Raw genomic sequence first — 57,174 nt, 5'->3', positions numbered from 1 at the left:
CGAAATCGATACCCTTATAGGCGGCTGCCTGCGGCACCAAGCTGTGCCCGGTCATACCCGGCGACGTATTGATTTCCAGCAGCCAGAACTGGTTCTGGGCATCGCGCATGACATCAACACGCCCCCAACCTCGTGCACCAGCGGCATTAAACGCACGGCGCGTCAGCTCAGCGATGGCCGCCTCATCTTCAACAGACAAGCCGCTTGGCAGATGGTAGAGCGTGTCGTTGCGCGTGTACTTGGCTTCATAATCATAGAAGCCAGAGGCCGCTTCTACACGAATGGACGGCAGCACTTCATCACCCAGCACCGCCACCGTGTACTCATCGCCTTCAATGAAACGTTCAGCCATGACCTGCGCATCGTAGCGACGCGACAGTTCCCACGCTTTTTCCAGATCAGCAGCGCTGTGCACGATGCTCAACCCCAGCGTCGAGCCCTCGTTAACGGGCTTGATGACCATCGGGAAGCCTAGCCGCTCAGCGACATTCTGCCAGTCGTGATGGCTGTCCAGCAGCATGCTGTCGGGCGTGGGCAGCCCCACGCTGCGCCAAACATGCTTAGTACGCTCTTTATCCATGCCCAGCGCCGACCCCAGTACGCCGCTTCCGGTGTAAGGGATCCCGAGCCATTCCAGCGCTCCCTGCAGCATGCCGTCTTCACCGCCGCGACCATGCAGAGCGATGAAAGCGCGGTCAGGCTTCAGCGCACCCAGCTCCAGCAGCGGCCGTTCGGCTGGGTCGAACGCGATGGCATCGACCCCCTGACGCAGCAACGCATCAAGCACGGCGCGCCCACTGGCCAGGGAGACTTCGCGCTCGGCAGAACGCCCTCCCATCAATACGACTACGCGGCCAAGCGTCTCTGCGACGCGGTCACGATCACTCATAGTTTGACCTTTTCCATGTTCATGCCACTGTTAGCCAGCGCCAGACTGATGGTGCCGATGTCACCGGCGCCCTGTGTAATCACGATATCACCGTCGCGCAGCACGTTGCCCAGCAGTGCGGGCAGTGCAGGCTTGTCTTCGACGAACAGCGGATCAACCTGACCGCGCTGACGAATCGAGCCTGCCAGCGAACGCCCATCGGCACCGCTGATCGGCGCTTCGCCCGCGCTGTATACGTCCATCAATAGCAACGTGTCAACGCCCGACAGCACACGCACGAACTCTTCATACAGATCCTGCGTGCGGGTATAGCGGTGCGGCTGATAGATCATGACCAAGCGACGGTCCGGCCACCCCTTACGGATTCCCTGAATCACCATATCGACTTCACGCGGATGGTGACCGTAATCATCGACCAGCATCACTTCGCCACCATCGGTCAGCGGGAAGTTGCCGTGTACCTGGAAGCGGCGTCCAACGCCTTTGAAGCCCGCCAGTGCCCGTACGATATCGTCATCAGCGACGCCGGTATCGGTCGCTACAGCAATGGCCGCCAGTGCGTTGAGGGCATTGTGGCGCCCCGGCATGGCCAGCGTCACATCCAACGGTGCGTAGCCTTCAGGACGTTCGGCTGTGAAGTGGATCAGGTTACCCGCTTGGGTGAAGTTGCGGATGCGGAAATCGGCATCGTCGGAAAAGCCATAGGTCACGAACTGACGTTTGATGCGCGGCAGTAGGCCACGCACGGTGTCGTCGTCAACGCACAGGATGGCCTGCCCGTAAAACGGCAGGTTATGCAGGAATTCAACAAAAGCATCTTGCAGGCGTTCGAAGCTGCCACCATAAGTGGCCATGTGGTCAGCGTCGATGTTGGTGACGATGGCCGCCATCGGCTGCAAGTGCAGGAAGGACGCATCAGATTCGTCGGCTTCGGCCACCAGATACTCACCCTTGCCCAAGCACGCGTTCGCACCCGCACTGGTCAGCTTGCCACCGATCACAAAGGTCGGATCAAGGCCGCCTTCGGCCAGCAGTGTGGCTGTCAAACTAGTGGTGGTCGTCTTGCCATGCGTGCCCGCAATGGCGATGCCGTGACGAAAACGCATCAGCTCCGCCAGCATCTCGGCACGACGTACGACCGGAATGCGATGAGCGCGTGCGTAACCAATTTCGGGATTGGCTTCGTTGATAGCGGTTGAGACCACAACTACGTCGGCACCGTGTGCATTTTCTTCACGGTGACCAATGCTGACCTTCACGCCACAGCTCGTCAGGTGTTCAGTGGCACTGGACGCCTTGATGTCGCTGCCGCTGACGTCGAAGTGCTGGTTGGCCAGCACTTCCGCAATGCCGCACATGCCGGAGCCGCCAACACCCACGAAGTGGATGCGGCGAATACGCCCCATATTGCCGCGCGAACAGACACGCCCCGGTCGAGCGGGGGTCGCCGTGTCGGAAGAGTATTCAATGTGACTCAAGATCAATCTCCATACAGCCGCTTGCCAGCACATCAATGGCGTCAAGACGTGCACGCTCGCGAGCATGCACGGCCATGGAGGCAAGTGTTTCAGGGTCGAGCAGAGCGACCAGCGTTTCATACAGGTGCTCTGCTGTCATATCGGATTGAGGCATCAGGACTGCTGCGCCGTAATCGCTCAGATCACGCGCATTGAAGCGCTGATGATCATCAACAGCAAACGGGAACGGCACTAGCAACGATGGCTTGCCGGCCGCTGCCAGTTCGGCCACGGTCAACGCGCCGGAACGGCACACTACCAGATCGGCCCATTCATAGGCTTCGGCCATGTCGTCAATAAAGGCACTGACGTTAGCCTGCACGCCTGCAAGCGCATACTGCTCGCGCGAGCTCTCTTCCTTGTCGCGACCGGCCTGATGGCGCACTTCCGGGCGTTCGTTGTCAGGCATCATCGCCAACGCATGCGGCAGCCGCTCGTTGAGCGCTTTGGCCCCCAGCGAACCGCCCAGTACCAGCACGCGTAGACGACGCGCCGCCATATCATCGGCACTGCGCAGATGCTCGCCCTGCGCTGCGATTTCGTCGCGCACCGGGTTACCGATGACCTGCGGACGAACGCGATCAGGCAGCGCGTTTGGGAATGCGGTATAGACGCGCGTTGCCATACGCGCCAGCACTTTGTTGGTCATGCCGGCCAACGCATTCTGCTCGTGGATCACGAGCGGCAGCTTCATGCGTCGCGCGGCCAAACCACCAGGGCCGCTAGCAAAGCCGCCCATGCCGACCACCAACCCGGGGGCGACATCGCGCAGGATGCGCTTGGCCTGCCGCACGGCACGCCACAGGCGAAACGGCGCCTGCAGCCAGCCCACTACGCCTTTGCCACGCAGCCCTGCCACGTTGATGCGATGCAGGGGGTAACCCGCACGCGGTACCAGCGTGTTCTCGATGCCGCGCGGTGAACCTAGCCAGTGGACCTCGACGCCTCGCGCCGTCAGTGCTTTGGCAAGCGACAGTGCAGGAATGACGTGACCGCCAGTACCACCGGCCATAATCATCACTTTTTGAAGCGATGAGGGTGAATCATGTATATGTGCATCCTGCGCGGTTACCGTCGCAGTGGATGTCTTCTCAGGCGCGCTCATGCGCTAGCCTCCTTGACAGCTTCTGGCGAGCGCCGCCCTCGTCGTCCGCGGGCGGCCTTGTACGCTCGCGTTTCCCCATCGACACGCAGCAACAGTCCGACCATGGCACCCGACACCAGCAGACTCGAACCACCGTAGCTCAGTAGCGGCAGGGTCAAACCTTTGGTTGGCATCAGCCCCACGTTCACGGCAATGTTGATACACGCTTGGGATCCAAAGATCATGCCACAGCCATAGCAGACATAGGCGGAAAAGAATCGGCCGCTGCGCTCGGCTTCACGGCCCACACCGAAAGCGTTCCAAACCAGCATGATGAACAGCAGAATCACGGCGACGGAACCAAACAGCCCCAGTTCCTCAGCCAAAACCGAAAACACGAAGTCAGTATGCGCTTCAGGCAGGTACTGCAACTTCTGAACACTATTGCCCAACCCGAGACCCGACCAGCCACCGCGCCCGAACGCGATCAGCGCCTGGGTCAGCTGATAACCCGTATCGAATGGTCTCGCCCATGGATCAAGAAACCCAGTGACACGCTGCATACGGTACGGTTCGATGATGACCATCAGCACCCCGAGCCCTAGCAATCCCAGCAAGAGCAGGAAAAAACGGTGTGCCGATGCTCCCGCCAGCAGCAGCATCCCCATCGTGCACGACAGCAGAACTACCGTTGCGCCGTAATCAGGCTCCATCATCAGCAGGATAGCCAGCAGACCAGCCAGCATGATCGGAATACCGAAGCCCTGCCATGTCGTCCGCACGCGATCCAGATGACGCACCATATAACTGGACAGGTACACCACCATGCACAGCTTGGCGATCTCAGAGGTCTGAAGGTTGAGCACCCCCAACGCAATCCAGCGCTTCGACCCGTTGACGGTACGCCCGACCAACAGCACGGCTAGCAGCAGGATGACGGCCAGTATAAACAGCGCCGCACCGCGCGCACGCCACCAGGTCATAGGGATGCGCATCACCACCAGCGACACGGCAATCGCCATCAGCACGAAGCTGCCATGACGGATGCTGTAGTAATAAGGGTTACTGCCCATGACTTCGCTGGAGGCCGAGGTCACCATGATCCAACCGATGGCCAACAGCGCCATCGCCGAAATCATAATGCCAGCATTGCGGGGCTGATGCGGGGTGGGAATAGCGGCGGCTTTTGCCTTTCTTTCCTTCATGCCCTCTCCTTAGCGGTGCCGACGCGCGTCCAGCGCTATCACTTTGTCACGAAAGATGTTTCCACGTTCATTGTAGTTGCGGAACTGATCTTGGCTGGCACAGGCCGGGGACAGCAGCACGACATCGCCAGGCTCGGCCAGCGTCAGTGCTAGCTCCTGAGCCTCGACCATCGTGTCGGCATGATGCACGGGGACCACACCGTCAAGCGCTTGCTCGATCAGGGCCGCATCACGGCCAAACAGGATCACCGCTCGCGCATAACGCGCCAGCGGTTCAGCCAGCGGCGTGAAATCAGCGCCTTTGCCAATACCTCCGCCCAGCCAGATCAGCTGACCGTCGATGGTCGGCCCAATGCCTTCGATAGCCGCCAGCGATGCTCCAACGTTAGTGCCCTTGGAATCGTCGATCCAACGAATACCGTCAAACTCACCAACGATCTGCGCACGGTGCTCTAGACCCTTAAACGAACGCAGCACGCTGCACATTGCGTCAATCGGCCAACCCATCGCCGTACCAATCGCCAGAGCCGCTAGAGCGTTGGCATAGTGATGCAGCCCCTGCAAGGGCAGTTCATCCAATCGCATCACCATCAACACGCCATGCGCTAGCCAGAGCTTGCCACCCGCATCGCTGATAATGCCCCACTCGGCCTCGCCAGGAGCATCCAGCCCGAACAGGATCACTTCATAGGCGGGCTCACCATCTGGCCATGTTGCTGGGTCATCCGCGTTGACGACTGCGTGCTGAGCATCAAGGAAGATGCGCTGCTTGGCGGCGCGATAGCCCACCATGTCACCATGTCGGTTGAGGTGGTCTTCACTGAGATTGAGGAAAGCAGAAACGCGGGTATGCAACGACGGCGTAGTTTCGAGCTGGAAGGAAGACAACTCCAGCACGTACAGATCGTGATCGCCTTCATCAAGCAGCTGCAGTGCAGGTACGCCTAGATTGCCACCGATGCCTGGTCGATGGCCGGCGGCTTCAGCCATGGCACCTACCAGTGTCGTCACGGTGGATTTGGCATTAGACCCCGTGATGGCTACAACCGGCATGCTGGCAGGCAGATGGCGTGCGAAGATGCCGATCTCGCCAATGACCCGCTCGCGCACGGCCTCAAACACCGGTTGATGCGGATCAATGCCGGGGCTAAGCACGACCTCGGCCGCCGGCGTCAGATCCAGCACGGCCAGATCGCCCGCCCACACAGGCACATCAGGATAATGCGTGCGTACCCATGTAACGCCGGGAGAGTCGGGATTCCCGTCCAGCGCCACCAGCGAGCAGCCCTGTGCCGCAAGATGACGAATGATGGCCTGACCGGAAACGCCAAGCCCCACCACTGCCGTAGCCCCTACAGGAATACCGAAACTCATCCGATCGACTCCTTAACGCATCTTGAGGGTAGCAAGTCCCAATAGCACCAGTACCACGCTGACGATCCAGAAGCGCACGATAACACGCGGTTCCGGCCACCCTTTCAATTCGAAGTGGTGGTGCAGCGGTGCCATGCGGAAGATGCGCTTGCCGGTCAGTTTGAAGGAACCGACCTGCAGGATGACCGACACCGTTTCGGCCACGAACACCCCTCCCATCACCACCAGTACGATTTCCTGGCGCACGATGACGGCCATCAAACCCAGAGCTGCCCCCAGTGCCAATGCACCCACGTCACCCATGAAGACCTGAGCGGGATAGGTGTTGAACCACAGGAAGCCCAGACCAGCACCGGCGATACCCGCACAGAAAATAGTGAGCTCACCTGCCCCGCGAATGAACGGAATATGCAGGTAGCTGGCGATCTCGGCGTTACCACTGGCAAACGCGAATACCCCCAGTCCCATGGCGACCAGCACGGTCGGCATGATGGCCAGCCCATCAAGCCCATCGGTCAGGTTGACAGCATTGGAGCTGCCGACCACTACCAGATAAGTCATGAGGATATAGGCCACACCAAGCTGCACGGCATAGTTCTTGACGAACGGCAGCAGCAGGCTGTTGTCTGAAGGCGTGCCGTAGCCCTGCAGGAAGGACGGCAGATCGGCCCCTTGCGTATGCGCCACATAGAGAACAATACCGACACCGAAACCCAACAGCGACTGCCAGAAGTATTTCCAGCGCGCCGTCAAACCTCGTGAATTCTTTTCGACCACCTTGCGGTAGTCATCGACCCAGCCGATCGCCCCGAAGCCGATAGTCACGATCAACAGGATCCACACGTACAGGTTGGACAGATCGCCCCACAGCAGGGTCGCAATCGCAATCGAAATCAGGATCAGCACACCGCCCATGGTGGGTGTGCCCGCTTTCGACAGATGGGACTGCGGGCCATCGCTGCGCACGGCCTGTCCGATCTGGCGGCTAACCAGACGGCGGATCATGTACGGACCAATCAGAATCGAGATAGCCAGCGCCGTGAGCGTCGCCATGATCATCCGCAGGGTGCTGTAGGTAAAGGCGTTGAAAATGCTGGAGTACTGCACCAGCCATTGAGAAAGCAGAAGGAGCATCTGTCGTACTTACCCTTTGAACATGTTGTGAATTCTTATCGCCCGAAGCGCCACTGCCGCCCCGCGCCCCAGTCTACCTATCGCCCACTGCGCTCGGGAATCCAGCGTTCAGGCACGCAGCTGTTCGACCAGCCGCTCCATATGCATGGCATGCGAACCCTTGACCAGCACGCTGGCATGATCAGGCAGCGACTGGCGAGCAAAGGCCACCAGTGCGTCCCAGTCCTCGAAATGCTGTCCATCGGCGGCCACTGCCGCTGCACGAGCATCATCGCCGAACGTCACCAGCGATACGCCCAACGCCCGTGCATAATGGCCAACATCGGTATGCAACTGAGCCGAAGCCGCACCCAGCTCGCCCATCGCCCCCATAAAACACCAGTGGGGGCCAGGCTGAGTGACCAATGTCTCCAGCGCCGCCTTCATGGCACCAGGGTTAGCGTTGTAGCTGTCGTCCAGCACCCGCAGCCCACGCCGCCCTTCAACACACAGCATCCGCTGTGCATATGAACGGCAGCGGCTCAATCCGGCAACGATGGCTTTATCCTCGACACCCACGGCATGTACTGCAGCGGCGGCCGCCAATGCATTGACGACATTGTGCCGCCCCAACATCGGCAAAGTGACCTCTCCCACTACACGCTGCTGATGACATAGCGTGAAACGGAAGCCGTTTGCCAGCGGCACGCAATCACGAACGTGCCAGCCTTCGACGTGATCTAGGCCAAACAGTTCCGGAGCAGCCTGTATCCGACGCGATGCAAGTGACTGCCAGAACGGCAAATAACGGTCAGCAGCCGGAAGAACAGCATGCCCAGACACCGATGTCGCAGAGAGAATTTCACCCTTGGCCTGCGCAATCATGCCCATGCCACCGAACTCGCCCACATGCGCACCGGTCACGTTGGTGATAATGGAAACATCTGGACGCGCCAGCGCCGCTGTCCATGCAATCTCACCGATATGGTTAGCCCCCAGCTCAATCACCGCATAGCAATGCCGAGGCTGCAATTTCAGCAGCGTCAGTGGTGCACCGATGTCGTTGTTGAGGTTGCCTTCGGTCGCCAGTACTGCCTGCTCACCAACCGCCTCACTCAACAGCGTTAGTACCATCTCTTTGACCGTGGTCTTGCCGCTGTTGCCGGTCAATGCAATCACAGTGCCCGTCCAGCGGTCACGTACGGCACCCGCCAGTTGCCCCAGCGCCAGTCGGGTATCGGCGACGATCAACTGTCGACCCGCTACGTCGGGGTACTGCTCACTCAGGTCGTGATCGACCACGACGGCGACCGCCCCAGCCTCTAGCGCTTGTTGAGCATAGCGATGACCATCGAAGCGTTCACCGCGCAGTGCCACGAACAACATGCCCGACGTAACAGCGCGTGTATCAGTGCCAACGGCGGTGATCAACGTACCCGCGGCCCCCGTCCAGCAACCATGAATGTCGTCTGCCAGCGCCTGTAGCGTAACGTTCATCATGCCCTACCCTCCTCGGCACGCGCCGCCAAAGCTTCAGCCGCGACTAGAGCATCGTCGAAGGGATGTTTGACGCCTTGGATATCCTGATAATCTTCATGCCCTTTACCGGCAACAAGGATGACGTCGGCCGCCGCCGCCGCATTCACGACCGTCATAATGGCTTGACGACGATCTCCAATGTTCCAGACCGCCTCAGGATGCTCCAGGCCTGCCAACATCTGCTGGCGAATCTGCTCGGGGTCTTCGGTACGCGGATTGTCATCGGTGAGCACGACATGGTCGGCCTGTCGCTCAGCGATTGCAGCCATCTGTGGACGCTTACCGTTGTCGCGGTCACCACCGCAGCCGACGATGGCCCAAAGCCGTCCCGGCACATGCTGATGCAGCGCCGTCAGAGCATTGTCGAGTGCATCCGGCGTGTGTGCGTAGTCAACGACGACGACCGGCATACTCGGCTCGGTAATGATATGCATGCGCCCGTGCACGGGATGCAGCGACGCCGCAGCCGCCAACAGGCGAGCCAGATCGAATCCCTGCGCGTATAGCGTAGCGACCGCTAGCAGCACATTATCAAGGTTGAAACGGCCTAGCAGCGGCAAATCAATCGAGTGAACGCCCGTTGGTGTCACCAGTTCGACATGCTGGCCCGTATGCGTGGGCTGCCACTCCGTAGCGCTGAAATCAGCATCCCCCCCATACGCATCCACACGTGTAACCGGGCACTGGCAGCCTGCCAGCATCAGCCGCACATGTTCATCATGTGCATTGACGATGGCGGAACGCAGCTCGGGGCGCCTGAACAGACGCGCCTTGGCAGCGGCATAGCCCAGCATACTGCCGTGATAATCAAGGTGATCGCGGGTCAGATTGGTGAATACGCCAGCGTGAAGAGGAATGCTGTCCAATCGCCCCTGATCCAGCGCATGGGAAGAGGCTTCCAGCACCACATAGCGAATGCCATCAGCGTGCCAACGAGCCGCCTGCTGCGCGACGGTCAGCATATGCGGGGTAGTGAAGCCCGACGCCACGAGATGGCCCGGCTCTCCCATTCCCAGCGTACCGATTAGCGCCGCGCGCTCGCCCAGTGCATTCAACAGCTCAACGATATAGTGCGTCACCGAACTCTTACCGTTGGTGCCCGTCACGGCAATATGGCAGCCCTGCTGAGACTGCGGATAGAGCGCGGCGATCAACGCAGGCAGGTGAGCGTTGAGGTCATCGACCACCATCACCCGTGGATCATCCGTTTCAAACGGTGCCTCAGCCAATACGGCAACAGCGCCCTGAGCCAGGGCGTGTTCAATGTAAGCGCGACCATCGCCGGCCGCACCGATCGCCGCAATAAACAGCATGCCCGGCGCAGCCTGACGGCTGTCCTGCGTCACACCGGCATCGGCCGCCAGCGCATCAAGGGCGCCAAGCGACGCGCGAGGCCAAGTACGTGAAATGAACGAGTGAAGCGCCTCTCGATCGGGGCGCGGATAAAGCACGGACTGGGCCATCGTCATTCCTGTCACAGCTAAAGAGAATCAGTCATTAGGGGTCGAACGCGCAGCGGCCTCGGCGGCACCCGGTTGACGGATACCGGTCACCTTGACGGCATCATCGGCATGGCGGCTGTTTTCACCGTCATCGCGCTTGTCGTCAGGCGGCACATCCAGCATACGCAGTGCAGGCCCAGCCACACGGGCAAACAACGGCGCGGCCACGGCCCCACCGTAGTAGCCCCCCTGCTTGGAGTCGTCGATGGTGATGACCATAATCAGGCGCGGGTTAGTGGCCGGCACGATGCCAACAAAATTGGCACGGTGGGAGTTGGCCTCATACTTGCCCTGTGCACTGAGCTTGCGTGGTGTACCGCTTTTACCGGCAACACGGTAGCCTTCGATGGCAGCGCCACCGGCACCGCCATATGGCCCGACGACGGTTTCCATCATCGCCAGCACTTGGTGGGCCGTCTGCGGCTGGATCAACTGCTCGCCCTGCGGTGCTTCGGGCAGCTTCAGCAGCGAGGGTTTCAGATAGCGGCCGTCGTTGGCGATCGTCGTGTAGGCACTGGCCAGTTGCAGCTGAGAAACGGCTAAACCGTACCCATAAGCCAACGTGGCGCGAGTGGATTTCGACCACACAGCAGGAATCGGCAGCGAACCGGCGCTTTCACCCGGGAATGCCGTGCCGGGCGCCTGATTGAGGCGCATGCGACGATAGGCCTGCCACAGCACATCGTTAGGCAACGCCAGCGCCAGTTGAGTCATCCCAATGTTGGAAGACTTAGTAATGACCCCAGTCAGGGTCAGCTTGCCGAAGTTGCGCACATCACGGATGGTGAAGTTGTCCAGACGCATGTAACCCGGCGAAGTATCGAGCGTCATGTCTGGAGAGAACTTGCCCGACTCCAGAATGGTCGCCATCGCCAAGGGCTTCATGACCGACCCCGGTTCCATCGCATCGGTGATCGGGCGGTTACGCTCGACCCCACCACTGATGTTATTGGGGTTATAGGACGGCACGCTGGCCTCGGCCAGCACCTCACCCGTGCGCGCATTCATAATCAGGATGGAACCGGCATCGGCATTGTGAGCCTGCACCGTGTTCAGCAATTCACGGTACGCCAAATACTGCAAACGCAGACTGATCGACAGCTGGATATTGCGCCCCGGACTGGCTTCTTTGAAGAACAGCGGCATATCGCGCACCCAGTTGCCGCGACGATCCTTGAGTACCTTGCGCTCGCCGGGCACACCGCGCAGCAGTTCGTTGTAGGCACGCTCCATGCCTTCGCTGCCTTCATCATTAATATCGGTGATGCCCACCAGCTGCGACGTCACTTCCCCGGCCGGGTAGTAGCGTTTGTATTCATTGCGCGATTCGATGCCCGGCAATTTCAGCGCCTGTACCTGCTGAGCCTTATCGGCCGTGATGCGACGCGCCAGATAGACAAACGAGCGATTGCGGTTGTGCTGATCCACCATCCGGTTGACGAAGGCCTCGATTGACGGCTCTTCAAGCGCTTTGGCCAGTGCGACCAAGTCTTGGCGCTCCATCGACATTTCACGAGGGTTACCGATCAGCGTGATGACAGGAGTGGAAACAGCCAGCGGCTCGCCCTCGCGGTCCATAATGACCCCGCGGTTGGCGCTGATAATCTCGGTGCGCACGGTACGCGCATCCCCTTGTCCCTGCAGGAAGTCGTGATCAAGCACCTGCAACCAGACGATACGCCCGATCAGCGCACACAGTCCCAAAATCAGGATCATGCGCACCAGCACCATGCGCCAGCTGGCGCTCGGGCCAAGCGGATTACGCTTGGAAGAAGAGGACTGACGAGAGGAAAAGGAGGAATAGCGGCGCTGAGTCATGGGGCCAGCACCTCAAGCTCACGCGTCTGAGGCACATGCATCATGAGACGATTACGCGCCTCCACTTCGATACGGGAAGGAGAAGAGTGCGTCCCTTCTTCGAGACGCAGGCGAGTCCAGTTAGCCTGCAGTTCATCCTGCTCACGCTCAAGGCGCTGCAGGCGTCGGTACTGGTCTCGGGTCTGATGGGTCGTCGTGGTAATCACGAAAGCAGTCACAAGCACGGCGCAGAACATCACAAATATGCTGACAAGCGATGCCCCAAAGAACAAACGCGCCGTAAAACGATGAAGACGATGCAGTGGAGACTGTTCCTGCGTCTGAGTTTTGACCACGAGTGAGACCTTATGCCAATTTGCGCGCCACCCGCATCACGGCACTCCGTGCCCTAGGGTTGGCGTCGACCTCTTCCTTGGATGGCCGCTGTGCCTTGCCAACAGGCGCCAGCCGCCGATTGAGCTGATCTTCGCGCAGCGGTAATCCTTTCGGGATATCAATATCACCGCGCGCCTTGTCACGAATGAAGCGCTTGACCCGCCGATCTTCCAACGAGTGGAAGCTAATAACGACCAGTACACCACCCGGAGCCAGCGCTTCCAGCGCGGCATCAAGTGCCGCATCTAACTGGCCCAATTCATCATTGATATGAATGCGGATGGCCTGGAAGACGCGCGTTGCCGGGTGTTTGTGTTTTTCCCACGCGGGATGAGCAGCCTTGACAACTTCAGCCAGATCCACGGTACGCAGGAACGGCCGTTCCTTGCGACGCTGAACGATCGCCTTCGCCAGCCGACGGGCATAACGCTCCTCACCGTATTCTTTGAACACGCGCGCCATCTCGTGTTCCTCAGCGTCAGCGATCCACTGCGCAGCGCTCACACCATGTTCGGGGTCCATGCGCATGTCCAGAGGACCGTCACGCAGGAAGCTGAAACCGCGAGAGGCATCATCAAGCTGCGGCGAAGATACGCCGATGTCGAGCAGAACGCCCGACAGCTGACCGAACACGCCTTGCTGCTGCGCCACGTCATCCAGCTCGGAAAACGAGGAACGTACGAGCGTAAAGCGCGCATCGTCGATGGCCTGCCCAGCCTTCAATGCTGCGGGATCACGATCAATGCCGATCAGGCGCCCTTCAGGTGCAAGATTCTTCAGTATGGCACGACTGTGACCGCCGCGCCCGAAGGTGCCATCAAGATAGTTGCCGGAAGGGTCATGTACCAGTGCATCGACTGCCCCCTCCAGAAGCACGCTGATATGAGGCGTTGAAGGAGACGACTGCGCCATGGCGTCAGTCACCGATGAAGAAGACGAGCGCATAGATGACATGATGTCCGTGGGTACCACACTGGCAAGAAAAATGGAGAGCCCGTTACACTCGGAATCTGCTCTGGGCAGCGGTTTTGCCATGACGGGCGTCATGACCGCGGCAACAGGTGCCTACGCTACCGTGACAAAGCGTGTGCTGCTGTGAAACAAATGCAGCGTTTTGGCTACGAGATGTAACGGGATATCGGAAAATCAGGTGAAAGTGGCTCGATAAGCCGGGTTTTGTCGGGGACAATCATTCCTCTAGGACGCACGTCACCGTACGCCTCAAGCAACCTACCCGAACCCTTGTACGGGCCGTACCATGGGGTTCCTATTTGGTCTTGCTCCGGATGGGGTTTACCATGCCACGCCTGTTACCAGCCGCGCGGTGCGCTCTTACCGCACCCTTTCACCCTTGCCGGCACTTGCGTGCTTAGGCGGTCTGCTCTCTGCTGCACTTTCCGTCGGCTCACGCCGCCCAGGCGTTACCTGGCATCCTGCCCTATGGAGCCCGGACTTTCCTCTCCCGGACCGAAGTCCGGCAGCGATTGTCTGAGCCACTTTCAGTGCGCGAGAATACCAGTGCCAGCAAGACGGCTCAACCGTAAATGTCACGATCGGCTCAGAAATATCATTCTGACCGACAAATCTTCAGCCGATCAGCGCTGTTCTTTCAGCGTCTGGGCCTGCTGATACCACTGCTGCTTGCGCCCCCCCAGCAGGCGTGCGGCAACCCCTGCCGCCTGCTTCACTCCTACGCCTTCTTCTAGCAGCGCTTCAAGCAGTTCGGTACTGCCGAACGCCCCTTCTTCTTCACGGGCATCGTCAGCCGCCACATGGCCACCGATCATCACCACGAACTCTCCGCGCGTCTGATCCGCGTCCTCGTCCATCAGCGCCAGCAGCTCTGCCGCCGTACCCGACAGAAAGGTTTCGAACGTCTTGGTCAGTTCGCGCGCCAGTACTAGCGACCGTTCGCCCAACGTATCAACGATATCTTCCAGTAGATAACGGATACGATGCGGCGATTCATACATCACTACAGTTGCCGTTTCAGCACGCAGTGTTTTGAGCAATCCCTGACGAGCAGCGCGCTTCGCGCTGGGGAACCCTTCGAACCGGAAACGATCAGTAGGTAAACCCGCTGCGGAAAGTGCCGTAATCAAAGCGCAGGGACCAGGAACAGGTACAACGCCCAGTCCACGACTGCGCAGCGCATTGACGACGTGATAGCCCGGATCGCAGATCAGCGGCGTACCCGCATCGCTAATCAATGCGACATCCTGTCCGTTCTGTAGGCGTTCGCACAGCATCTCAATACGCGCACTTTCGTTATGATCGTGCACCGAGATTAGCGGTGCCTTCGCCCCGATATGCTGCATTAACCGTGCACTGTGCCGCGTGTCTTCTGCTGCGATCAAATCGACTTGGCATAGAATCTGGCGGGCGCGCACCGAAATGTCATCCAGATTACCAATCGGCGTAGCGACCACGTACAATATGCCCATTGTTTCGCCTCCCGGACCTGAGCGTGAAGACGAATGACGGGGGGAGTCATGAAGGGTTCTGCTGCGCGACATGCGATTGCTCCTGAATTGACTACGCTTCGGGCCAGAGGGGAACTGTCTGCGCCGCTGAAGGCGCAGACATCGACAAGGCCGTCGCCGCTCTGCCAGCGGCACTATACCTCAAGGCAGAGGTCTTGAGTAAAACGACCGCCACACTCATATGAATCACATGAAGACTGGGGAAAGAGACCATGCGTGACGCATTCCAACGATTGGCCGGCCTCGCATTGACGGCCACCTTGCTCGGAGGGTGTGCCTCAGCGCCTTCTTTCTTTGGCGGCTTCGGCAGCAATTCTCCCGAGCGGCTACTGACCGACGCACAGAGCCAACCGCTGCCACAAGCGACTGCGACACGTCTTAAGGCGGCGACCCTGCTTTCCCAGCAAGGCGAACAGAGCCTAGCCCTGTCGATCCTCAGCAGCCTAGATGACCGTCTGCTTTCCCCTCAAGATCGCATTCAATGGGCACTGCTTACCGCCAGACTGGGGCTTGAACAGCATAACAGCGGCGCCACCTTCAAGGCCGTTGCCCTGCTTGAGAACTCCAACCTGTCGCTTGCTAGCGAAGATCGTCGCCAGTTGACCATCTATCGCGCCCAAGCCTTCGGCGAACAGGGCGACCACCTCAAGGCCGCCTCTATGTTGCTGGACGCCCAGCGCCGCGCCAACGGCGATGCGGGCTACAACGACGCCATATGGCTGCAGTTGCAGCTGTTGAGCAGCCCCCAACTGTCACTACTGCCCGGCAAGGACGATCTAAGCGTCGGCTGGCAGGAACTGTCCGCACTTGCGCGCAGCACGAATCAGCAGGATGCGCTACAGGCCGCCGTCCACGATTGGCAACAACGTCACGCCCAACACCCCGCCGCCATACAGCTGCCTGCCGCACTGGCACAACTGGCCGGCCTTGCCGCTGTCGTCACGCCACCCGCGAGCACAGATACGCCATCAAGCAATGCTCAGGCACCGACAGGCACACCTACGCGCATTGCTGTATTCCTACCTCAGAGCGGCTCGCTCGCCCCCTTGGCCAAAGCAATCAAGGCCGGTATCGACACGCAACGCAGTGCACTTCTGAGCGCCGGGCAGCCCGCACCGGACGTCGATTACTACGATACGACAACGGCAACGATCGACGATCTGTATGCCCAGGCCAAGGCCAAAGGGGCACAGGTCGTGATTGGGCCGCTCGACAAAGATGCCGTCACCGCCCTCGAATCACGCAGCGATGTCACACTGCCAACGCTGGCGCTCAACTACGGCAGCAGCGCCCAGAACGCCACGCAGTCGCTCTATGAGTACGGCCTGTCCGCCGAAGACGAAGCACGCCAAGCGGCACAGTCCGCAGGCGACGCAGGCCTCTCTCAGGCCAGCCTACTGACCCCCGACAATGACTGGGGACACCGTGTCGAAGATGCCTTCCGCCAACAGTGGCAATACCAGAATCACCAGATCATGACAGCGGTGCGCTACGCACCAACCGCACCGGTATCAGGCAGCGTGAAGACGCTCGCCTCGGCTGGCCGCCCGCAAATGGTATTCATGTTCGCCATGCCGGAATACGCTCGTCAGGTACCGCCATTCCTGAAATACCTGCATATGGACAACCTGCCGATCTACGCGACCTCTCACGTTTATACCGGCCGCGCCAATGCCTCTCAGGATAGCGATCTGAACGGCGTCCTGTTCCCGAACATCCCATGGTATCTGCCCGAGCTCTACAGCGATAGCAACCCCATGCCTTATAAGGACAGCTATCAGCGCCTCAATGCCGACGGCAAGGCCAGCATCACATTGCTGAAGCTCAATGCCATGGGGGTCGATGCCTACGAACTGGCACAGCGTCTGGCACGCTTCAACGATAGCCCCGACACGAAACTCGAAGGTGCAACCGGCACGCTTCAACTGGATGCCAATCACCGCTTCCAGCGCCAGCTGCCATGGGCACGCTTCCAGCAAGGCCGTCCGACACCGGCCCAGCCCACATCTCAGTCGTGACTCCGCCTCCGCTGCCCGCACCGCGCGGACGCGCACTTGGGCAGCGGATGGAAACACTGGCATGCCGCTACCTCGAACGTCACGGTCTGCAACTGCGCACTCGCAACCATCACGCTCGCTACGGCGAGCTTGATCTGGTCATGACCGATCGTGACACTTGCGTATTCGTCGAAGTACGCTATCGCCAGCACAGCCAGCATGGCTCACCTTTCGACAGCGTCACCCCTCGCAAGCAGCAGCGACTCATTCTAGCGGCACAGCACTATCTGATGCAGCATGCACTGGATATGCCTTGCCGCTTCGATATCATCGGCCTCAGCGGCACCGTTCAGGCCCCCGACATCACCTGGATGCGCCACGCCTTCGACGCCTGCTGAGCATCATCCACTTTCATTCACTCTTTGAGCCGTTCACGACCATGGATTTTCAGAACCGCATCCTCGACCAGTTCAACGCCAGCATCGACACCAAGACCTATGCGAGCGAAGTTCTGCCCACGTTCATCGAGATTGCCAGCCATATGATGGTCCAATGTCTGATCAACGACGGCAAGGTACTGGCCTGCGGCAACGGCGGCAGCGCCGCGCTATGCCAACTTTTTGCCGCATCAATGATCAATAGTGAAGAGCGCGAGCGCCCCGGACTTCCGGGACTAGCACTGACCACCGACAACCCGGTCATGAGCTCGATAGCCAACAGCGCCAGTTATAGCGACATCTTCTCGCGTCAAGTACGCGCCCTAGGTCAGCCCGGCGACATCCTGATGGTCCTGTCAACGACAGGCAATTCAGCCAACGTCATCCAGGCCATCCAAGCCGCACACGACCGTGAAATGTCCGTCGTTGCGCTTAGTGGGCGCGACGGTGGCGATATGTCCTCACTGCTAGGACAGGAAGACTGTGAGATTCGCGTGCCAGCCACATCGTCGGCTCGCATTCACGAAACTCACCTGTTGGTCATCCACAGTTTGGTCGATCTAATTGATCAACAGCTCTTTGGCTTGGAAGAATGAAATACGCCTGCGCGATCATGACAGTGACGTTCTAAATCGCCCAAGGTTTCACGAGAGAGAGACCATGATCATCATGAAGAAAGGATTTCTGCCCGCGGCAGCGCTGTGCGCACTGCTTGGCCTATCAGGCTGCGTCACTACCGGCTCACCCAACACACTGGGGCCAGCACGCAGCACCGATACCGTCAACGCCGACAACGCGATTGCTGACACCATCAAGATGCGTCTAAACGACGCGCAGGGCTTCTCGACTAGCCACGTCAACGTCGATGTCTTTAATGGCTATATCGTGCTGTCTGGACAGGTACCGCTTCAAGGCATGATCAACCGCGCAGACGAAATTGCCCACAGCGCAGGCGGCGTACGCGGCGTCTACAATGGACTGACGGTCGGCGACAACACTCCGACATGGCGGCGCATTTCCGACAGTATGATCACTGCTCGCGTGAATCGCGGTATCGATAACTCCACACTGTCATCACTGTCACGTGTTCACGTCGTCACCGAAAACGGGATCGTCTTTCTCATGGGTGCCATCCAGCGCTACGAAGCCGACGGCCTCGCCCGCATCGCAGCACAGGTTGATGGCGTCAGCGGTGTAGTAAAAGCATTCGAATACGTCGATTGACATCCAAGGCAAGAGGCCAAGCAAACGCTGAGCGCCCATGCTCACCCAAGCCAACCCTCCTCCTACGCATACGCAGCATAAAAAAAGCCCGACGCATTGAATGCATCGGGCTTTTCATCGTTCCACAAGCTTATGCGTAAGACTACTTAACTACGCGCAGTGCAGGCCGACCTTTCGGCGGACGCCCACCGCCACTCGGCGGCGGCGTGTCATCATCATGCTCAGAAGACGACAAGACAGGCGCCTGCTTCGGCTCGTCGGAAGCCTTCGGCACGCTTTCAAGCTTAGGCGCATCTTCATCCAGCTCGTCTTCTGTGGGCGCAGGAATAACCGGCTCGTGCCCAAAGACCATCCCGGCCCCGTTTTCCTTGGAGTACACCGCAACCAGCGCCATGATCGGCACCCATACTTGCATGGGCTCGCCGCTAAAACTGGCGTTGAAAGTGATCATTTCATTGCTGATATCCAGATCGCGCACCGCTGACGGCGCGATATTAAGCACGATCTGTCCGTTCTGCACGAACTGACGCGGCACAACCACGTCCTCCTGCATGGCATCAACGACGACGTATGGCGTGTTGTCGTTATCAAGCAGCCATTCATACAGCGCTCGGGCAATATAGGGGCGACTAGAAAGCATAGTGACCTCGGAACTCGGGAGGGTCGTGGCGGCCAGCCTTTGGAAAGGCCAGCTCACCTTGACGTTTCGCGCTTAGGAACGCAGCTCGCGCTCGCTGTCCAGCAATGATTCCTGGAAGGACTCACGCTCAAACAGGCGCTGCATATAGCCTAGCAGAGGACGGCACTGCTTCTCGGGAAGATCGATACCGACACTGGGCAGACGCCACAGGATAGGCGCCATGCAGCAATCCACCAGCGAGAACTCTTCGCTCATGAAATAAGGCAGATCTTCAAAAATCGGGCTGATGCCAATCAGGCTTTCACGCAGAGATTTGCGAGCCTGATCAATTTCCTTCTTGGTACCGTTACCGGTCATCAGGATATCCAGCTTGCTGCTCCATTCACGCTCAATGCGGAACATCCACAGACGGCTTTGGGCACGCGCAACGGGATAGACCGGCAACAGCGGCGGATGCGGGAAGCGCTCATCCAGATACTCCATCATGACCTTGGACTCATAGAGCGCCAGATCACGATCCACCAGCGTCGGTACGCTGTTGTAAGGATTATGGTCAGCCAATTCTGCAGGCGGATTGTTGTCATCCACTTCCAGAATATCGACAGATACGCCTTTCTCGGCCAGCACGATCCTGACACGATGACTTTTATGGTCGTTGCTGCCGGTATAGAACGTCATGGAAGAACGCTTGGCTACGACACCCATTGGAATCTCCTCACAATGATATTGCCCCGATTATACCATGTTATGGCCCATTACGGGGCGCCCAGGGCCGTACCCGCCTGTTGGCATATGCCATACAGACGAAAATCGCCCGCCCCCGAAGGGGACAGGCGATTTGTCGGTGCAACAGGCAACGCCCGCCACAGGGCTCCAGTAACGATTAACGTTTGGAGAACTGCGGACGACGACGTGCTTTGCGCAGACCGACCTTCTTACGTTCGACCTTACGAGCATCGCGGGTAACGAAGCCAGCTGCGCGCAGAGAAGGACGCAGGTCTTCGTTGTAGTCCATCAGCGCGCGTGCGATACCGTGACGGATAGCACCAGCCTGAGAAGAAGCACCACCACCAGCGACGGTGATGTACAGATCGAACTGCTCAGAAGTCTGAGTCAGTTCCAGCGGCTGACGAACCACCAGACGAGCGGTCGGACGACCGAAGTAGGTGTCGAGTTCACGCTGGTTGACAACGATCTTGCCAGTGCCCGCTTTCAGGAACACGCGTGCGGTAGAGGTCTTACGGCGACCCGTTCCGTAGTACTGCTGTGCCATGATGTAATTCCCTGTCAGATCAGATGTTCAGTTCTAGAGGCTGCTGAGCAGTATGCGGGTGGTTTTCACCGGCATAAACCTTGAGCTTCTTGTGCATGGCACGACCCAGCGGGCCTTTCGGCAGCATGCCTTTGACTGCGAGTTCGAGAACACGCTCAGGAGCGTGGTCGATCAACTGATCGAAACTCATGGAACGCAGACCACCCGGGTAACCGGTGTGACGGTAGTACTGTTTTGCGCCACCTTTCTTACCAGTAACGCGCACTTTCTCAGCGTTGATGACAACGATGTAGTCGCCAGTATCAACGTGAGGAGTGTATTCGGGCTTGTGCTTGCCACGCAGACGGCGTGCCAGTTCGGTTGCCAGGCGGCCAAGCGTCTTGTCCGTAGCGTCGACGACGTACCAGTCGCGCTTAACGGTCTGCGGGGTAGCGCTGAACGTTTTCATCGAGAAAATACCTTGTTCGGGTGTTTGATCGCAAAGCCTAAAATGGCCAAGTGATGCTCACCAATCCCTATTTTTCTTGAGTTGTCGACTCGAACGCTTGCGCCCTCACGGGTGCCCTGCCAACGATCGACAACAATGAGCGAGCGCGTAGTATACCCGAGACTTTGAAGCGGTGTAAGCCCCTCTCACACCCTTTTTTAGCTGCATTGAGAGATAAACCATGCACCTTTGAGGAAGCTTGATAAGATGAAAACTTCCCCTAAGTGGTGTATGAGAGCCGCCTGACACGTATAATGTGGGCAGGACCTCAACGCACCAGTGCCTACCGTCGTCACGGTCAGTGCACTCAAGCCCAACAGGCACGCTGCAAGACCGGCCTGCCGCTGCGGAGAAAAGGATTCCATGAGTACGAGCTTGAGCATCATCCTGATCATTATTGCCCTGCTGATCGGCGTCGGCGCGGGTGCACTTCTGCACAAGCTGCTGGGCCGTGGCAGTAACTACTACCGCCAGATGCTGGCCGAGCGTGACCGCGAAATCGACCAGATGCACACGCACATGCACCAGCACTTGAGCCAGGTCACCGACATGGCCGAACAGCTGCACACGCAGAGCCAACAGCTCAACCAGCTACTGGCCCGCGAGACCCAGCTGCTCGATAGCGATATCGAACTGAAGCGCCGCGTGCGCCTGCTCAACGGGCAGAGCGCTATGACGGAAGAAGAGGAAGAAGCGGCTCTGTCCCTGCATGCTCCACGCGACTATGCCGAAGAGGTAGATACCTCCCCGCTATCGTCACCGTCGGATGCACGCCAGAACGATGACCTGCAACCGCCGCGTTACTGAAGCCTCCCCGTCCGCCCGACGGAAAACACAGTTAAAAAAATCGCAAACAAAAGGCTGCCATAAAGGCAGCCTTTTTCATTGTATGGGCGGTATCCGTCCCCTTTCCCCATAGACTCATCAAGGCAACAATACGTGCAGTCCCATCAGCGCCCGTGACGCCAGCGCTTCCTGAGCATGCCGAACGTCCTTCAACGCAAAACGGTTGCGCGGCGTAGCATCAATATGACCTTCGCGAATCAGCTGGAACAGCTCATCGCTCATCGCCTGCGTGTGCTCGGGCGTGTCAGCGTAATGCTTCAGCGTTGGGCGCGTGACGAACAGGGATCCCTTACGGTTCAGAATACCCAGATCCACTCCCGTCACTGGGCCGGAGGCATTGCCAAAGCTGACCATCAAACCTCGGGGCTCAAGACAATCGAGCGAATCTTCCCACGTGGCCATGCCCACGGAGTCATAGACAACCGGACACTTGCGCCCTTCTGTCAGCGCCAGTACACGCTCAGGCACAGATTCCTTGGCATAGTTGATCGTGGCCCATGCCCCCAGCGACTTGGCCAGCTGCGCCTTTTCATCTGTGCTGACCGTACCGATCAGCTTGACGCCCATCGCACGCGCCCACTGGCAAGCAATGGTGCCAACGCCACCCGCCGCCGCATGGAAAAGAACGGTGTCGCCAGCCTTGAGCGGATAGGTCTGACGGAATAGATACTGAACGGTCAACCCTTTCACCATGACCGCAGCCGCTTGCTCACAGCTGATATCATCAGGCAGATGCACCAGACGACTGGCAGGCAAACACAGCTGGTCGGCGTAGGCACCACGCCCAACCGATGCATAGGCCACGCGATCACCTACTGCGAAACCGCTGACACCCTCCCCAACAGCATCAATAACACCAGCCCCTTCGCCGCCTAGCCCCGCCGGAAAACTATCGACCGGATAGAGCCCTTCACGATAGTAAATATCGATGAAGTTCATGCCGATGGCTTCATTGCGTACGCGGACCTCGCCCCTGCCCGGCGCTTGCGGCTCGAACGTCACCAGCTCCAGCACTTCAGGCCCACCATGCTGCTTAAATTGCACTCGTACTGCCATTGTCATTCTCTCCTCTCGAACTATGCCTTGTTGTGCTTGCAGGGTCGGCAACGCCCTTACAGATGTCTTATCATGACACCCTATACTCACATCATGCCTTAGGGCATATCGATACCTGCCGAACACCTTGATTTTCGGCTACTCGCTGCGCCTCACATCATACCGCACCGACTCATCAGGATAAGGCATGCGCATTCTTCACACGGCAGACTGGCATCTGGGACAGCAGTTCCACGGCCATGACCGCCTCTATGAACAGCAACGATTTCTGGATTGGCTGCGCACGCTCATCGTTGCGCGGAAAATAGACGCGCTGCTGATCGCCGGCGATATCTTCGATGTCGCATCACCATCGATACGTGCTCAGCGTCTACTGTACGACTTCATCGTTGAACTGCACCATCAGTGTCCGGCACTGACCATTGTTATGATCGCGGGCAACCACGATAGCGGAGCCCGCATTGAACTGCCCGCCCCGCTGATGCAGTCACTGCGCACACATGCCTTCGGACGCCTGCACTGGTGTAGCACCGCCACGGGCGAGCGCCAGCCAAACCTTGATGATCTGTGCGTCCCACTGACGGACGCCAACGGCGCAGTACGCGCATGGTGCCTGGCAATGCCGTTCCTTCGGCCATCAGAGGTGTGCCAGCACCCACTCGACTATGCCGAGCGTGCCTCCGCACTTCATCACCAGCTGTGCGAACACGGCATAGCCCAGCGTCAGCCAGGGCAGGCCTTGATCGCCATGGCCCATCTTCATCTACAGGGCGGCAAGGTATCGGAAGACAGCGAACGTCCCATCGTGGTCGGCGGAGAAGAAGCTCTGTCATCGTCCGCCCTGTTCCCTGCCGCCATCGACTATGTGGCGCTAGGCCACCTACATCGCGCTCAGCAGGTAGGTGCAGCGCATATTCGCTACGCGGGCTCACCCTATCCACTGGATTTTTCCGAGCGCCATTACCACCACCAGGTGATCGAACTGACATTGCAGGATGACCTGCTACCACCGGAACTATACGTGCATGAGGTACCACTTAGCGTACCGATGGTCATTGTGGGACCGATTGCACTGGAAGAGCTGCCTGCCGCCCTGAACGACTTACCCGAACCCGAAGCCCCTGATCGCCGCGACACATGGCCATGGCTTCAGATTAGAGTGCGGCTGGAAGCCCCACGCCCCGACCTGCGCCATCACGTCGAGCAGTGCCTGAGCGATCTCAAGGTGCGTTTGGTGGCGCTAACAGCCCACTATCCCTCCGATGATGACGACCAACAGCAAGCACTTCAGGCCGAGCAGCAGCTGGCTGAAATGGGCCCCGAAGGTTTGTTTATTCACCATTGGCAACAGCGCTATGGACAGCCTCCAGACGAACAGGTCCAACAGGATGTCGCTTGGCTGATCCAGCATGTTCACGATGAGGAGGACGCATGAAGATATTGACCCTGCGTCTATGCAATCTGGCAGCGTTCGCAGGCGAACACACGCTTGATTTCACCCGCTCACCGCTTTCAGAGTGCGGCCTGTTCGCCATCACCGGGCCAACAGGCTCAGGCAAAAGCACATTACTCGACGCCATGTGCCTTGCCCTGTTCGGCAGCACCCCACGCCTGCGCCAGATGCCCGGCGCAGGCACACTGCCACAGGACGATAGCGTTCAGCTGCGCGACCCTCGCACTTTGCTGCGCCGCGGCTGCACCCATGCATTCGCCGAAGTGACGTTCATGGGCGTCGATAACGTGCGCTACACCGCCTCATGGAGCGTCCGCCGCGCGCGCAACTCGGTTACCGGTAAGATCCAAAACAGCACTCAGGTACTGCGTCGCCTTGATCCTGAAGAACAGCTCATCACGGATGGTAAACAAGATTTCAGTCGCAAGCTGCCTGAGGTACTCGGGTTGAGTTTTGATCAGTTCACCCGCGCTGTTCTGCTGGCGCAGGCTGAGTTCAGCGCTTTTCTCAAAGCTAACGACAACGATCGCAGTGCGCTGTTGGAGCGCCTGACCGACAGCGATATCTATTCGCGTATTTCGCGCCGTGCCTACCAGCAGTACCGTGAGACCAAGCAACAGCATGCTGAGCTAGCCTCGCACTTAGAACAGACCCGCCCTTGCGATGAAACGGAGCGCGCCCAACTGAATGACGCCGTTCATCAGGCGTATAGCCATCTGGAGCACCACCGCGCTCAATTGAAGGCATTGGAAGAGCAGCACCGCCAACTGAACCAACGACGTACTCTGGTTCACGACTACCACTCGCAGCAGCAAGCCTTTGCGGCACTTGACCTACAGTGGCAGCAGAGCGAAGACCAGCGCGAGCAATGTGTGGCGCTTGACCGCTTCGCATCAATTAGAGAAACACTACAGGAATGTCGCGAGCAGCAGCGACGCCACACAGCACTGAGTGCCGAGGAGCAACGGCGCACTCTCGCTGCTGATGGTGCCGCATCAGCCACCGCACTCACGGAACAGGCTTGGTCACAGGCCCGACAACAACGCCAGATACTTGAGGAACAGCAGCGCGAAGAAGCCCCCCGACTGGACGCAGCACTGGCACGGGAGCAGCAGCTCCAGCACCTCTGCCAGCAACGCCAAGAGACCTCGGATTTACGAGCAACGCTCGATGAACAGCAGCACCAGAGACTCGAACAGCTGAAGCAGCTCGACGATGCTCATCACGATGACCTCTCACGCCTCAACGCTCTACGCCAGCAGCGTGCATCACTGACAACACTTCCGCCATCACAGCGCCTGCATTCACTGCGCCAACGCATGAGCGCGCTCGATCAGCAGCGCCAGCGCTGGATACAGCGACAGGACACCGCCCAGCGGTTGGCCTCCCATCAGCAGCAGCTTGACGATTACCTTGTCCAACAGCAGCGAGCCGATGCGGCCCTCTCACAGCGCCAACAATGCTGCCAACAAACAGAACAAGCGCTGACATACGCCACCGCCCATCATCAGCGCCTGCATGATGCACTGCTGGCCTACAGCGAACAGACGCTGGCGGCACTGCGCCACCTGCTCAGCGATTCAGCTCCCTGTCCAGTCTGCGGCAGCAGCGAGCATACGCTCCCACCGCCGACCGCGATGGCGCTGGTCGAGGCGCAACGCGAAGCTGTACGGCAACAGCTTGAGCCCGCGAGACAGGCCCTAGAGACTGCTCGCGAGCAGTACGAGAACGCACAGCGGCAACGCCACGAAGCAGAACTGGCATTGACGAAAGCTAAGGCTCACAGCGAGCAGGCACACCAGATCATCGCGCAACTGATAGCAACGGAAACCGTCTATCCGCTCATTCACTGTCGATCACGCGTGGAGGGCATTCAGCAGCGCCATCAACGTGCCATACGACAGGTTGAAGCACTCGACGACTGCATTGCGCGCATCCATTCACTGGAAGAACAACTGCAGGATGCGGAACAGCAACGCCAACGCATCGAGGGCGCGCAGCAACACGGTAGCGCTCAACGACTCGACGTCGAGCGCCAGTATGAACGGTTGGAACAGAGAATAGAGGCCGAGCAAACCAAGCTGAGCGACCAGCTGGGTACTCACACCTCCGCGCGCGCGTGGAAAACGGCTCGTGATGCCACACTCCAGCAAGCCCGCGACAGCGAGCAAGCCGCACTGGAACAATTTGAACGCTGCCGCACAGAGCAAGACTCCACGCGTCGCGCGCAGCAGGAACACCATGCGCAATGGCTAACCCACTGCTCACGTTTGGAAACACTCACGGCTCAAGTGGACGAGTGGCGCACCACTCAACCACCGGCCTGGCAGAGCGATGAAGCACTGGCACACCTACTGACCATCACGCCACACGAACACCACGCGCTGAAAGAGACCCTCACTCGGCTCGACAGCGCACGCCACGATGCCGATATCCGTCAGCGAACTTATCGGCAGCAGTGCGACATCCAGCTTGATGATGACCAACGTCCCCTGCTTGATACTCCTACCACTCTGCTGAATACACTGGACGAACAGCTGATTAAGGTTGATGAACGCCAGCAGACTCAACGCCAACAGGTAGAGGCTCATCAGGAGCGTCACGAAGCGGCTCGGTCACGCCAACGGGAAGATGACCAGCGACGTCAGCGCTATGCCGAACTCACCGATCAACACCAACACGCCGAGCAGGAACTGAAGCGTTGGGGCAAAATCAGCGGCCTGATCGGCTCAGCAGACGGCGCCCTTTTCCGGAAAATGGCCCAGCAGTGGCACCTGGACATGCTGGTCGTGCATGCCAACCATCACCTGCAGACACTGGCTCGCCGCTTCAGTCTTAAGCGCGGCGGCACAGAACTGGGGCTGATGATCGTCGATCGAGAAATGGGGGATGAAGAGCGCTCTGTGCATTCGCTGTCGGGGGGAGAAACGTTTCTTGTATCGCTAGCGCTAGCACTCGGCCTAGCCGCCATGGCATCGGACCGATTGCTGATCGGCACGCTGTTCATTGATGAAGGGTTCGGCAGTCTGGATACCCGCGCTCGCGCCATGGCAATGGACGCACTCGAAGCACTGCAGGCACAGGGCCGTCAGGTAGGCATCATTTCACACGTACAGGAACTGCATGAACGTATTCCCGTACAGGTGCAGGTGTGCCCGGGTGGCAGAGAAGGATCAAGCCACCTCAGGATATCCTCGCCACGCTCGCTGCTTGATCTCGGCTAACGCGACATCTGGGGCCATGCGTATTTACATGGCCCCGTGTGGTCAATGCGGCAATGGCAGCAACAACGCACACGCCGGCTGATCGACAAACGCACACTGCTGCATATGGGTCAGATAGCCACTGTGCTCATCTCGATCGAACAGCTGAAGCGTGCCGCTGCCCTGATTGCAGACCAATACATAACCGCCATCGGGAGTAATCTCGAAGTGCCGCGGCATCACGCCTTCAGTCTTGAGCCGCTGGATACGACGCATCGTTCCCTGCTCCTCATCCAAAGCGAATACCGCAATTTCATCAAAATCGCCGCGGTTGGAGGCATATAAAAAGCGCCCATCGGAGGAAATAGCCAGCTCACCGCCCCCGTGCTCCTGCTCACCCCACGATTCTGCTAGCAGCACATACTGGCGCAGACGCAGATCACCATCCTGATAGTCAAAAAGATAGACGCAGCCGTCCAGCTCCCCCATTACATAGGCAAAGCGCCCGCAGGGAGAAAACTTCACCTGCCTCGGCCCACTGCCACGCGGCAATTCGATACGCTGCACTTTATCCAAGGCCAGAGGGCAGCCATCACCGCTTTCATCTAGCAGCGGATAACGGTACATGCAGTCGTTACCCAGATCGCAGACCAACAGATAGCGCTTATCCGGGGTCGCGGCTGCGAAATGCACGTGCGCACCTTGCTGCCGCTCGGGCTGTGCACCACTCCCTCCACCATAGGTGATGACGGCAACCGGATCATGCAGCTGCCCGTGCCGATCACACGGCACCACGGCCAGCGAGCCGCTGGAATAGTTCGACACGAATAGGAAACGCCTTTGGGGCGACACCGCCACGTGACAGGGGTCTGAACCTTTCGTGGGCACGGTGCTGATAACTTGCAGCATGCCGGTATGTGCCTCCAACCGATAGCTGCTGACCCAGCCCTCACGATCGGCACCGATTTCATGGGTGGCGTATACATGCTCCCCCTCTTCGTCGAGTGCCAGATAGGAAGGATTGTCGGCAGGCGTAAGCGCCCATTCACGGCACTGAAACGGCGCACATTCCAGCCTAAAATGATGGATTCCCTTACTGCTGCTGCCTGAGGTATAGGTCCCCAGCAACAAATGATAATGCGTCATGTCGACCTCCTTGTCGGACCGTGAGGCACTGCACAGCGCGGCTCACGCTTGATCCTGTCCCGTAGAGCGCGCTTCCCGCATCAATACGCCTTCCCGGGTGCGGCGTGATGCTAGGCGATCCGCCTGACGCGTTGGCTCCGGCAGCTTATAGCGCGTCAGGCAAGCACGCACCCAATCGCACGCGGTCTCAAGAGAAATACGATGGCCCTGCGAAATATAGAGCGGCTTAACGCCCTCACGCGAACGCATGACACGCCCCACTTCTTCCCCCTTATCGATCAAGGGGACCATTGCCCCTTTTACATCGGGCACCTCCGCATGACGGCCACACAGACGGCTTTTGCCCACGCCAATGGACGGCTTATCGAGCCACAGCCCCAAATGAGTAGCAATTCCCACCCGGCGCGGATGAGCGATACCCATCCCATCCACCATCAGTAGGTCGGGGCGATGCTCAAGGCAGGCATATGCTTCCAGAATAGCGGGCAGCTCCCGAAAAGATAGCAGACCGGGAATATAGGGCATGGTCGTCGGCTGCCGATGCAGCACCTGCTCAACCACTCTCAGCGAGGGATACTCCATCACTACGATCACCGCCCGCGTTAATGAGGGGGCAGCAGGGTCCACGCGCACATTGCGCTTCGGATCAAGCGGCTCGAAGCCGACGTCGACCCCCGCAATCAGATCAACGGACGTTGGCAAACAGTCTTCTCGTATCACCCGCGGCGCCAACGCCTTTTGCAACTGGATGGCCGTTCTCGGGTCTTCGGTCCACGCATGCAACTGCTCCATATCGCCTCCCTTTGCTGCCGATGCTCAACCCATCTTGGTCTTGGTCTTGGTCTTGGTCTTGGTCTTGGTCTTGGTCTTGGTCTTGGTCTTGGTCTTGGTCTTGGTCTTGGTCTTGGTCTTGGTCTTGGTCTTGGTCTTGGTCTTGGTCTTCAGCATATCACTTCATCTTGCACCACGATCTCAAGGCTTTTCTTCCCTTTCCCATTCGCCAAAGCGACCGCACTAAACGACAACGCCCCCGCTACCACAGGGGCAGCGAGGGCGTTGCATGACCGGGAAGGTATCAGCCTTGCCCGATATCGAACGACTTATGCCGGACGATGCTCTTCACGGCGACGCTCCGGACGACCAGTGTCTTCACTGATATCCAGCGTACGACCCGCAACGCGAGCGCGTCCCATTTTCGCTAGGGTAGCGGCAGGCAGGTTGTTCGGCAGCTCGACGGTGCTGAAGGACTGACGAATATCGATACGACCGATACGCGCGCCTTCGATGCCACCTTCGTTTGCCAGAGCGCCTACCAGCTGCCCCGGTTTGATGCCTTCACGATGGCCAACGGCCACGCGATAGCGCGTCATGCCTTCGCGCGGACCGCGTTCACGGCGCGGGCCACGTTCGCCACGAGGACTACGCTCGCCACGACCACCGCGATCGTTACGATCATTGCGGTCGTTACGGCTGTCCTGACGCGGCAGCGGACGAATCGGTGCTTCATCAGCGCGAGCCAGCTGAGCAAAGACAGTAGCCAAATCCAGCGGATCGTAACCTTGAGCGACCAGCTCTTCGACCAGTGCACGCTGTGCCATGGACGATTCGCCGCTCAGTGCTTCAACAGCGCGCGCCTTGAAGCGCTCGTCACGATGCGCACGCAGTGCTTTTTCGTCAGGCAGTGCGATGGACTCGATGCGCTGACCGGTAGCACGTTCCAGCCACTGGATGCGACGCATTTCGCGACCACCGACGAAAGTGATGGCCGTGCCTTCACGTCCAGCACGACCGGTACGACCGATACGGTGAACGTAGGCTTCGGTATCGTGCGGCAGGTCGTAGTTGATGACGTGCGTGATACGCGGAACATCAAGACCACGTGCGGCCACGTCTGTCGCAACCAGAACGTCAATTTTGCCGCGTTTCAGACGCGCAACGGTGCGCTCGCGCAGGCTCTGGTCCAGATCGCCGGACAGTGCTGCCGCTGCAACGCCACGCGCAGACAGGTGCTCAACGACCGTCGTACAGGCGGCACGCGTACGTACGAAGACGATCGCGGCGTCCATGTTCTCGACTTCGATCAGGCGGGACAGCGCTTCCAGCTTGGCACTACCTTCTACGCGGCACATGCGCTGCGTGATGGTGGTAGTAACCGCCTTAGCTTCAATCTGCACCTTGACCGGATCAACCAAGTAACGGTTGACGATCTTTTCGATCTCGTGCGGCAGTGTCGCAGAGAAGAAGACGCGCTGAGCCGTCTTCGGCGTGTCACGCAGAACGCGTTCGACATCGTCGATGAAGCCCATACGCAGCATTTCATCAGCTTCGTCCAGCACGAGAGCGGACAGCCCGGACAGGTTCAGGGAACCGCGGTCCAGGTGGTCAATGACGCGCCCCGGCGTACCCACGACGACCTGAGCACCAGCACGCAGACTGCGCAGCTGGTCACGGTAGTCCTGACCACCACACAGCGTCACAACTTCCAGGCCTTCAATGAACTGACCATAACGGCCAAAGTTGACGGCTACCTGCTGAGCCAGCTCGCGCGTCGGCGCCAGCACCAGAACTTGAGCTTCACGACGCGAAACATCGAGACGTGACAGCATCGGCAGCGCAAAGGCCGCCGTCTTGCCAGTACCCGTCTGGGCCTGACCCAACAGATCACGACCTTCCAGCAAGGAAGGGATAGTCTGAAGCTGAATGGGAGAAGGGGTCGTGTATCCGAGGATATCAAGAGACCGGAGAACAGCGGGCAGCAGCCCAAGCGTCTGGAAATCAGACGAGACATCGGACATCGAAGTCATTTCACACCTTACACGAGCCGGACAGGCCCACCCTGCATGACAGATATATGAAGGAATCCCTCATACATAGATGCAAGGTCGACGAACACGGCGATACATGGAAATTCAGGCCACCCTACGAACCACGTGGCCGAATCGCACCTGACATTGTCGGACGGCCATCAGCGGACAGCCGATGACACCATTCCTCATGCACGCACCAGTGGAGACCGATATACCAGTAAAGACAAAGCGTTAAGCCAATACATCAACAACAGGCCATGGGGCTTGTCATTCAAAGTACCCAACGTGACGCTCGCCATACTGATATCTTTCCCACACTTACAAGCCATCACAGGCTTGCCGCATGACCGAATGGACGCTGACGCATACCGGGACAAATCGAGTCCGTCCGGCATCGACAGGACATTGGGAGGGGGCGAATCACTATTGAGGGTAGGGTCTGCACATAGCGAAGAAAGCGTATTCTATCACCAAAAGGGATAACATGCCTATGCCTTTATGACCATTACACAAGGTTTTTAATGAACACTACCCCACAGATTGCCATCTGGGTCGATGCTGACGCCTGCCCACGCGCTATCCGCGAACTTATTGTTCGCGCCGCCGTACGTACTCAACTACCGGCCTGCTTCGTCGCCAACCACCTAGTGCCACTGCCCCGCACACCGTTCGCGATTGCCCTGAATGCGCCACAGGGTGCCGATGCGGCTGATGCCTTAATCGCCGAACGCGTACAGCCCGGTGCACTCGTAATCACGGCCGACCTACCTCTTGCATCCGACGTGCTTAAGAAAGGCGCACTAGTGCTCACCCATCGCGGAGAACCGCTCACGCTCGACAATATTGGCCCTCGCCTCAACATGCGCGACTTCATGGAAACGATGCGCGCTAGCGGCGAACACCACGGCGGAGCGAAACCACTGGGACCACGTGATATCCAGCAGTTCGCTAACGCCTTCGACCGCCAGCTTGCACGTCTCCCCCGTCCAACGCGTTCTTAGTGAACAGTCGTGCCCCAATAGTGTTGCTCAATGCGCATTTGATGCGGCACTCAAAGCGTATTGAGCTTTATGCCCGCCTCGCTCTTTAACCGCCGCACGCCTAGCACTGCGGGGTCTGCGGGGTCTGCGGGGTCTGCGGGGTCTGCGGGGTCTGCGGGGTCTGCGGGGTCTGCGGGGTCTGCGGGGTCTGCGGGGTCTGCGGGGTCTGCGGGGTCTGCGGGGTCTGCGGGGTCTGCGGGGTCTGCGGGGTCTGCGGGGTCTGCGGGGTCTGCGGGGTCTGCGGGGTCTGCGGGGTCTGCGGGGTCTGCGGGGTCTGCGGGGTCTGCGGGGTCTGCGGGAAGCGAACACCTTTTCAAGGCGACTATCAAGCAAGTCATCAATGCCACGCAAGTGCCGAGTCGCAGACACCGATTGAGAAATCGCTATCGCCAAATGACATCTACACATTAAAGGATATACAAGATCAGAGGGCTCTACCCACGCCTTTAGATTAACATTTTATTAAATATGCAGACGCCGCCTCATTATCTAGCGATAATAATATACAATACTGTACAAAATAACAGTCATGTGGAAATAAACAGATAACCAAAACATGCTTTCTTATAAGGTCTATATCAAGTCATTCAATTTGAAAGCCGATATTATGATCGTCACGGTCATAGACCCGATCCAGACTGGAAACGTAACCGCCAACCGTGCAAAATAGTGGTCATGCGCCTGCCATGATTACAAATTTTCATTTTTTTGCACATTGCAGCTGGCACTGACAGCTGTGCCACTGGTCATACCAGTGGGCTTTCGTTTCCCGTCTACACCACGGTGCAAACCGTAAATCAAGGGTTAATACAGCGGCTACTTTCCTGTTCACCCCCTGTACAATCGGGTAATGTTGGCCGTCTCAATATAAATGGCGGTGTATTTTATTCACCTTTTTCGATCATCCACCTTACGGCCACGGTCTTTTCATTCATGTTCCGTTTATTTACCGCGCTGCCTCGCCCCCATAAATTTCTCATGGTGCCCATCTTGTCGATGGTATCTGTTCTGGGCATCCACGCTTACCAGCAACATCGTCCGCAGGCCCCTTTACAGGATGCGCCGCATAACACAGCCGATGTCGCGATGAATCAAGTCAGTGATACCGATAATGAAGACGATGACGGCGATAGCGACGACATCCACTTCGCCGTTGATACGGCAGGTGCTCAGCTGCTGACAGCGCTCAGCCACACCGATCCGATCGACACTGATAGCACCACCATTTCACCGTTTCACCAGCGCTTTCTTTCGGCGTTAACCACCGGTAACGATGCCGATTTCTCTGACGAACTTCCCTATGACGATGACGCGCTCGGCAACCAAGGTGCGCTGGATCAAGAAGTCGCAACAGAGCCAAGCGATGATCAGCTACGCTGGCTCAGCTATACCGTACAACCGGGCGATAGCTTCGGTTCGATTGCCGCTCAGAGCATGGGGCTGGACGCCGTCAAAGTTAGCAACCTGCTCAACAGCCTGCCGGATAACAATACGCGCCGCATTCTGACTCAGCTGCGCATCGGCATGTCCATCGACTATCAGGTCGACGCACGCAACCAGCTGGTATCGCTGCGTGTTATGCGTACTGCACGCGATGGCCTGCTGTTGACGCACGAAGACAGCGGCCGCTATGCCTACACCAATATCCATCGCAACGTAGAACCCATGCAGCGCACCTACGCGGGTACGGTCAACGGTAGCTTCGGCCAATCCGCACAGGCCAGCGGGCTTTCCAGCAGCGAAGTCACCGAAATCACCCGCGCCCTGTCACGCAAGCTTAACTTCCGCGCTCAGGCCCGCGCTGGTGACCAATTCCAAGCACTGATTGAGGCAGACACACTGGACGGCAAGAAGCTCGGCTCACGCGTACTGGCCATCCAGTACAAAGGGGCTTCTTCCAATGTAACGCTCGTACGCTACAACGACAGCTTTTATACGCCGGACGGCCGCGGACTGGATCCGTCATTCAACCGTTTTCCGTTCTCCGGTCAGCACCCCGTCACCTCAGCATTCGATCTGACACGCTTGCACCCGGTCACGCACCGCGTTGCGCCGCACCACGGTACGGACTTTGGTATGCCAACCGGTACGACCATCAAGTCTCCCAGTGCGGGGGTGGTCACACAAGTTGCCTATAACCAGTACGCGGGTCACTATCTTGTCATCGATCACGGTGAAGGCCTCAAGACCCGTTATCTGCACCTGTCACGTTCGCTGGTACGTCAGGGTGAGCGCGTCAACATGGGTGCCCCGATCGCACTCTCAGGCAGCACTGGCCGCGTAACTGGCCCTCACCTTCACTACGAAGTGCTGGTCAGCAACCGTGCTGTCGACCCCATGCGCGTCAAACTGCCGAACGGTCAGCAACTCTCCGGTGCCCAGCTGGCCAGCTTCAAGCGCCAGGCCCAGCAGTTTATCGCTCGTCTCTCCTCTCCAGACAACGACCGTGCCTATGCACAGAATGGCAATGCATCGTTGCAGGAAGGCAAGGGTTCATAAATACAGCGCCCGAAACGCAAAGAGGCATCCCCATGGGGATGCCTCTTTTTTATCAGGTAGAGAACTGCAGCACAGCAGCCCTTTGATCTACCTCTACAGAATCAACGACGTTTGAGTGTCATGTCGATGCCTGTTTTCGGCTGGTTCATGTTAGTGTCCAGCAACTGCAGGTCACCGTTTTCCAGCGGCAGTAGGTTGTAGATGGCGTTGCCTTCCGGTCCACGCAGCTGATAGATCAGCGGATATTTCATTTCACCCGCATTTTCGACGGTGAAGACATTACCTTTGGTCAGCAGCGCTTGACTGCTTTTCCCTTCACGGACGCTGACCAATTCGAACGTTCCGGCATTGCCGTCATTGGCATCACGGACTTTCAGGTTCGTCTTGATACCAGAGCAGTCAACGCACGGCAGAACCCCTTCGTACTGCCCTGCCAGCTTGGTGTAAGGGGTTTGCGGACCGCTTGCACAGCCTGCCAGCGCAGCCAGTACAGCTGCTGCAGCCAGAGTCTTGATTTTCATGGAACCATCTCCTTGTGTTCACACGACATTTCGCATCTCAAGATAGAGTATCCTACACGGATTTTCAAAGCCTACCTGCCGATATAGCGTGGATGCTCCACATGATTCATGACACAGCCAACGCTGACTGGCAAGTTCTACAACAGTAGATATCCTTCATTAAGGCAACTCTGGTAATGGCATAGACGGCACCGCCATTTCTGGCACCTGCTCATGGGCAGATACTCAAGGTGGGGTCATGATCATTCTATTCTGGCTATCCTTCTCCGTGGCCATTGCAGGCACCTTCATCGCCTTGCACGGTGGGCCATTCACCCCGTGCAGAGTCGTCGTGCTCAGCGCCCTAGGCACCGCTATGGGCGCGTTGGTCATCATCGGCAGTCTGGAAGCACTGCTGGGTATTCCACTATTAGGTTGTGCGGTTCTCGTGGTCGCATTGACCGAGCTTGATCCTCCCACCTGAAAGCTCAGTAGTGCACGACAAGCATGCCAAAAGGCGCCACCCTCCAATAAGAGAGTGGCGCCTTTTTCATTCTTACTGAATCGAACGCCCAGCGTAATTTCATCTTCACGCCATATACTGCAGCAGCCACATCACGATAGGTGCAACAACGGCAAACAGCACGGTACTGGTGGTCACGATATTGGTCGCGAAGCGAACATCGCCGCCCGCCTGTCTGGCCAATACCGGCAACACCGCTAGCATAGGCGTTGCCGCCTGCATAACCAGCACCTGCTTCATTGTGATATCGAAAGGCGTAAACGTGAGCAGTACGGCCAGCACCAGCGGCGACAGCACAAAGCGTCCCAGCAATGTGATGATCGTATCGCTATCAAAGCGGATACTGCTCAGCCCCGAGTCGCTCAGCACGATCCCAATGAAGATCAGTGAAAGCGGCGTCACTAGACTACCGACATAGGACAGGGTTTTACCCAGCACTTCTGGCAACGGCAGCCCACTCAGCAGATACAGCACCCCGGCAATGAAGCCCAGCAGAGGCGGCGGCAACAGCTTCTGCAGCGTTACCTTCAACGAAGGCGCTTGGCCTTTCCCCTGCGGGGTATCGTTGGCGATCAGGAAGGCCCCCAACGTCCAGGTCGAAACAGTATTCACAACATAGTAGATGAGGAAGTACTTCATACTGGCTTCGCCAAACAACGCAATGTTGAGAGGCAGCCCAATGAAGATGGTGTTGGCGTTGACGATCCCGTTAATGAATATTCCCCGGCGCCCTACAGGAATATTTAACAGACGGACCAGCAAGAACCCCACGAGATAGGCAATGCCAACACCAATAAACGGACATATAAGCCCGATACCTAGGCTGGCCAGTTCATCACGCTTCAGATAGTGCAGCACGGAAACGAAGATGGACGCTGGCAACGCAATTTTGGTGATCAGCAGTGAAATGTTGCCGGAAAAGCTATCCGCCAGAGAACCTCGCCGTCGTAGCACATACCCTAGTGCAATGATCAAGACGATGATGGCAACACTTTGAATGGATTGCCAGACAGCCATACGCACCTCCTTGTCGCAAACTGCTTCAGACTCATGACGCTTGGCATGAAGGCATCGACAGTCGCTTGTCGTTACCTTGTGATACCCGCTTAGAAAACTTTCAGCTTCAGTTCAGACTATTTCAAGGCGCTTGGCGCGCAGAAAATAAGGAAGTTATTTGGTAGGAAATAAGCTACTGATATTGAACGACACATTCAGCCGCGAAGAATCGCACGATAGACGTCATACTGAAGGTGGCAGTGAAACGGAAGGGGGAATTGCCTGTCTCAACTGCATGCAGATATGCAGAAGCCGAACTAGGTAATAATGAAGAATGAAGAGAGAAACGAGGAAGAAAACACAAGAAAGGACAGGATGGTGGGCCCAGCAGGACTTGAACCTGCGACCAAGCGATTATGAGTCGCCTGCTCTAACCAACTGAGCTATAGGCCCAAAGCAAAAGCGCGCATATGATAACTAAAGCTAGCTCCCAAAGCTAGTGCAACATGGTGATGTAACCCTCTGCTTTGATACAGGATGATATGATGAATTTACGGAAAGGATACCTTTATTCTCTGGCCCTCACGGCCACGGCACTGACGGGTTCGCTGACCTTATCGGCCAACGCAGCGCCAACAGGCTGGGCGCTGGAACCCCAGCAAAGCCGACTGGATATCCAGCTGACCGACCACCGTCAAGCAGGCAACACGCTAACACGCATGCAGGCAGCGCCTATATCCGGCACGATCAACGCACGTGGCGATATTGATATCCCGCTGTCATTGAACCAACTGGACGTTGTCGCACAGCTTCCTCCCATGCTGACCCAGAAAGCACTCAAGCAAGGCACAAAACACATTCAAGGTCATATCGACCCTGCCGTACTGAGCGAATTGGCCCCCAATAAGAGCACGACGACCACCGTGAAGCTGTGGGATCCGGCTCATCACCCAGACAGTCGACAGATCACAACGACACCGGTTCAGCTTACCCGACTAAACGACGGACTGATCCAAATGACCACATCGTCGCCCGTGACAGTAGACATCAGCCCATTGCTGCGCCAAGACAATGCCCCGCTAATTACCAACTTGCTTGGCTATCAGCAGCTTGATAACCACGCACAGGTCACTTTTCACGGTACACTACGCACACAGGGATAAGTCGGCGACACATCGTGCGCTCGTTCCTACCTTCCCGGCCTCGGCAAACGCGCCGGCCGGGAACTTACGTCCAGATCATCACAGCGACAGCCATCATGCCCGCGTCTTCATTCATCTCCGCCCTTACCATTGATGCTCCTGCCTGGCCTGAATGGTTGCCCCCAGAAAGCCCACTGGTGCTGGTACGGTGCCACTTTTCCGTCGAGGCCTATCACGATGATGAATTTGCCCGCCACGACATACCACAACCTCTCCGGTTGCAGCGTGCGGTCACTAAACGTCGAAGCGAATTTCTGGCCGGCAGAATATGTGCTCGGCAGGCGCTGGCGAAGCTAGGCATTGATGGGCAAGCAGGGAGTAAAGCCGAACGCAGAGACCCCATCTGGCCCAAAGAATGCACCGGCACCATCACCCACAGTCACGGTGTCGCTGCCGCACTTGTGGGATATGCGCGGCACTGGCAAGGGCTCGGGATCGACATTGAACACTGGATCAACACGGAAAGTGCGCGCCATCTTTCCAGCGCCATTCTGCAACCACATGAACAGCAATTGCTTGATGAGGATGACATCCGCTTCGCCCAACAACTGACATTGTTGTTTTCGGCCAAAGAATCGCTGTTCAAGGCGCTCAATCCGCTCACCGGCACCTCCTTCTACTTCCACGACGCGTCACTGGTGCACTTGAATGAAGGGGCGCAGACACTGACGCTACGCCTTGATTGCACGCTGAATGAACAATGGCCAGCAGGCACCACGCTGATATGCCACTACTCCTATAGCCCTGCATACATCACGACGTGGCTCACGATCCCCGCCTGACCTAACCAGGCAGGTATCTCATTGTGTTAGCCCCTAGTGTCAAGTCCATCATAGTTCACCACGCACACATGCTACCCAACCCCCATCCGGAACGATCCTGCATGAGGTAGTTGCATGCCGCCAAGAACAAGCCATAGCCCTGCTGCAAAACAGCGGCTAGGCTCAGAGACTCGCCTGAATTTTTGTATACACTGCCGAGATTGACCATCTAAACGGATGCGTAACAGGCACGTTTGACAGAATGAGCTGGATACGCTGACATGAGAGTGTTAGCCACTGCGCTGACCAGATTGTCGTCTCTTTAATCCAACATTCCCATCACAAGGAACAGCCCATGTTTAGCCAGCTCTTTGCAGTCATGGCACCGGTACTGTTCGGCGCAGGGCTCGGTTTCTTCTGGATCAAACTGGGCTACTCCTTTCCGACCGCCTTCGTTTCCCGCTTGACGCTCAACATCGGCACTCCTTGTCTGATTCTCGCCAAGCTGCCCACATCGGGCGTTACGATGGCCAACTTCAACTCCATTCTCGTCGCCATGGTAATGATCATGATATTGATGGCGATCGCGGGCTACGGCCTATGCCGTTGGAGAAAACTGGACTGGCAGGTATATCTCCCCGCCATGCTGTTCCCCAACACGGGGAATATGGGGCTGCCTATTTCGCAGTACGCCTTCAAGGACAAAGGGTTTGGTATCGCAATTGCGATTATGGTCATCGTCAGTCTTGTGCAGTTCACTCAAGGCAGCATGACATCCAAGAAGCCCCTACTGAGCTTCATCAAGACCCCCACTATCTACGCCATCGCAATCTCACTGATCATGATGGCAACAAACAGCCACCTCCCCGGCTGGCTGTTCAACACCGTGGACCTGATCTCCGGCTTCACCATTCCACTGATGCTAATCACACTGGGTGTATCCCTTGCCAGCATTCAGGCCAAGAATATTGTGGTGGGCCTCAGCTTCGGCCTGCTCCGCACCCTGCTGGCTGTGGCCATTTGCCTACTGGTCAGCACGGTATTGCATCTCGATGCGTATAAGACAGGTCAGATCCTGCTTCAGGTCTGCATGCCGGTCGCCGTTTACAACTACCTCTTTGCACAACGCGCCGGACGCTCACCTGAAACCGTGGCAGGCCTCGTGCTGTGTTCGACACTACTATCGTTCATCTATCTGCCGATCATTTTGCACTTCATCTTCATATACGCACCGTCCGTGTAAGACCAAGGTAAGGGTGAGCCGTGTACCAGCACGACTCACCCTTCCTCCTACCTAGAGTTCTTTTTGCTTTTGCTCAAAGCCCGACTGCACCGTCAATGTGCGGATGTGCGGATGTGCGGATGTGCGGATGTGCGGATGTGCGGATGTGCGGATGTGCGGATGTGCGGATGTGCGGATGTGCGGATGTGCGGATGTGCGGATGTGCGGATGTGCGGATGTGCGGATGTGCGGATGTGCGGATGTGCGGATGTGCGGATGTGCGGATGTGCGGATGTGCGGATGTGCGGATGTGCGGATGTGCGGATGTGCGGATGTGCGGATGTGCGGATGTGCGGATGTGCGGATGTGCGGATGTGCGGATGTGCGGATGTGCGGATGTGCGGATGTGCGGATGTGCGGATGTGCGGATGTGCGGATGTGCGGATGTGCGGATGTGCGGATGTGCGGATGTGCGGATGTGCGGATGTGCGGATGTGCGGATGTGCGGATGTGCGGATGTGCGGATGTGCGGCCAGCATGATAGCGCTTCTCTCACCTCTGGCAAGCTCACTTTCTGCAAAAATCTAGCAAAACCATTGAATATGATAACCAAGCCAAAAGCCTGACCTTTAGACTAGTTTCAACATTCCACACCTTTTCTCAGTGCTTTCCGCTATAGGAGGTGATGAAATTTTCTTTTATTTCAAACAGTCAACTTCGGCTATTTCTCTATTGAGAAATAGGCAACGGTACATCACTACTCTCTGCCGCGACGTGCACATTTTTCTTTGAATAACTTCGGTGTTAGTCTTTATTCAAACTTATAGCTATCTTGACATTATCCCCAAACCAATAATCGGTTTTATATGATTTTGGTTTCGAGGCGTACTTCGGGAAGCGCGCCACCGTGGTTTCACCGATATTTAGCGGTGAGTTGGCACTCTCCTTCTTACTCACAAGGTCAAGGACGCCATTATGTCTTCACAGAAATCCGTTACGATAGATCAGCAAGGCTCTGCCTTACTCAGCAACCCGCTGCTCAATAAAGATACCGCGTTCTCCGAGCAGGAACGCACAACCTATGGACTCCGCGGACTACTTCCATTCCAGATAGAAACCCTTGATGACCAGGCCAAACGTGCCTATCAGCAGTTCAGCTCATACGAGAAGGCTATTGACCGCCATATCTATCTTCGTGAATTACAAGATCGCAATGAAACGTTGTTCTTCCGCCTCGTAAGCGACCATCTCGAAGAGATGCTGCCGATTATCTACACGCCTACCGTAGGTGAAGCCTGCCAGACATTCTCTCACATCTACCGTGGCAGCCGTGGCCTATTCATTGCCTACCCAGACCAAGACAATATCGATACCATTCTGGCCAATGTGGATCAGGACGATGTCAGTGTCATCGTGGTAACCGATGGGGAAAGAATTCTAGGCCTTGGCGACCTAGGCGCGGGTGGAATGGGTATTCCTATTGGCAAACTTGGCCTTTACACGGCCTGCGGTGGTATCGACCCAGCAAAAACACTGCCTATCACTCTTGATGTAGGTACCAATAACCAAGACCTGCTGAATGACGCCACGTACATTGGCTGGCATCACGAACGCATCCGCGGCGAAGAGTACTACAATTTCGTTGAACGCTTCGTGGCGGCCGTCATGAAACGCTGGCCGAATGTACTCCTGCAATTTGAGGACTTCGCACAGATCAATGCACTGCCTTTACTTCAAAAATATCGTGATCGCCTGTGCTGCTTCAATGATGACATTCAAGGCACAGCCGTAGTGGCACTGGGCACACTCTATTCCGCCTGCAAAGCACGTCAGGTGCAACTTCGCGATCAGCGCATCATCTTTGTCGGTGCAGGCTCCGCAGGTTGCGGCATCGCCGAACAGATCGTCGCAGCTATGCAGGAAGACGGCCTCAGCGAGCAGGAAGCTCGAGGCAGGATCTTTATGATCGACCGTAACGGCCTCGTTACCGATGATATGAAGGATATCCCGGACTTCCAGAAAAAACTGGCACAACCAACGACCACTGTTGCCTCGTGGAATTTAACAGCAAAAAGTGCGTTATCTACGATAGTAGAACACGTCAAACCAACAATTCTTATTGGCGTATCAGGCCAGGCAGGCCTCTTCAATGAAGATGTCATTACCACCATGTATCGCCATTGCCCAACGCCGCTGGTCATGCCACTTTCCAACCCTACATCGCGTATTGAAGCCGTACCTGCCGATATTCTGAAATGGACGCAAGGCAACGCCTTGGTAGCAACAGGCAGTCCTTTCGAGCCCGTAAATATCGATGGTACGTCCTATCCCATCGCACAGTGCAACAATGCCTATATTTTCCCAGGCATTGGCCTTGGCATCATTGCGGCACAGGCACACCGAGTAACAGACAGCATGCTAATGGCCGCAGCTAGAGCGCTGTCCGACTGTTCTCCGGTAGCACAATCCGGAAAAGGCGCCGTCCTGCCCTCTTTCAAGGATATAAAAGAGGTAAGCCTGCGCATCGCAGAGGCCGTCGCCCAGCAAGCCGTTGAAGAGGGCGTGACCGAAGGCCGAGATAGTACGCCTTTGAAGGAACGCCTTGAGGCACACTTCTGGACACCCGCGTACGCTTGCTACGGCTAGAGCTGCAGCATTCGTCTTGCGATAACTAAACACCCCGATGATGGCCTGAGTAGCGGATCATCGGGGTATTTTCATGACGGCATCTAGTAGCTGTTGGCTGTTTGGGACAGATGAGCGATCGGCAGACGATGGAGCGGTGCGTTACTGAGGTGTCTGCCGTTTTTGGAGGCAGGGCCTTAGGGTTACGCTGCCGCTCTTCTTCTCTTGGTTCTGGCCACTCATCTGCGCTTCTTAGCCACGGCGACGAGGGCGGGCACGGCCGTTATCACTCGTCTGCAACCTTAGCCTGCTGCCTTGGCCCCTAGCTCCCAAAGCAAATACCCCCGACCATTGCTGGCCGGGGGTATTCAGTAGAGATGCTTGACGATGACCTACTCTCACATGGGGAAGCCCCACACTACCATCGGCGCTGAGCGGTTTCACTTCTGAGTTCGGCATGGGATCAGGTGGTACCCGCTCGCTATGGTCGTCAAGCGTATTCGGTTCGGTCTCGATGCCTAAGGCACCGCAACCTAAATCTGTAAATCATGCTGGGCCGAGATCGTCTCGTAGCGTATCCGTTGTTTTCGGATCGTGTCTATAACCCTTTGGGGTTATATGGTCAAGCCTCACGGACCATTAGTACACGTTAGCTCAACGCATTGACTGCGCTTCCACACCGTGCCTATCAACCTCGTAGTCTTCGAGGGTCCTTTAGGGGGCTCAAGGCCCCAGGGAAGTCTCATCTTGAAGGGGGCTTCCCGCTTAGATGCTTTCAGCGGTTATCCCGTCCGAACATAGCTACCCGGCAATGCCACTGGCGTGACAACCGGAACACCAGAGGTTCGTCCACTCCGGTCCTCTCGTACTAGGAGCAGCTCTTCTCAAACTTCCAACGCCCACGGCAGATAGGGACCGAACTGTCTCACGACGTTCTAAACCCAGCTCGCGTACCACTTTAAATGGCGAACAGCCATACCCTTGGGACCGACTTCAGCCCCAGGATGTGATGAGCCGACATCGAGGTGCCAAACACCGCCGTCGATGTGAACTCTTGGGCGGTATCAGCCTGTTATCCCCGGAGTACCTTTTATCCGTTGAGCGATGGCCCTTCCATACAGAACCACCGGATCACTAGAACCTACTTTCGTACCTGCTCGACGTGTCTGTCTCGCAGTCAAGCACCCTTATGCTCTTGCACTCACTGCACGGTTTCCAACCGTACTGAGGGTACCTTCGTGCTCCTCCGTTACTCTTTGGGAGGAGACCGCCCCAGTCAAACTACCCACCACACACTGTCCTTCTACCGGATAACGGTAGCAAGTTAGAACGCCAATGATGTCAGGCTGGTATTTCAAGGTTGGCTCCACTGCAACTGGCGTCACAGTTTCAAAGCCTCCCAGCTATCCTACACAGACAACATCAGCATCCAGTGTGAAGCTATAGTAAAGGTTCACGGGGTCTTTCCGTCTAGCCGCGGGAACACTGCATCTTCACAGCGATTTCAATTTCACTGAGTCTCGGGTGGAGACAGTGTGGCCATCATTACGCCATTCGTGCAGGTCGGAACTTACCCGACAAGGAATTTCGCTACCTTAGGACCGTTATAGTTACGGCCGCCGTTTACCGGGGCTTCGATCAGGAGCTTCGGACGAGTCCTAACACCATCAATTAACCTTCCGGCACCGGGCAGGCGTCACACCCTATACGTCCGCTCACGCGTTAGCAGAGTGCTGTGTTTTTAATAAACAGTTGCAGCCACCTGGTATCTTCGACCGGTTGGGGCTCTGAGAGCAAGTCTCTTCACCTTACGCCGGCGCACCTTCTCCCGAAGTTACGGTGCCATTTTGCCTAGTTCCTTCACCCGAGTTCTCTCAAGCGCCTTGGTATTCTCTACCTGACCACCTGTGTCGGTTTGGGGTACGGTCACACAGTACCTGAAGCTTAGAGGTTTTTCCTGGAAGCGTGGCATCAATGACTTCCTGAGTCCGAGGAATCAGTTCGTCTCGTATCTCGACTTTAAGCAAGCGGATTTGCCTACTTGCTCAGCCTACATACTTTCACCAGGACAACCGTCGCCTGGCTCACCTAGCCTTCTCCGTCACCCCATCGCAGTACTGTCTGGTACAGGAATATTAACCTGTTTCCCATCGACTACGCCTTTCGGCCTCGCCTTAGGGGCCGACTCACTCTGCTCCGATTAACGTCGAACAGAAAACCTTGGTCTTCCGGCGAGGGAGGTTTTCACTCCCTTTATCGTTACTCATGTCAGCATTCGCACTTGTGATACCTCCAGCATGCCTTACAGCACACCTTCGCAGGCTTACACAACGCTCCTCTACCGCTCAACACTAAGGTGTTGAACCCGTAGCTTCGGTACTTGGTTTGAGCCCCGTTACATCTTCCGCGCAGGCCGACTCGACTAGTGAGCTATTACGCTTTCTTTAAAGGGTGGCTGCTTCTAAGCCAACCTCCTAGCTGTCTGAGCCTTCCCACATCGTTTCCCACTTAACCAAGATTTTGGGACCTTAGCTGACGGTCTGGGTTGTTTCCCTTTTCACGACGGACGTTAGCACCCGCCGTGTGTCTCCCATGCTGCACTCACCGGTATTCGGAGTTTGCCTCGGGTTGGTAAGTCGGGATGACCCCCTAGCCGAAACAGTGCTCTACCCCCGGCGGTGATACATGAGGCGCTACCTAAATAGCTTTCGAGGAGAACCAGCTATCTCCGAGCTTGATTAGCCTTTCACTCCGATCCACAAGTCATCCGAATCTTTTTCAACAGATCCCGGTTCGGTCCTCCAGTTGATGTTACTCAACCTTCAACCTGCTCATGGATAGATCGCCCGGTTTCGGGTCTATTCCCAGCAACTATGTCGCCCATTTAAGACTCGGTTTCCCTACGCCTCCCCTATACGGTTAAGCTCGCTACTGAGAATAAGTCGCTGACCCATTATACAAAAGGTACGCAGTCACAGAACAAGTCTGCTCCCACTGCTTGTACGCACACGGTTTCAGGATCTATTTCACTCCCCTCACTGGGGTTCTTTTCGCCTTTCCCTCACGGTACTGGTTCACTATCGGTCAGCCAGGAGTATTTAGCCTTGGAGGATGGTCCCCCCATGTTCAGTCAAAGTTTCACGTGCTCCGACCTACTCGATTTCACCTTAATTGCATTTTCGCGTACGGGGCTATCACCCACTATGGCGTGCATTTCCAAACACTTCCGCTAATACAACTAAGACTTAAGGGCTAGTCCCCGGTCGCTCGCCGCTACTGGGGGAATCTCGGTTGATTTCTTTTCCTCGGGGTACTTAGATGTTTCAGTTCTCCCGGTTTGCCTCCATACCCTATGTATTCAGGTAAGGATACCCGTCTTATGACGGGTGGGTTTCCCCATTCAGAGATCACCGGATCAAAGGTCATTTGCCACCTCCCCGATGCTTATCGCAGGCTATCACGTCTTTCATCGCCTCTGGCTGCCTAGGCATCCACCGTGTGCGCTTAATCGCTTGACCATATAACCCGAAAGAGTCATAGATCACGATTCAAACGAAAACAATTTTCGCCGGATACGCTTGAGACGTATCTCATTTGCCAATGTCACGGCCTATCGGATGCTACTTCCGAGGAAGTAAAATCTGACGGCGTTCCATTGGACTTGGCATCAGCATGATTTACATTGTTAAAGAGCAATACTGCGAGCAAGAAGCTTACAGTCAGGAAACAACATGCATCACATGATGTGGTATTGATTATTACACTCTCTAATAATCAATCATCAGGCAATGAAGATTGGTTCGTGACTAGAAGCTAGATCACTAAACTAAGTACTGGGTAACCGGCCATCAAGACAGTCAGATGGTGGAGCCAAGGAGGATCGAACTCCTGACCTCCTGCGTGCAAGGCAGGCGCTCTCCCAGCTGAGCTATGGCCCCATATAATAATGGTGGGTCTGGGCAGACTCGAACTGCCGACCTCACCCTTATCAGGGGTGCGCTCTAACCAACTGAGCTACAGACCCGGCAACTGCTTGCGCACGGCCAGGGAATATCCCCTGCAGTACTTCGCTCTATCAAGATCAGGCAATTTGTTGTGGGTACTTAAGATCACGAGGTGATCATTTTACGTTTAAGGAGGTGATCCAGCCGCAGGTTCCCCTACGGCTACCTTGTTACGACTTCACCCCAGTCATGAACCACACCGTGGTAACCGTTTTCCCGAAGGTTAAACTAGCCACTTCTGGTGCAATCCACTCCCATGGTGTGACGGGCGGTGTGTACAAGGCCCGGGAACGTATTCACCGCGACATTCTGATTCGCGATTACTAGCGATTCCGACTTCACGGAGTCGAGTTGCAGACTCCGATCCGGACTGAGGCGAGCTTTCTGGGATTAGCTTCACGTCGCCGCTTCGCAACCCTCTGTACTCGCCATTGTAGCACGTGTGTAGCCCTACTCGTAAGGGCCATGATGACTTGACGTCGTCCCCACCTTCCTCCGGTTTGTCACCGGCAGTCTCCTTAGAGTTCCCGACCGAATCGCTGGCAAATAAGGATAGGGGTTGCGCTCGTTACGGGACTTAACCCAACATTTCACAACACGAGCTGACGACAGCCATGCAGCACCTGTCTCAGAGTTCCCGAAGGCACCCATCCATCTCTGGAAAGTTCTCTGGATGTCAAGAGTAGGTAAGGTTCTTCGCGTTGCATCGAATTAAACCACATGCTCCACCGCTTGTGCGGGCCCCCGTCAATTCATTTGAGTTTTAGTCTTGCGACCGTACTCCCCAGGCGGTCAACTTAGTGCGTTAGCTGCGCCACTAAATCCTCAAGGGATCCAACGGCTAGTTGACATCGTTTACGGCGTGGACTACCAGGGTATCTAATCCTGTTTGCTACCCACGCTTTCGCGCCTCAGCGTCAGTGTCAGTCCAGAAGGCCGCCTTCGCCACTGGTATTCCTCCAGATCTCTACGCATTTCACCGCTACACCTGGAATTCTACCTTCCTCTCCTGCACTCAAGTCTGCCAGTTCCAAATGCTGTTCCCAGGTTAAGCCCGGGGCTTTCACATCTGGCTTAACAGACCGCCTACGCGCCCTTTACGCCCAGTAATTCCGATTAACGCTCGCACCCTCCGTATTACCGCGGCTGCTGGCACGGAGTTAGCCGGTGCTTCTTCTGTGGGTGATGTCCTTCCTGAAACGTATTAGGTCTCAGGCTTTCTTCCCCACTGAAAGTGCTTTACAACCCTAAGGCCTTCTTCACACACGCGGCATGGCTGGATCAGGCTTTCGCCCATTGTCCAATATTCCCCACTGCTGCCTCCCGTAGGAGTCTGGGCCGTGTCTCAGTCCCAGTGTGGCTGATCATCCTCTCAGACCAGCTATGGATCGTTGCCTTGGTGAGCCATTACCTCACCAACTAGCTAATCCAACATGGGCTCATCCGATAGCGAAAGGTCCGAAGATCCCCTCCTTTCTCCCGTAGGACGTATGCGGTATTAGCGTGCGTTTCCACACGTTATCCCCCACTATCGGGCAGATTCCCATGCATTACTCACCCGTCCGCCGCTCGCCACCAGGAAGCAAGCTTCCCGTGCTGCCGCTCGACTTGCATGTGTTAGGCCTGCCGCCAGCGTTCAATCTGAGCCATGATCAAACTCTTCAGTTTAAATCTTTCATTGGTCATTAGGTGACCAATCCGGCTCGAGTATCGAAACAACTCATTGAATCGATGAGTTACTTGATGCTCGAAATGATGATTCACTTCGAAAACCTCAAGCACCCACACAAATTGCCTGATCATCTTGTTAAAGAGCGTCTTGCGAGCGGCGTTTGCTGCTCAGCAAGTGGAAGCACATTCTACATTTCCTGAAGATTTTGTCAACCGCCGATTTGGCGATCATTTCAGGAGACGATACGGCTATCTCAACTGAAACCTCTTCAAAAAAAGCGAAGACCTACAAGAGGTTAGCTTCCGTGCCACCCGGCGTTTGCCCTGGCAGCGAGGGCGTACTTTACAGAGATCACCGGGGGTTGGCAAGGGCTTTATGCAGGAAAATGTAATTTCATTTCGAAACGCGAAACTGGCGTGCATAATCTTTCGTATAAAGTGCACTACCTTCGAATGAAGACGCCTCCAATGCAGGGCCGATGAGAATAAGTGCACTGCGCGTGATGGCTTGCCCTTTTACCCTATGTGTCAGCTTACCCAATGGCGCCTTGATGACCTGCTCATCAGGCCAGCTTGCCCTGTATACGACCGCAGCAGGACACCCCTCTCCATAGAAAGGAAGTGCACGCTCAACGACGCTTTCGAGCTGCTGGATGGCCAAATGGATAGCAAGCGTGGCCCCGGTAGCGGCAAAGGACTCCAGTGTTTCGTTGGCAGGCATCGCCGAGGCTCGGCCTGCAATGCGGGTCAGCACCACGCTCTGCGTAACGGCAGGCACTGTCAGCTCTCGCTGCAACAGTGCGCTGGCCGCAGCAAAAGCGGGAACGCCCGGTGTCAGCGTATAAGGAATGGACAGCTGTTCAAGTAGGCGGAGCTGCTCTGCCAATGCACTGAAAAATGAAAGATCGCCGGAATGAAGGCGAGCAACCTGGCATCCTTCCTCAGCCGCTTGCTGGTAGAGCGCCGTCAGTGACTGCAGGTCCAAAGGCGCCGTGTTTACCAGCCGGGCTTTTTCACTGCAATAATCCAGCAGTTCTTCATTCACCGTTGATCCCGCGTACAGGCACCAGTCACAGCGCTGAAGGAGCTGCATACCTCGCAGCGTGATCAAATCCGCGGCTCCGGGTCCTGCTCCTATAAAGTGTACGCAAGCCTTCATATGCGTTGATGTCCTCTTTGCATAGTGCGGAAGCAGTTCAATGCCAACTTTTAAGTATGTGTGTACTCACACTACTTCTACCTACTTCTACCTACTTCTACCTACTTCTACCTACTTCTACCTACTTCTACCTACTTCTACCTACTTCTACCTACTTCTACCTACTTCTACCTACTTCTACCTACTTCTACCTACTTCTACCTACTTCTACCTACTTCTACCTACTTCTACCTACTTCTACCTACTTCTACCTACTTCTACCTACTTCTACCTACTTCTACCTACTTCTACCTACTTCTACCTACTTCTACCTACTTCTACCTACTTCTACCTACTTCTACCTACTTCTACCTACTTCTACCTACTTCTACCTACTTCTACCTACTTCTACCTACTTCTACCTACTTCTACCTACTTCTGCCTGTGTGTTGACGACGACACTGGTTCGGTTTGCTGCCAACACCACTGGGTAATCGTGCGCGCGGGCTTCCAGCCGCGCATACGTCCCAGCGGTTCGACGTATTCCATGGCCACGCGGGTCAGCTGTCCACCGTGTTGTTTATGCAGTTCATACAGCAGTTGTTCGGTTTCTAGGGTCACGGCATTCACCACTAGTCGTCCGTAATATGTCAGTCGGGACATACAGTAATTGACCAGTGCATGTGAAGCGCCCCCGCCAATAAAGACTGCATTCGGTGAGGGCTGAGCGTCGAGAATGGCGGTGCCGGTATGAAGGTCGTGCTCAAAGAGCTGCAGATGGGGAACTCCAAAACGTTGAGCATTGCGTTGGATGATTCCGCACCGTGCCAAGTGCCGTTCAACGGCGATGGCGGCCATCTCTGGTCCAGCTCGCAGCCATTCAATGGCGATAGCGCCCGACCCTGCGCCAAGGTCCCAAAGCCGTTCGCCAGGATGAGGCCGAAGATGCGCCAGCGTCATAGCACGCACATCGCTGCGTGTAATCTGCCCATCGTTTTCGAATAGCTCGTCGGGGCGCCCGGGAGCAAGGCCGTGGCATCGTTCGGGGTGATCTGCGATCAGTTCCAGCGCCATAATATTGAGTGAATGGAGATCCTGCTGGCCGAGTACACCCTGCCATTGATCAACCTGGAGACGACAACAACGTTGCTGATCGCCGCCAAGCGCTTCCAGAAGAGTGATATGGGAGCGACCGAACCCCGCTGCGCACAGCATGCCGGCCAAGCGGTGAGGCGCTTCGGCATCAGAGGTCAGCACCAGTACGCGTTGTCCGTGTTCCAACACGCGATACAGGGACGTTTCATCGCGCCCATGCAGCGACAGTACGAGGGTGTGCTGCTGCAACCACCCCATCTGCGCACAGGCATGACTGATGGAAGAGACTCCAGGAATAACGGTCATTTCATGAAGCGGTATACGTTCAACCAGCCAACCACCCAAACCATAATGGAAGGGATCACCGCTGACCAACACGACGACGTGTGGGGTGTGCCGAAGCCGAAGCAGTGCGTCCATGCCCTTGCTCAGTGGTGATAACCAAGGCATCGTGCTGGCCGCAGACGAAGCCACTTTGTCCAGTAAACGCTGCGCACCGAAGACATAAGTGGCGTTGGCTAGGGCATCCTTCGCCGCAGGCGTCAGCCCTTGTTCCCCCTCCTCCCCTACGCCGATGACAGTGAGCCAGCGAGCGGATTTTTCCATGACATCGTGCATATGGATACCTTGCACCTAATGTTGAATCACAGCGTAATGCTTCACGAACATTGTGCGTCATTTTCGGAACCAGACCACGAGACACCGCCTCGAACAAGCAGCAGGAAACTTGTTCATCGCGGCAATGACTCACGGATATCGTTCTCTTCTTTCATCCGCTCCTTTTCAGGCATTGGCGTCGACACCCTAGCAGCAACGCCATGCCCCCATTACCCAAAGGCAGCGGGCAGCGGGCAGCGGGCAGCGGGCAGCGGGCAGCGGGCAGCGGGCAGCGGGCAGCGGGCAGCGGGCAGCGGGCAGCGGGCAGCGGGCAGCGGGCAGCGGTAATCATCAAAAAAGTCTGTTGAAGATCAAGCTACCGTGACGAAAATCCGACAATAAACGGCGGTACAAGGCGCTGCTAATCATGCGCAGAGTGCAACGGGCACAAGACGATCGCAACAAAGAAGGTTATGTTACATCGCGTCGACCATTGCCATCTGCCACACACCGAGCCTCACTATGAGCCACTCTCATCGACCTGCGGGCCATATTCTTATTCTAGGCGGCACCACGGAAGCAAAACTGCTGGCTCAGCAGCTGACCGTGCATGTACCGGGCTGCCGGCTGACGATGTCACTGGCCGGACGCACGCGCTCTCCACTGCGCCAGCCCATTCCCACGCGCACAGGTGGCTTTGGCGGTGTGGAGGGGCTCGCACGCTGGCTTATCGAACACCAAGTCAGTCTGCTGATCATAGCGACCCACCCTTTTGCTGCGCAGATGCCGGTTAATGCCGTGGCCGCTGCGCGACAGGCGGGCATCCCTTCTCTTCGGCTGCTGCGCCCGGCATGGTTACCTGAACCTGGCGCTGACTGGCACAGATGCGATTCACTCTCACAGGCTGTGCAACGTCTAGGCGAAGCGCCTCAGCGCGTGTTTCTGCCTATTGGTCGTCAGTCCGCGGCCTCGTTCGCGGCGGCACCTCAACATACGTATCTTGTGCGCAGCATAGAGCCACTGGATGACGACATGGCACTGCCTCATATTCACTCGCTGCTGGCACGTGGGCCTTTCTCACTGCACGAAGAAGAGACCTTGATGACGCGTTGGTGCATCACGCGCATGGTCTGCAAGAACAGCGGCGGCCACTCTATGGCAGCGAAACTGCAGGCGGCACATACACTGGACATCCCCGTGATTATGGTCGAGCGGCCTAGACTGCCGATCAACGTCAGCACCTTTGAGTCCGTGACTTCGCTTATCCGCGCTTTGCCACATTTCCTCGCACGCTAAGGCATTCATAAGACCGCCACGCGCCATGGCCCATCTGCGCTACTCAGGCCTTCGGCCAATACAGGTGATCTTCGTCGATATACGCCGTCGGCACACTGTCCGTCAGCCAAACGCCGTTATCGGCCTGATAGAAGGCCTGCCCGCCCAAGTACATATCTCGTGCCCGTATTGTAAGAACTACAGGATCACCGTGACGTGCGCCTACTTTGACGGCCGTGCCTTGATCCGCAGAAAGGTGTACATGATGGCGACTTCCCGCTATCAGCCCTTGAGCGAGAATGCGACCTAAAAAGCGTGATGCGGTGCCGTGATAAAGCACCTCGGGCGGCTGACAGGCGGTATAGCGTATCTTGATTCGTTCGAGTGAATGCCCTTGGACGGCTCGGATGGATGCGCGATCGTCACTGATAGCAAAGCGCTGCTTATCATTGGTTGCGACCACCTCGTCCAGCTGCTCACGCGTGAATACGCGCTTGCTGGCTCGCGCTTTTTGGATTAGCTCATCAATTGAAGCCCATCCTTGCGAATCCAGCGTCAGCGAAATGGCATCGGGGTTGTGGCGCAGAACGTAGCTCAGAAAGCGACTGATATCATTCAACTGCATATGATGTCCCTGTTGGCATGGCGACAAGCAGTGTGGCTCGTAAAAGCCACCGCTGCGGCCACTGCCTTATTCGTTATTATCGAAGCTGCACTATGGCTGATAGCGCGGCGTGTATACCAGCGGCTGGCGCTGGGGGCGTTCAATCACACGTGTAGCATTTGCCCCAACGATCACCAGCGTTGCCATGTCCACACCTTCTGAAGAAGCCTCTTGCAACGCACTTACCCAATAGCGCGCATCAGGGCGGCCGGCAGCGCGTCCGTAGAGTACAACGGTATCGGCGGGCAAGCGGGCACGCAGATGATCAAATGCGGCGTCCAGCTGCCAAGGCCGTGCTGTCGAGCGAGGGTTATAAAACGCCATCACGAAATCCCCCGCCACGGCTGCATCTAGGCGTTTGAGTACGGTCGTCCACGGTTTGAGGTTGTCGGACAGCGAGATCGCACAGAAGTCGTGCCCCAGCGGTGCACCACACTCGGCGGCCACCGCTAGCATCGCCGTCACGCCGGGAACGAACGCCACGGTAAGCGTACGCCATTCAGCCGGCCCTGCGTCAATCTGTTCGCAGACCGCCGCCGCCATAGCAAAAACTCCGGGATCGCCACCCGATACCATCGCCACACGATGCCCGGCCGCCGCCTGAGTCAGTGCCTCGCGTGCGCGCTGTGCTTCGACACGGTTATCGGACGCTATGCGCTGCTGGTGCGGTGCCAAGGTCAGACGATCAAGGTAAGGTCCATAGCCGTATATCAACGTGGCATCGGCTACGGCTTGCTGCGCCTGAGGCGTACAGCAGGCCTGACTGCCCGGGCCGATGCCGATAACGACCAAATGCCCGATGCCTTTCTTTGTCTGATCGCACATCAGCCTGTCACCTCATTTGCGACGGTACCTGCGGCACTCAACGCGCGTGCCCCGGGCACCAGAATCAAGGAGAGATAAGGTGCCGCATCATCAGGGGCCAGCTGAGATAACGGCACACACCGCTCGGATGGCTGACCACAGTATTCAATGTACTGGGCGTCATCAATCAGCTGCAGACGGTCGAGCAGTTGACGAATACGCGCCAGATGACGCCCGACCTTCATGATCACAATGGCATCACTGCGCTCCAGATGACGCGCCAGCTGTTCATCAGCCAGCGTACCCGGCAGGACACTGACGACCTCCTGCCCTTGGCAGAAAGGGCGTTTCATTGCCGCCCAGCTGGCCGACATAGCGGTGATACCCGGAATGACCTGTGTCTCGTAGTCATCATGCAACCGGACGTGCAGATGCATATAGGAGCCGAAGAACAGCGGATCACCTTCAGATAAAATCGCGACCGAACGCCCAGCCTCCAGATGAGTGCGCAATCGTGCTTCGCTCTGGGTATAGAAGGCGTCCAGTGCCGCGGCATAGCGCGGATCACGCGCGGAGATTTCCGTGGTCAGCGGGTAAACCAGCGGCTCTTCATGATGAAACCCTGACAGGTGCGGCCCAACGATGGCGCGCGCGTGGCCCAGCTTGCCCTTACGGGTGAAGTAGGCAATAACGTCCACTTGCTGCAACACACGCAGGGCCTTCAGTGTCAGCAGTTCTGGGTCACCGGGGCCCACCCCGACGCCGAACAGTCGTCCTTTCATCCAGACCTCACGTGTCGTCACTGGAAAGCGCATTAACCGCGCTGGCCGCCATGGCACTGCCGCCCAAGCGCCCGTCAACAATAAGCCACGGCACCTGGCGCGGATGCTCCACCAACGCCTGTTTGGATTCGGCAGCACCGACAAAACCAACGGGCACACCGATGATGGCCGCAGGTGCGGGGGCTCCCGCATCCAGTAGCTCTAATAGGTGAAACAGCGCCGTGGGAGCATTGCCAATCACGACTAGGCTGCCAGCAAGATGTGGCAGCCACGCCTGCACCGCTGCGGCAGAGCGCGTGGTACCCAGCTGTACTGCCTTCGGTGCTGTCGCGTCATTTTTCAGCGTACAAATGACCGGATTATTGGCAGGCAACCGGCGGCGCGTCACGCCGCGCTCCACCATTTCAGCATCGCACAGGATGGCCGCGCCCTGCCGCAATGCGTGGCGTGCGGCATGAGCGAACGTGGGTGCACAACGTACATGCTGCGCTAGTTCTACCATGCCACAGCCGTGGATCATCCTGACCACGACATGGGCTTCTTCCGCCGTGAAACGTTGCAGATCCGCTTCACAGCGAATGGTCGCAAAGGAGCGTTCGTAGATGGCCTGCCCGTTGCGTTCGTAAGTGTAGCGTCCACGCTGTGGCAATAGCTCGTCGGTCATCGTCGATTCTCAACGCGAACACGGCCCCATAAGAACCGGGCACCGTGTTCGATCAAAAAAGAGTGCGAAGGCAGTAGAGATGCGCTTCGCACAGGGTATTCATCCATTATGCATGAGTCATGCGATAGCCGCTAAGCGTGCGCCTCATCGCACAGCGCCTGCCAGCACGCTTGCCAGTGCTCTACGTTGGCGCTTTCGTCAGGGCATTGCGCCACTCGCTCGACCAATGCCGTCAACATCGTCCATGCGTCATCGTGATTGGCCCCTTCCCACAGCGCGGGATCGCCGGGCTGTCCATTAAGGATGAAGCGCAGGCGGTCATCACGGTCATCACCACTGAGCGTTATCAGCGCAGGGACATCGCGTGCACAGCGTTTAGGGCACCCTGAAACATGAGCACTTACTGTCGGTGGCAGCGCTGTCAGCAAGGCGGCCAGTCGTCGAGCCGTAGCGTGAGTGTCAATGCCGCCGCGCGGGCAGTCACGACCGGCACACAGGTCGATGTAGGGCAGTGGCTGCCGAGGATCGTCGATCAGCCCCAACGAACGCAACGCCTGATCAGCATCACGGGCGCGCTCCCCTACGATCAGCAGACGTCGCTCAGGAATGGGCCACAGTGTGAGATCAAGGCGTGCACAGATATCGCCAAGTGCAGCAACAGTGGTGCTGTCCAAACGCCCGCACGGAACGCCCCATAGTCGAGCCAAAGGCTCTGCGAGGGTATCCCCTATCGCATATGTGGGTGTAGGGGCGGGATGGCCGGGCTGCAGATCCAGCGTGGGCAGTGCCTCATCTGGCAATCCTCGCGCACGCACCAAAGGCCCTTGGTCTCCGATGGCCCACAGCAGTGCAGCTACAGCATCGATGGCCCGCTCGGGCGAAGACGTCATGCCTTGCCAGCGCATATCGCCCGGCGCAAGAGAGCGACCGATACCAACATGAATGCAGCAAGCGTTGGCACCTGTTGTGACGTGCAGCTGAATATCAGCCGCCAGCGTATCGTAGCCAAGACCACCGCCGGCCGAGATCACCAGTGAAATCTTCGGCGCAACGTGCGTTTCCAGCCAGCTCGTACGAAGCCGATCGTGCAGACCAACATACAGAGCCCGCATGACAGCAGCCGGTTGTGGCATCAACAGTCCGATGGGATCCAGCGAAATGGGGAAACGGCTACCGGCCTGACCGGGCAATACGCCCAGTACAGGCCGGAAGGTATCGTCTTCACGACAGGGAAAGCCGCGACACTGCAAATTACCGCGCCGCGTGACTTCCAACACACCGTTACCCCATGTGTCACTTGCGACGGCCAGATGATGGAGCGTACTGGCCTCAAGCGCACGATCAAGCGGTGCCAGACGCGCTAGGCAGCCGTCTCCGGTGCTCATAGGGCGCGTAAGGCTGGGGCAGATAAGACGGCGACGGTCGATCGTCATGCGGGGTTGTCCTGTTGAGTGCGAAGCGTCAGCGCGCAGCAGGCGTGGTGCGTCCGATCCGTTCGACGAGCCCTCTGACCAGCTGCCAGAAAGCAGCAACCGTCGCCAGATCAACGCGTTCGTCCGGCGAATGCGCGCCTCTGATAGTCGGTCCGAATGCCACCATGTCCATATCGGGGTATTTCGCACCGATCAGGCCACATTCAAGGCC

49 protein-coding genes, 3 tRNA genes, 3 rRNA genes and 1 other RNA gene (2 of these 56 cut by a window edge) are annotated in these 57,174 nt (G+C 57.2%); 17 read left to right on the top strand and 39 right to left on the bottom strand.

The window, feature by feature from the left end:
* From ZBT109_RS04310 to rsmH, 11 genes are all read right to left on the bottom strand, one after another.
* A protein-coding gene (locus tag ZBT109_RS04310) for a D-alanine--D-alanine ligase (protein ID WP_027705332.1) crosses the window boundary here: on the bottom strand, nucleotides 1-889 show its 5' portion. Its footprint begins 68 nt before the window's first position; the window shows 889 of its 957 coding nt (coding positions 1-889); it begins with the start codon at nucleotides 887-889; the stop codon falls past the left edge of the window.
* Nucleotides 886-2,295, bottom strand: coding sequence for a UDP-N-acetylmuramate--L-alanine ligase (gene murC, locus ZBT109_RS04305; RefSeq protein ID WP_051523869.1), 1,410 nt, complete (start codon nucleotides 2,293-2,295; stop codon nucleotides 886-888). The genes ZBT109_RS04310 and murC overlap by 4 nt, the downstream gene beginning before the upstream one ends.
* Nucleotides 2,296-2,353: 58 nt before the next feature.
* Entirely contained in the window at nucleotides 2,354-3,424 is a 1,071-nt protein-coding gene (gene murG / locus ZBT109_RS04300; RefSeq protein ID WP_027705330.1) for an undecaprenyldiphospho-muramoylpentapeptide beta-N-acetylglucosaminyltransferase, read from the bottom strand.
* Between the two features lie 83 nt (nucleotides 3,425-3,507).
* Nucleotides 3,508-4,695 carry a putative lipid II flippase FtsW gene (ftsW, locus tag ZBT109_RS04295; RefSeq protein ID WP_051523857.1) on the bottom strand — a complete coding sequence of 396 codons (1,188 nt, stop codon included), beginning with the start codon at nucleotides 4,693-4,695 and terminating at the stop codon, nucleotides 3,508-3,510.
* 9 nt (nucleotides 4,696-4,704) lie between these two features.
* Complete coding sequence (gene murD, locus ZBT109_RS04290) at nucleotides 4,705-6,069, bottom strand: UDP-N-acetylmuramoyl-L-alanine--D-glutamate ligase (RefSeq protein WP_027705328.1); 1,365 nt, start codon at nucleotides 6,067-6,069, stop codon at nucleotides 4,705-4,707.
* Nucleotides 6,070-6,081: 12 nt separating this feature from the next.
* Entirely contained in the window at nucleotides 6,082-7,203 is a 1,122-nt protein-coding gene (gene mraY, locus ZBT109_RS04285; protein ID WP_027705327.1) for a phospho-N-acetylmuramoyl-pentapeptide-transferase, read from the bottom strand.
* A gap of 108 nt (nucleotides 7,204-7,311) precedes the next feature.
* Nucleotides 7,312-8,682: a UDP-N-acetylmuramoyl-tripeptide--D-alanyl-D-alanine ligase gene (locus tag ZBT109_RS04280; RefSeq protein ID WP_232012865.1), complete on the bottom strand. Its 1,371-nt coding sequence runs from the start codon at nucleotides 8,680-8,682 to the stop codon at nucleotides 7,312-7,314.
* Complete coding sequence (locus ZBT109_RS04275; RefSeq protein ID WP_120185331.1) at nucleotides 8,679-10,184, bottom strand: UDP-N-acetylmuramoyl-L-alanyl-D-glutamate--2,6-diaminopimelate ligase; 1,506 nt, start codon at nucleotides 10,182-10,184, stop codon at nucleotides 8,679-8,681. The genes ZBT109_RS04280 and ZBT109_RS04275 overlap by 4 nt, the downstream gene beginning before the upstream one ends.
* Nucleotides 10,185-10,211: 27 nt before the next feature.
* On the bottom strand, nucleotides 10,212-12,041 hold the full coding sequence (locus tag ZBT109_RS04270; RefSeq protein ID WP_084261816.1) for a peptidoglycan D,D-transpeptidase FtsI family protein: 1,830 nt from the start codon (nucleotides 12,039-12,041) through the stop codon (nucleotides 10,212-10,214).
* Nucleotides 12,038-12,376, bottom strand: coding sequence for a cell division protein FtsL (gene ftsL, locus ZBT109_RS04265; RefSeq protein WP_197714366.1), 339 nt, complete (start codon nucleotides 12,374-12,376; stop codon nucleotides 12,038-12,040). The genes ZBT109_RS04270 and ftsL overlap by 4 nt, the downstream gene beginning before the upstream one ends.
* A 10-nt stretch (nucleotides 12,377-12,386) precedes the next feature.
* On the bottom strand, nucleotides 12,387-13,328 hold the full coding sequence (gene rsmH, locus ZBT109_RS04260; RefSeq protein ID WP_027705324.1) for a 16S rRNA (cytosine(1402)-N(4))-methyltransferase RsmH: 942 nt from the start codon (nucleotides 13,326-13,328) through the stop codon (nucleotides 12,387-12,389).
* On the opposite strand from rsmH, the gene ZBT109_RS04255 reads away from it, so the two are divergent.
* Nucleotides 13,327-13,515 (top strand): hypothetical protein, encoded by a 189-nt coding sequence (locus ZBT109_RS04255; RefSeq protein WP_027705323.1) that lies wholly within the window; start codon nucleotides 13,327-13,329, stop codon nucleotides 13,513-13,515. The genes rsmH and ZBT109_RS04255 overlap by 2 nt on opposite strands.
* Nucleotides 13,516-13,565: 50 nt before the next feature.
* On the opposite strand, the gene rnpB is transcribed toward ZBT109_RS04255, so the two are convergent.
* Together rnpB and rsmI are read right to left on the bottom strand one after the other, a co-directional pair.
* An RNA gene (gene rnpB / locus ZBT109_RS04250) (RNase P RNA component class A) lies at nucleotides 13,566-13,916 on the bottom strand.
* Nucleotides 13,917-14,011: 95 nt separating this feature from the next.
* Complete coding sequence (rsmI, locus tag ZBT109_RS04245; protein ID WP_027705322.1) at nucleotides 14,012-14,860, bottom strand: 16S rRNA (cytidine(1402)-2'-O)-methyltransferase; 849 nt, start codon at nucleotides 14,858-14,860, stop codon at nucleotides 14,012-14,014.
* A gap of 251 nt (nucleotides 14,861-15,111) precedes the next feature.
* Here rsmI and ZBT109_RS04240 point away from each other — a divergent pair, with 251 nt between their 5' ends.
* The 4 genes from ZBT109_RS04240 (at nucleotide 15,112) to ZBT109_RS04225 (ending at nucleotide 18,557) form a co-directional block, all read left to right on the top strand.
* Entirely contained in the window at nucleotides 15,112-16,917 is a 1,806-nt protein-coding gene (locus tag ZBT109_RS04240) for a penicillin-binding protein activator (RefSeq protein WP_027705321.1), read from the top strand.
* A complete protein-coding gene (locus tag ZBT109_RS04235; RefSeq protein ID WP_232012864.1) occupies nucleotides 16,914-17,294 on the top strand; it encodes a YraN family protein in 381 nt (126 codons plus the stop codon). The genes ZBT109_RS04240 and ZBT109_RS04235 overlap by 4 nt, the downstream gene beginning before the upstream one ends.
* A gap of 41 nt (nucleotides 17,295-17,335) precedes the next feature.
* Nucleotides 17,336-17,929, top strand: coding sequence for a phosphoheptose isomerase (locus ZBT109_RS04230; protein WP_027705319.1), 594 nt, complete (start codon nucleotides 17,336-17,338; stop codon nucleotides 17,927-17,929).
* A 73-nt stretch (nucleotides 17,930-18,002) separates the two neighbouring features.
* A complete protein-coding gene (locus ZBT109_RS04225) occupies nucleotides 18,003-18,557 on the top strand; it encodes a BON domain-containing protein (RefSeq protein ID WP_170144688.1) in 555 nt (184 codons plus the stop codon).
* A 142-nt stretch (nucleotides 18,558-18,699) separates the two neighbouring features.
* Here ZBT109_RS04225 and ZBT109_RS04220 read toward each other — a convergent pair whose 3' ends face one another.
* From ZBT109_RS04220 to rplM, 4 genes are all read right to left on the bottom strand, one after another.
* Entirely contained in the window at nucleotides 18,700-19,197 is a 498-nt protein-coding gene (locus ZBT109_RS04220) for a ClpXP protease specificity-enhancing factor (RefSeq protein WP_027705318.1), read from the bottom strand.
* Between the two features lie 72 nt (nucleotides 19,198-19,269).
* Nucleotides 19,270-19,902: a glutathione S-transferase N-terminal domain-containing protein gene (locus ZBT109_RS04215; protein ID WP_027705317.1), complete on the bottom strand. Its 633-nt coding sequence runs from the start codon at nucleotides 19,900-19,902 to the stop codon at nucleotides 19,270-19,272.
* 178 nt (nucleotides 19,903-20,080) lie between these two features.
* Nucleotides 20,081-20,473: a 30S ribosomal protein S9 gene (rpsI, locus tag ZBT109_RS04210; protein WP_179949543.1), complete on the bottom strand. Its 393-nt coding sequence runs from the start codon at nucleotides 20,471-20,473 to the stop codon at nucleotides 20,081-20,083.
* A gap of 16 nt (nucleotides 20,474-20,489) precedes the next feature.
* Nucleotides 20,490-20,918: a 50S ribosomal protein L13 gene (gene rplM / locus ZBT109_RS04205; RefSeq protein ID WP_027705315.1), complete on the bottom strand. Its 429-nt coding sequence runs from the start codon at nucleotides 20,916-20,918 to the stop codon at nucleotides 20,490-20,492.
* Between the two features lie 402 nt (nucleotides 20,919-21,320).
* Here rplM and ZBT109_RS04200 point away from each other — a divergent pair, with 402 nt between their 5' ends.
* Nucleotides 21,321-21,764, top strand: a complete 444-nt coding sequence (locus tag ZBT109_RS04200; protein WP_027705314.1) for a ZapG family protein — start codon at nucleotides 21,321-21,323, stop codon at nucleotides 21,762-21,764.
* Between the two features lie 117 nt (nucleotides 21,765-21,881).
* Here ZBT109_RS04200 and ZBT109_RS04195 read toward each other — a convergent pair whose 3' ends face one another.
* Nucleotides 21,882-22,859, bottom strand: a complete 978-nt coding sequence (locus tag ZBT109_RS04195; RefSeq protein ID WP_027705313.1) for an NADPH:quinone reductase — start codon at nucleotides 22,857-22,859, stop codon at nucleotides 21,882-21,884.
* A 187-nt stretch (nucleotides 22,860-23,046) separates the two neighbouring features.
* On the opposite strand from ZBT109_RS04195, the gene ZBT109_RS04190 reads away from it, so the two are divergent.
* Entirely contained in the window at nucleotides 23,047-24,294 is a 1,248-nt protein-coding gene (locus tag ZBT109_RS04190) for an exonuclease SbcCD subunit D (RefSeq protein ID WP_027705312.1), read from the top strand.
* Complete coding sequence (locus tag ZBT109_RS04185) at nucleotides 24,291-27,536, top strand: AAA family ATPase (RefSeq protein WP_027705311.1); 3,246 nt, start codon at nucleotides 24,291-24,293, stop codon at nucleotides 27,534-27,536. The genes ZBT109_RS04190 and ZBT109_RS04185 overlap by 4 nt, the downstream gene beginning before the upstream one ends.
* 42 nt (nucleotides 27,537-27,578) lie before the next feature.
* Here ZBT109_RS04185 and ZBT109_RS04180 read toward each other — a convergent pair whose 3' ends face one another.
* From ZBT109_RS04180 to ZBT109_RS04165, 4 genes are all read right to left on the bottom strand, one after another.
* Nucleotides 27,579-28,661: a lactonase family protein gene (locus ZBT109_RS04180; RefSeq protein ID WP_051523849.1), complete on the bottom strand. Its 1,083-nt coding sequence runs from the start codon at nucleotides 28,659-28,661 to the stop codon at nucleotides 27,579-27,581.
* 42 nt (nucleotides 28,662-28,703) lie between these two features.
* Nucleotides 28,704-29,453: a deoxyribonuclease V gene (gene nfi / locus ZBT109_RS04175; RefSeq protein ID WP_027705310.1), complete on the bottom strand. Its 750-nt coding sequence runs from the start codon at nucleotides 29,451-29,453 to the stop codon at nucleotides 28,704-28,706.
* A 24-nt stretch (nucleotides 29,454-29,477) separates the two neighbouring features.
* Complete coding sequence (locus ZBT109_RS14075) at nucleotides 29,478-29,609, bottom strand: hypothetical protein (protein ID WP_269460479.1); 132 nt, start codon at nucleotides 29,607-29,609, stop codon at nucleotides 29,478-29,480.
* A 152-nt stretch (nucleotides 29,610-29,761) separates the two neighbouring features.
* Nucleotides 29,762-31,465, bottom strand: a complete 1,704-nt coding sequence (locus ZBT109_RS04165) for a DEAD/DEAH box helicase (protein ID WP_027705309.1) — start codon at nucleotides 31,463-31,465, stop codon at nucleotides 29,762-29,764.
* A gap of 524 nt (nucleotides 31,466-31,989) precedes the next feature.
* Here ZBT109_RS04165 and ZBT109_RS04160 point away from each other — a divergent pair.
* Together ZBT109_RS04160 and ZBT109_RS04150 are read left to right on the top strand one after the other, a co-directional pair.
* Complete coding sequence (locus ZBT109_RS04160) at nucleotides 31,990-32,469, top strand: YaiI/YqxD family protein (protein WP_232012863.1); 480 nt, start codon at nucleotides 31,990-31,992, stop codon at nucleotides 32,467-32,469.
* Between the two features lie 1,035 nt (nucleotides 32,470-33,504).
* Nucleotides 33,505-35,007: a peptidoglycan DD-metalloendopeptidase family protein gene (locus ZBT109_RS04150; RefSeq protein WP_232012881.1), complete on the top strand. Its 1,503-nt coding sequence runs from the start codon at nucleotides 33,505-33,507 to the stop codon at nucleotides 35,005-35,007.
* 101 nt (nucleotides 35,008-35,108) lie between these two features.
* Here ZBT109_RS04150 and ZBT109_RS04145 read toward each other — a convergent pair whose 3' ends face one another.
* A complete protein-coding gene (locus tag ZBT109_RS04145; RefSeq protein WP_038278374.1) occupies nucleotides 35,109-35,528 on the bottom strand; it encodes a copper resistance protein NlpE N-terminal domain-containing protein in 420 nt (139 codons plus the stop codon).
* Nucleotides 35,529-35,766: 238 nt separating this feature from the next.
* On the opposite strand from ZBT109_RS04145, the gene ZBT109_RS04140 reads away from it, so the two are divergent.
* On the top strand, nucleotides 35,767-35,991 hold the full coding sequence (locus ZBT109_RS04140) for a hypothetical protein (protein WP_027705307.1): 225 nt from the start codon (nucleotides 35,767-35,769) through the stop codon (nucleotides 35,989-35,991).
* Nucleotides 35,992-36,096: 105 nt separating this feature from the next.
* Here the strand turns inward: ZBT109_RS04140 and ZBT109_RS04135 are convergent, their stop codons facing one another.
* Both ZBT109_RS04135 and ZBT109_RS04130 read right to left on the bottom strand, forming a co-directional pair.
* The gene (locus ZBT109_RS04135; RefSeq protein ID WP_027705306.1) at nucleotides 36,097-37,047 is read right to left on the bottom strand and encodes an AEC family transporter; all 951 of its coding nucleotides are present in this window, start codon (nucleotides 37,045-37,047) and stop codon (nucleotides 36,097-36,099) included.
* 355 nt (nucleotides 37,048-37,402) lie between these two features.
* Nucleotides 37,403-37,479 (bottom strand) — tRNA-Ile (locus ZBT109_RS04130).
* A 92-nt stretch (nucleotides 37,480-37,571) separates the two neighbouring features.
* Here ZBT109_RS04130 and ZBT109_RS04125 point away from each other — a divergent pair.
* From ZBT109_RS04125 to ZBT109_RS04115, 3 genes are all read left to right on the top strand, one after another.
* Complete coding sequence (locus ZBT109_RS04125; protein WP_027705305.1) at nucleotides 37,572-38,189, top strand: hypothetical protein; 618 nt, start codon at nucleotides 37,572-37,574, stop codon at nucleotides 38,187-38,189.
* A gap of 95 nt (nucleotides 38,190-38,284) precedes the next feature.
* On the top strand, nucleotides 38,285-39,010 hold the full coding sequence (locus tag ZBT109_RS04120) for a 4'-phosphopantetheinyl transferase family protein (protein WP_051523844.1): 726 nt from the start codon (nucleotides 38,285-38,287) through the stop codon (nucleotides 39,008-39,010).
* Between the two features lie 334 nt (nucleotides 39,011-39,344).
* Nucleotides 39,345-40,232, top strand: coding sequence for an AEC family transporter (locus tag ZBT109_RS04115; protein WP_027705304.1), 888 nt, complete (start codon nucleotides 39,345-39,347; stop codon nucleotides 40,230-40,232).
* 92 nt (nucleotides 40,233-40,324) lie between these two features.
* Here the strand turns inward: ZBT109_RS04115 and ZBT109_RS04110 are convergent, their stop codons facing one another.
* Nucleotides 40,325-40,750 carry a hypothetical protein gene (locus ZBT109_RS04110; RefSeq protein WP_170144687.1) on the bottom strand — a complete coding sequence of 142 codons (426 nt, stop codon included), beginning with the start codon at nucleotides 40,748-40,750 and terminating at the stop codon, nucleotides 40,325-40,327.
* 436 nt (nucleotides 40,751-41,186) lie between these two features.
* Here ZBT109_RS04110 and ZBT109_RS04105 point away from each other — a divergent pair, with 436 nt between their 5' ends.
* Nucleotides 41,187-42,857 (top strand): NAD-dependent malic enzyme, encoded by a 1,671-nt coding sequence (locus ZBT109_RS04105; protein WP_120185329.1) that lies wholly within the window; start codon nucleotides 41,187-41,189, stop codon nucleotides 42,855-42,857.
* Nucleotides 42,858-43,215: 358 nt separating this feature from the next.
* Here ZBT109_RS04105 and rrf read toward each other — a convergent pair.
* The 7 genes from rrf to cbiE all read right to left on the bottom strand — a co-directional run bounded on the left by rrf (nucleotide 43,216) and on the right by cbiE (nucleotide 51,362).
* Nucleotides 43,216-43,331 (bottom strand): 5S ribosomal RNA (rrf, locus tag ZBT109_RS04100).
* Nucleotides 43,332-43,454: 123 nt separating this feature from the next.
* A 23S ribosomal RNA gene (locus ZBT109_RS04095) occupies nucleotides 43,455-46,354 on the bottom strand.
* 344 nt (nucleotides 46,355-46,698) lie between these two features.
* Nucleotides 46,699-46,774 (bottom strand) — tRNA-Ala (locus ZBT109_RS04090).
* Between the two features lie 9 nt (nucleotides 46,775-46,783).
* Nucleotides 46,784-46,860, bottom strand: a tRNA-Ile gene (locus ZBT109_RS04085).
* 108 nt (nucleotides 46,861-46,968) lie between these two features.
* A 16S ribosomal RNA gene (locus ZBT109_RS04080) occupies nucleotides 46,969-48,508 on the bottom strand.
* The 16S, 23S and 5S rRNA genes sit together here with 2 tRNA genes alongside, the layout of an rRNA operon.
* A 397-nt stretch (nucleotides 48,509-48,905) precedes the next feature.
* Nucleotides 48,906-49,670: a precorrin-4 C(11)-methyltransferase gene (gene cobM / locus ZBT109_RS04075; RefSeq protein WP_027706281.1), complete on the bottom strand. Its 765-nt coding sequence runs from the start codon at nucleotides 49,668-49,670 to the stop codon at nucleotides 48,906-48,908.
* A gap of 411 nt (nucleotides 49,671-50,081) precedes the next feature.
* The gene (cbiE, locus tag ZBT109_RS04070) at nucleotides 50,082-51,362 is read right to left on the bottom strand and encodes a precorrin-6y C5,15-methyltransferase (decarboxylating) subunit CbiE (protein WP_038279662.1); all 1,281 of its coding nucleotides are present in this window, start codon (nucleotides 51,360-51,362) and stop codon (nucleotides 50,082-50,084) included.
* A 200-nt stretch (nucleotides 51,363-51,562) separates the two neighbouring features.
* On the opposite strand from cbiE, the gene ZBT109_RS13740 reads away from it, so the two are divergent.
* Together ZBT109_RS13740 and ZBT109_RS04060 are read left to right on the top strand one after the other, a co-directional pair.
* Entirely contained in the window at nucleotides 51,563-51,709 is a 147-nt protein-coding gene (locus ZBT109_RS13740) for a hypothetical protein (RefSeq protein ID WP_170144686.1), read from the top strand.
* A gap of 154 nt (nucleotides 51,710-51,863) precedes the next feature.
* Entirely contained in the window at nucleotides 51,864-52,637 is a 774-nt protein-coding gene (locus tag ZBT109_RS04060) for a cobalt-precorrin-6A reductase (RefSeq protein ID WP_027706280.1), read from the top strand.
* A 43-nt stretch (nucleotides 52,638-52,680) separates the two neighbouring features.
* On the opposite strand, the gene ZBT109_RS04055 is transcribed toward ZBT109_RS04060, so the two are convergent.
* The 6 genes from ZBT109_RS04055 to ZBT109_RS04030 form a co-directional block, all read right to left on the bottom strand.
* On the bottom strand, nucleotides 52,681-53,241 hold the full coding sequence (locus ZBT109_RS04055) for an RNA 2'-phosphotransferase (protein WP_027706279.1): 561 nt from the start codon (nucleotides 53,239-53,241) through the stop codon (nucleotides 52,681-52,683).
* A gap of 90 nt (nucleotides 53,242-53,331) precedes the next feature.
* The gene (cobJ, locus tag ZBT109_RS04050; RefSeq protein WP_038279659.1) at nucleotides 53,332-54,105 is read right to left on the bottom strand and encodes a precorrin-3B C(17)-methyltransferase; all 774 of its coding nucleotides are present in this window, start codon (nucleotides 54,103-54,105) and stop codon (nucleotides 53,332-53,334) included.
* Nucleotides 54,105-54,866 (bottom strand): precorrin-2 C(20)-methyltransferase, encoded by a 762-nt coding sequence (locus ZBT109_RS04045; protein ID WP_051524232.1) that lies wholly within the window; start codon nucleotides 54,864-54,866, stop codon nucleotides 54,105-54,107. Before ZBT109_RS04045 ends, cobJ begins: the two co-directional genes overlap by 1 nt.
* A gap of 7 nt (nucleotides 54,867-54,873) precedes the next feature.
* Nucleotides 54,874-55,530: a precorrin-8X methylmutase gene (locus ZBT109_RS04040; protein WP_038279656.1), complete on the bottom strand. Its 657-nt coding sequence runs from the start codon at nucleotides 55,528-55,530 to the stop codon at nucleotides 54,874-54,876.
* Nucleotides 55,531-55,661: 131 nt separating this feature from the next.
* Entirely contained in the window at nucleotides 55,662-56,963 is a 1,302-nt protein-coding gene (locus ZBT109_RS04035) for a hypothetical protein (RefSeq protein WP_027706276.1), read from the bottom strand.
* Nucleotides 56,964-56,991: 28 nt separating this feature from the next.
* Nucleotides 56,992-57,174, bottom strand: partial view of an aminoacyl-histidine dipeptidase gene (locus ZBT109_RS04030; protein ID WP_038279654.1) — the final stretch only. 1,314 nt of this gene lie beyond the right edge of the window; only the last 183 of its 1,497 coding nucleotides appear in the window; the start codon falls outside the window, past its right edge; the stop codon is at nucleotides 56,992-56,994.

Origin of the sequence: Zymobacter palmae, from assembly GCF_003610015.1 — a bacterium.
Classification (GTDB): Bacteria; Pseudomonadota; Gammaproteobacteria; order Pseudomonadales; family Halomonadaceae; genus Zymobacter; species Zymobacter palmae.
Note: the sequence above shows the minus strand (reverse complement) of the source record. Positions and strands in the feature narration are given on the sequence as shown.

What these genes read in the sequence shown, in the direction of transcription:
- ZBT109_RS04195 (WP_027705313.1), bottom strand. Translation starts at nt 22,859, where the DNA reads ATGGCAGTACGAGTGCAATTTAAGCAGCATGGTGGGCCTGAAGTGCTG.
- ZBT109_RS04240 (WP_027705321.1), top strand. Translation starts at nt 15,112, where the DNA reads ATGCGTGACGCATTCCAACGATTGGCCGGCCTCGCATTGACGGCCACC.
- ZBT109_RS04115 (WP_027705304.1), top strand. Translation starts at nt 39,345, where the DNA reads ATGTTTAGCCAGCTCTTTGCAGTCATGGCACCGGTACTGTTCGGCGCA.
- ZBT109_RS04105 (WP_120185329.1), top strand. Translation starts at nt 41,187, where the DNA reads ATGTCTTCACAGAAATCCGTTACGATAGATCAGCAAGGCTCTGCCTTA.
- ZBT109_RS04200 (WP_027705314.1), top strand. Translation starts at nt 21,321, where the DNA reads ATGAGTACGAGCTTGAGCATCATCCTGATCATTATTGCCCTGCTGATC.
- cobJ (WP_038279659.1), bottom strand. Translation starts at nt 54,105, where the DNA reads ATGTGCGATCAGACAAAGAAAGGCATCGGGCATTTGGTCGTTATCGGC.
- ZBT109_RS04120 (WP_051523844.1), top strand. Translation starts at nt 38,285, where the DNA reads ATGCCCGCGTCTTCATTCATCTCCGCCCTTACCATTGATGCTCCTGCC.
- murC (WP_051523869.1), bottom strand. Translation starts at nt 2,295, where the DNA reads ATGGGGCGTATTCGCCGCATCCACTTCGTGGGTGTTGGCGGCTCCGGC.
- ZBT109_RS04110 (WP_170144687.1), bottom strand. Translation starts at nt 40,750, where the DNA reads ATGCTGGCCGCACATCCGCACATCCGCACATCCGCACATCCGCACATC.
- ZBT109_RS04145 (WP_038278374.1), bottom strand. Translation starts at nt 35,528, where the DNA reads ATGAAAATCAAGACTCTGGCTGCAGCAGCTGTACTGGCTGCGCTGGCA.
- nfi (WP_027705310.1), bottom strand. Translation starts at nt 29,453, where the DNA reads ATGGAGCAGTTGCATGCGTGGACCGAAGACCCGAGAACGGCCATCCAG.
- ZBT109_RS04230 (WP_027705319.1), top strand. Translation starts at nt 17,336, where the DNA reads ATGGATTTTCAGAACCGCATCCTCGACCAGTTCAACGCCAGCATCGAC.
- ZBT109_RS04035 (WP_027706276.1), bottom strand. Translation starts at nt 56,963, where the DNA reads ATGACGATCGACCGTCGCCGTCTTATCTGCCCCAGCCTTACGCGCCCT.
- ZBT109_RS04270 (WP_084261816.1), bottom strand. Translation starts at nt 12,041, where the DNA reads ATGACTCAGCGCCGCTATTCCTCCTTTTCCTCTCGTCAGTCCTCTTCT.
- ZBT109_RS04225 (WP_170144688.1), top strand. Translation starts at nt 18,003, where the DNA reads ATGAAGAAAGGATTTCTGCCCGCGGCAGCGCTGTGCGCACTGCTTGGC.
- ZBT109_RS14075 (WP_269460479.1), bottom strand. Translation starts at nt 29,609, where the DNA reads ATGCTGAAGACCAAGACCAAGACCAAGACCAAGACCAAGACCAAGACC.
- ZBT109_RS04045 (WP_051524232.1), bottom strand. Translation starts at nt 54,866, where the DNA reads ATGAAAGGACGACTGTTCGGCGTCGGGGTGGGCCCCGGTGACCCAGAA.
- ZBT109_RS04125 (WP_027705305.1), top strand. Translation starts at nt 37,572, where the DNA reads ATGAATTTACGGAAAGGATACCTTTATTCTCTGGCCCTCACGGCCACG.
- ZBT109_RS04040 (WP_038279656.1), bottom strand. Translation starts at nt 55,530, where the DNA reads ATGACCGACGAGCTATTGCCACAGCGTGGACGCTACACTTACGAACGC.
- ZBT109_RS13740 (WP_170144686.1), top strand. Translation starts at nt 51,563, where the DNA reads ATGCCCCCATTACCCAAAGGCAGCGGGCAGCGGGCAGCGGGCAGCGGG.
- cobM (WP_027706281.1), bottom strand. Translation starts at nt 49,670, where the DNA reads ATGAAGGCTTGCGTACACTTTATAGGAGCAGGACCCGGAGCCGCGGAT.
- ZBT109_RS04185 (WP_027705311.1), top strand. Translation starts at nt 24,291, where the DNA reads ATGAAGATATTGACCCTGCGTCTATGCAATCTGGCAGCGTTCGCAGGC.
- ZBT109_RS04180 (WP_051523849.1), bottom strand. Translation starts at nt 28,661, where the DNA reads ATGACGCATTATCATTTGTTGCTGGGGACCTATACCTCAGGCAGCAGC.
- ZBT109_RS04215 (WP_027705317.1), bottom strand. Translation starts at nt 19,902, where the DNA reads ATGGGTGTCGTAGCCAAGCGTTCTTCCATGACGTTCTATACCGGCAGC.
- ZBT109_RS04275 (WP_120185331.1), bottom strand. Translation starts at nt 10,184, where the DNA reads ATGGCCCAGTCCGTGCTTTATCCGCGCCCCGATCGAGAGGCGCTTCAC.
- murD (WP_027705328.1), bottom strand. Translation starts at nt 6,069, where the DNA reads ATGAGTTTCGGTATTCCTGTAGGGGCTACGGCAGTGGTGGGGCTTGGC.
- murG (WP_027705330.1), bottom strand. Translation starts at nt 3,424, where the DNA reads ATGATTATGGCCGGTGGTACTGGCGGTCACGTCATTCCTGCACTGTCG.
- ZBT109_RS04140 (WP_027705307.1), top strand. Translation starts at nt 35,767, where the DNA reads ATGATCATTCTATTCTGGCTATCCTTCTCCGTGGCCATTGCAGGCACC.
- rplM (WP_027705315.1), bottom strand. Translation starts at nt 20,918, where the DNA reads ATGAAAACGTTCAGCGCTACCCCGCAGACCGTTAAGCGCGACTGGTAC.
- ZBT109_RS04055 (WP_027706279.1), bottom strand. Translation starts at nt 53,241, where the DNA reads ATGCAGTTGAATGATATCAGTCGCTTTCTGAGCTACGTTCTGCGCCAC.
- ZBT109_RS04280 (WP_232012865.1), bottom strand. Translation starts at nt 8,682, where the DNA reads ATGATGAACGTTACGCTACAGGCGCTGGCAGACGACATTCATGGTTGC.
- ZBT109_RS04165 (WP_027705309.1), bottom strand. Translation starts at nt 31,465, where the DNA reads ATGACTTCGATGTCCGATGTCTCGTCTGATTTCCAGACGCTTGGGCTG.
- ZBT109_RS04220 (WP_027705318.1), bottom strand. Translation starts at nt 19,197, where the DNA reads ATGCTTTCTAGTCGCCCCTATATTGCCCGAGCGCTGTATGAATGGCTG.
- ZBT109_RS04190 (WP_027705312.1), top strand. Translation starts at nt 23,047, where the DNA reads ATGCGCATTCTTCACACGGCAGACTGGCATCTGGGACAGCAGTTCCAC.
- ZBT109_RS04060 (WP_027706280.1), top strand. Translation starts at nt 51,864, where the DNA reads ATGAGCCACTCTCATCGACCTGCGGGCCATATTCTTATTCTAGGCGGC.
- rsmH (WP_027705324.1), bottom strand. Translation starts at nt 13,328, where the DNA reads ATGGCGCAGTCGTCTCCTTCAACGCCTCATATCAGCGTGCTTCTGGAG.
- ZBT109_RS04135 (WP_027705306.1), bottom strand. Translation starts at nt 37,047, where the DNA reads ATGGCTGTCTGGCAATCCATTCAAAGTGTTGCCATCATCGTCTTGATC.
- ftsW (WP_051523857.1), bottom strand. Translation starts at nt 4,695, where the DNA reads ATGAAGGAAAGAAAGGCAAAAGCCGCCGCTATTCCCACCCCGCATCAG.
- mraY (WP_027705327.1), bottom strand. Translation starts at nt 7,203, where the DNA reads ATGCTCCTTCTGCTTTCTCAATGGCTGGTGCAGTACTCCAGCATTTTC.
- ZBT109_RS04160 (WP_232012863.1), top strand. Translation starts at nt 31,990, where the DNA reads ATGAACACTACCCCACAGATTGCCATCTGGGTCGATGCTGACGCCTGC.
- rsmI (WP_027705322.1), bottom strand. Translation starts at nt 14,860, where the DNA reads ATGGGCATATTGTACGTGGTCGCTACGCCGATTGGTAATCTGGATGAC.
- cbiE (WP_038279662.1), bottom strand. Translation starts at nt 51,362, where the DNA reads ATGCACGATGTCATGGAAAAATCCGCTCGCTGGCTCACTGTCATCGGC.
- ZBT109_RS04255 (WP_027705323.1), top strand. Translation starts at nt 13,327, where the DNA reads ATGGCGTCAGTCACCGATGAAGAAGACGAGCGCATAGATGACATGATG.
- ZBT109_RS04150 (WP_232012881.1), top strand. Translation starts at nt 33,505, where the DNA reads ATGGTATCTGTTCTGGGCATCCACGCTTACCAGCAACATCGTCCGCAG.